Raw genomic sequence first — 47,047 nt, 5'->3', positions numbered from 1 at the left:
CAAATTTAAGGGGGAGACAATATTCATTAATTAAAAAAATAATTAGTTTCAATGATATTGTAGCTGTCTTAAATTTTAAACCCTGAGTGAATCTCGATTTCAGTTTTGGTGGTGCTGCAGTAAACTCAATCATTTTTGTGCTCTAAAGCAAATCACGAAAATTAAGAGAAGATTTACCAATAGCTGTTAATCTTTATACCAATTTTGTATCATAAACGGGATTAGTTTGGGGCAAAAATATACGTTTCTGCTCTTATTAATATTACTTATTACTTGCTTAACATTACTTATTACTTTCAGCTGGATAAACTTGTGGATATAAACGAGTCAAAAATAAATTTTCAAAGAATCTAAGATGTTTTTTGTTTCTAATTTGATGCTTATATAAAGGCAAATCTTTGCTAAATATAAAACTAGTTTAACGAAGCATAAAATAGAATACTTGTTGTTTAAAATATATTTTTATTTTGATAAATTATTTGACTATAAATTAAACAATTGATGATATAATATCTAGGAAATTTTGGAATTTAAGTGGGGTGGAATAAATGGATACATATGATTTAATGAAACAGGCGCTCAGTGTTTCCGCAACCCGTGCAAAAGTTATTTCAAGTAATATTGCAAATGTTAATACTGCAAATTATAAAGCCAAAAGAGTTGTTTTTGAGAATGAATTGTCAAAGAGCAAACAAAATCTTAATTTAAAAACCACAAATAAACGCCATATCAAGTCTGCTGCGAATTCTTATTCATATATAACTACAGATAATTCCTCAAGCGTGACTGAAAATGGGAATAATGTTGACCTTGATGTTCAGTTGGCTGGTGCGGCTACAAACGGCTTGTATTATAATTCACTTGTTTCTCAACTAAATGGTAGGTTGCAGATGATGGGATATGTAGTCGAACACTAATCTATTGAATGTGGAGGTTATTTTTTATGAGTATTTTTGATGGACTTGAAATAAATACGAGTGGTTTAGCTCTTGAAAGATTAAAGATGGATACTATTTCAACCAATATTGCGAATGTTAACACTGATCAAACAGCTGAAGGTGGACCTTATAAATCTAAGTCAGTTTTGTTTTCTGAAAATGTTAAAAATGTTTCCACTTCGAATCCAGCGGCTGATGAAAATGGGCAGATGAGTTACGGTGTCAAGGTTGATGGAATTCAGGAAGATGATTCCGTAAAACGGGTTTATGATCCAACTGATCCCAATGCTGATAGTAGCGGTTATGTTGAAACTTCCAATGTTAACTTAGCTGATCAGATGGTTGACATGATACAAACAATGAGGAGTTATGAAGCAAATGAATCAGTAGCTGAAGATAATAAGGATATCTTAAAAGATGCACTAAATATTTCAAAGGGGTAACGAAATGATATCAACAAGTGCTGTAAATACAAGTAACCTAGAAAATTATCAAAAATCCTTGGCAAAAGTAACGGGATTTGATCAAACTGCTAAAAGTAGTAAGAATTCTGCAACTTTTAGCAGTTATTTAAATAAGGCAGTTTCTGGAGTAAATCAGAAAATGGTTTCAATGGATAAAGCAACTGACAATATGATCAGCGGTAAAGAAAATGATTTAGGAAATGTTATGGTCAAGATGACCGAAGCTCAATTATCATTAGAGACTGCTGTTCAGGTGAGAAATAAACTGCTTGATGCCTATAGCGATATTAAAAATATGCAGTTTTAGATTTGAGGCTTAAAAGGAGTAGACAGCAGAGTGGGAAAATTAGGGACTTTCTTTCAGACAATCAAAGATAAATGGCAATCACAAAGCCGAATAAAAAAAATTATTTGGATACTTGCAATTTTAAGTGTCCTATTTGTTTCTGGGACGGTTTATTACTTAGAAACAAGGGTCCAATACGGAGTCCTTTTTACTGGTTTAAGTGAAGGTGATGCTGGAACAATTGCTGATGAGCTGAAACAGGAAGATGTTGCTTATAAGCTAGCAGATAATGGTCAGACAATTTTAGTTGATAAAACTAAAGTCGATCAGGTTAGAATTGAATTAGCTGAGGATGATAAGCTGCCTGATAGTTCACAAGGCTTTGAACTGTTTGATAACACAAATGTTATGACAACGGATGCTGATCGCCGGATTACATATCAACGGGCTTTGACTGGTGAACTTGAAAAATCGATTGACGCACTTAATCAAGTTCAGTCATCAAAAGTCAATTTAGTGACAACGGAAAATAGTGTTTTTGATGATAGTGATGATGGCAATAGTTCTAAACCTGCTAAAGCGTCTATTGTACTGACTTTAAAAAGTTATGGAATATCGAATGAAGCTGTTCAAGGAATTGTTGCTTTAACGGCCGGGGCGGTTGAGAACTTAAGTGAACGAAATATTAAAGTTGTCGATAGCAACGGGAATGTTTTATTTAATGGTAAAAAAGGCAGTAGTAATTTAGTCAGCTCTAATAGTAAGTATTTAAGTATTACAAAGAAATATGAAACAACATTACAAAACAAGATTTTGCATATGCTGGAGCCGATTTACGGCAAGAATAAAGTTAAAGCCTCAGTTAATTTGAATTTGAACTTTGACTCAGTAAAAAATAAGACAGTCAATTACAGTAATCCACAAATTAGAAGCGAGAAGACAGCTACGGCAACTAATGGAGCTGCAACTTCGAGTACACAGACAGGTGAAGCCAATAACAGTGCAACGAATGCATCGGGGAGTAGTAACGATAATGCATCATCCTCCTCAAGCCGAATTGTCAATAATGAATTAAACACAAGTACCACAAATACAATTACCGCACCGGGTTCAATTCAGCAGATGACTGCTTCAGTGGTAATTGATAAAAATTTGTCTGCAGCTAATCGTAAAAAAATTAAGAAGTTAATTTCTTCAGCAATTGGCTATAACCAAGGCCGAGGTGACACAATTCAAGTTCAATCAATAAACTTTGCCAGAAAACAAAGGGCTAAGGTTAGAAAGAAGAAGAACAAGACTTCTAAGGATTGGAATATTTGGGCTTATATTGGCTTAGGGATTGCTCTTCTATTATTGATTGCAACAATTGTTTTCTTAGTTATTCGTTTCCGTCATAATCGATTGGATAAAGAAATTTTGGAAGATTATGAAAAACAAAATGCGCCTAAGCCTAATGTAACAGCTGAAACAACTGAAGCGCCAAAAGTTAAAGTTGAAAAGCCAAAGAAAGAGCCAAAAGAGTCGAAAGCTCAAATTTTAGATCGTAAAGCACGTGAATATGCTAAGGAGCATCCAGATGAAGTCGCTGATTTAATCAAAGCTTGGCTGAAAGAAGATAAGGGGTAATTCTATGGATGGGATAAAGAAAGCAGCAATTCTTTTGATATCTTTAGGTTCAGAAGCTTCTTCAAAAGTTATGAAGCTTTTACCAGATAGTGTAATCCAGAAAGTTAGTTACGAAATTGCCAATATCGAATCAGTTGATGCAGAGCAAAGAACTAAAATACTGGATGAATTAGTAAATACGGCCGATGCACGTAAATATGTATTGGAAGGTGGAATTGAATATGCTAAAGAGTTGTTGCGTCAAGCTTTAGGTCCGCAAAAGGCTAAAGAGGTTTTAGACTTTTTAAAGCAAGTGCAGTTAAAAGAACGACCATTTGACATTGTTCGGCGAGCTGATGTCCATCAATTGGTTAATTTGTTGAGAGATGAGCATCCACAAACAGTGGCCTTAATCTTTTGCTATTTACAACCTGGTAAAGCAGCAGAAGTATTGTCGCATTTTTCACCGCAAAAACAAGCCGATATCATTGAGCGAATTGGAACAATTTCAAGTACCTCTCCAACTGTTGTCAAACAAGTTGAGCGGGTAATTGAAAGCAAATTTTCTAATTATGTTGAAAAAAATAGTGAAAACATCGGCGGGGTTAAAACATTGGTTGATATTCTAAATTCTGTCAGCCGAAGTAATGAAAAACATATTTTAGAGGATTTAGAGAAACGTCAGCCTAAATTGGCAGCTAAAGTCAAAGCTAGTCTATTCACATTTGAAGATATTATTTCTCTTCAGCCGCGTGATGTTCAAAAGGTTTTGCGTGAAGTTCCAAATGATGTTTTGGTTTTGGCACTTAAAGGTGCGGAAGATAGCATTAAAGAATTCATCTTTGCTAATATGTCAACCCGGGCAGTTGATAATATCAAGGAAGAAATTGAATTCTTGGGACCAACCAGATTATCAAATGTTGAAGAAGCGCAACAAAAAGTTGTTGAAACAATTCGTCGCTTAGATGATGCTGGAGAGATCATTATTCAAAGAGGTGGTCAAGATGAAGTTGTCGAATAATAATGTCTTAAAAAATTCATATATTAAAGAAACATCTAAGGCAAAGACAATTGTTACTCGCCAACTTGTTACCAAAAGTAAGCATAATGATGCAAGTCTAATTTGGTTGAAAGATGGTAGATTAAATCCACAAACCAATCAGTTGCCTAAAGAAAAAATCGATGAATTTCTGGAAATTCAAGATAAAGTCATTGTTCAAGCTAAGAAAGCTGCTGAGCAATTAAAACAGAAGGGTTATAATGACGGTTTTGCTAAGGGTAAAAAGACTGGATATCAAGAGGGTTATCAAAATGGCAGTCAAGAAGGCAGAGCCCTGACAGAGAAACTGACTAAGCAAGCAGAACAAAACCTGCAAACTGCGCTGAATGCTGCTAATCAGTATTCAGTTACGAAACAAAATGAATTGATTGATTTTGCAATGAAAATGGCTGAAATATTAATTAAAAAGAAATTAGATCTTGATCCAGCCACGATTAAAAACATTTTGCAGCCCTTGCTATTGAAAATTCGTCAGCCTGATCAAATGTTAATTATTAAAGCTCATCCGCGTTATCATCAACAAATTGAAAAGCAAATGAAAATAGAGCTAAATAAATTGCCTAATATGCGATATTTGATTTTAGATGATTTTGAATATTCTGCTTATCAGGTAACAGTTGAAACTGATGCAGCGGTACTTTCATTTGATCTAGAAAAAGAGCTTACCAGATTTTTAAAGCAAAACCAAATAAGGTGATTGAATGAATTTTTCACTTCCAATGGATAGTTATCTAAAAAAGGCTCAAAAGCACCATTTCTTTTTTACTTTTGGCAAGGTTAGTGAAGTTGTGGGCCTCTTAATTAAAGTCGAAGGTTTAGATGTTTTTATTGGTGAAATTTGTAAAATAAAGCTTAATGATCAGGGAAAATTCGCCTTAACAGAAGTAGTTGGCTTCGTAAAAAAGACAGTTTTGCTAATGCCATTAGGAGAATTGTCAGGCATTAAGCCGGGATGTTTGGTTTATCCATCAGGGAAGCCATTAACGGTCGAAGTTAGCGAGCAGCTTTTAGGTCATACTCTTGACGGCTTGGGAAAAATAATTGATGGCTCAGCGATTGACCATGATGATTTAGTAAGTTATCCAGTTCAGCAAAATTCTCCTGATCCCTTTAAGAGAAAACCAATTCATGAAATTTTACCAACCGGGATTAGAGCGATTGATGGTTTGTTAACGGTTGGTGAAGGCCAAAGATTGGGGATCTTTGCAGGAAGTGGGGTTGGAAAAAGTACTTTATTAGGAATGATTGCCAAGTACTGTGCAGCCGATGTAATTGTAATTGGCTTGATTGGTGAGCGTGGTCGTTAAGTTCAGGACTTTATTAGGAAAGATTTAGGTTCTGAAGGTTATAAAAAGGCAGTAGTTGTTTGCGCAACTTCTGATAAACCGCCTTTAGTTCGCTTAAAGGGTGCTTATGTTGCAACTGCAATTGCTGAATATTTTCGTGATCAAGGTAAAAAAGTTGTATTGATGATGGACTCAGTGACCCGATTTGCGATGGCTCAACGTGAAATTGGTTTGTCAATTGGTGAACCTCCGACAACTAAGGGATATCCGCCTTCAGTTTTTGCTAATTTGCCTAAGTTGTTGGAGCGGAGTGGGACCTCAGAAAAAGGCTCGATTACCGCTTTTTACACCGTTCTGGTTGAAGGTGATGACATGAACGAACCAATAGCTGATGCTGTTCGTGGAATTTTAGATGGACATATAATTCTTTCAAGAAAGATTGCCAGTCAAAATCATTATCCAGCAATTGATGTTCAAAACAGTTTGAGTAGGTTAATGAAAGATCTAGTAACAAAGCAGCAATATAAAGCTGCTGGAGAACTAAGAGAAAATATGTCCGTTTATGCCAATGCTAAAGATTTACTAGATGTTGGAGCGTATAAATCTGGTACTAATGCAATAATCGATTATGCAGTTTCGCTACATCATCCAATTGATATATTTCTTTGCCAGCAAGTTGAAGAATTTTCACCATATCAGGAAACACTTAAAAAGTTACTGGATTTGTTTGGAGATAGTCACTAATAGAGATGTTGCGATAGGAGTTGTTGATGAGAAAATTTAAGTTCTCTTTAAATAAGTTACTTGAGTTTCGTGAGCAAAAAGAAGAAAGTGTTAAAGAAGAATTATTAATGGCTCAAAAAAGTTTAAATGTTAGTGAGCAGCAATTACATGCTTTAGAAGAAGAAAAAAAAGCAGCATTTAATGTTTCAGATTTTAATGTTGGGAAAATGCAGCTGCAATATCATTATATTTTAGGCTTACAGCAAAAAATAAAAGAAACTCAAGCTATTGTTTTAAAAAAGCAAAAAGTGGTCAATCAGGTTATGAGTCGGATGGTTGAGGCTCAAAAGGATCGCAAAGTTTTGGAAAAGCTACAAGAAAAGCAGCATGAGCAATACTTAATTGATGAAAAACATCAAGAACAAAAAATCATTGATGAAATAGCTAATCGGAAAAAATTTTCTTTATTTTGAAAATCTAGTTTTCGCTTTGAAAGGAGGTGAAATAGATGACAATTTCTGTTAAGGATTTAGCAGCAATAGCAGCTAAGGATAATAGCAGTCCAAGCAAAGACGATTATGCGAATAAAGATTTGTTTGGTCAAATTTTGAGTGTGCAGTCAACGATACAAAAATCAAAGCTTTCAAATTATTCAACGAATAATAAGGAAAATTTGTCTAAAAGCAAGGATAAAACAGCTGATAAAAAAACTACCCAGGAATCTGAATCAAATAGCAATGATCCATTAGATACTGTGAGTGTAGCGGCTAGTATAGCTATAAATCCAACTACTGAAACTGATGCTAAAGGTGAGAAAAAAAGTTCAACAATTAGTAATGCAACAGAGACAACAGCCAATCTACAAGCAACTGCTTCACTGCCTGAGGCCTTGCAAACAACAAGCCAGTCGACCAATAGAAGTACTACCGCAAGCACATCGGTTGGATCGAATTCAGACACGCCAGCAAATGTTTCACCAGCTGCAGCGAAGACAACAGTAGCTGATGATAATGATAGTCAAAGCACAGTGACGGCAAAGGTAATTGCGCCACCAACTGCGGCAGCGGCTGATATAGCAGTAAGTCAGCAACAGTCAAGTGCGATAAGCACCGAGCAGAATCAGCAGACCTCGATTGGATCGAATTCAGACACGCCAGCAAGTGTTTCACCAGCTGCAGCGAAGACAACAGCAGCTGATGATAATGATAGTCAAAGCACAGTGACGGCAAAGGTAATTGCAACGGCTCAACTGTCAAGCAAGTTATCAGCAAGCGATCAAGCAATGGAGTCACCAAATCAGTCATTAAATGATTCTTCTAAGCTTGATACTACCAATTTAATTGGTAAATTAGCAGAAGTTAATGATAATTCAAAAGATTCCTCTTTGAAAAAAGATAATAATTTTAATTTCGGACAGAACGATAACAATCAAGCGAATAATGCTGTTCAAGTGACAACCAATGTTTCTATGCAAACAGGTTTGAACGCAACTAATTTTTCATCAGCTACCAAACAAGTTGTATTAGACACAACTAGCAATGTTAGCCAAAATCAACTAGTTAACACTTTATTAAATGAAGCAAATTCGAGTGATTTGAATTTTAGTACTAGTTCAAGTATTAAAACGATAACCGTTAAACTGGTACCAGAGAATTTGGGTGATGTTCAAATTACGATGAAAGTTTCGCAAAATCAAGTTTCCCTAGAAGTAAAAGTTCAAGACACGCAAGTTAAACAACTTTTTGATAAGGTAGCTGATAAGTTCAATCAAGTTATTCAAAATCAATCGTTTTTGGATCCAACTTCTTCATCAAAGTTACAATCGACTGATTTTATGAATAATTTAACTCAAATGAATTTTTCATCAGATTCAAATGAGTCTGCGCGGCAATTTGCTTCAAGTAAACATTTTTCTCAGGCTCAGTCAGCGCATTTAAAATTTGATGATGCCTTGAAGCAGCAAACTGCCGAACAACAAACAGTTTATACTAAGGGAACATTTAGTATTTTAGTCTAATTATTCTGAGGAGGAATGAAATTGAACGATAGTCTTACTTCAGCAATTGCATCATTAGCGAGTTCAACCATTTATAACAATACAGATTCATCTAATTCAAACACAACAGTTTCAATGGAAGACTTTTTGAAGATCTTGTCAGCTACGATGAGTAATCCATCGATTGATGATAGTAGTTCTTCTGGTAGTTCAAGTTCAGGATCTGATTATATGTCGGAGTTAGCTCAATATGAAAGTTTAAATACTTTAACGGAGATGAATCAGACTTTAACGGCTTCAGTTGAATTACAGCAGCAGCAAGAGGCCTTGGGGATGCTTGGCAAAAAAGTTACGCTTACTGATAGTGGGTCAAGTGTTTCTGGAACGGTTGATCAAGTAAAGTTTGAAAACGGGATGGCAACTTTAGTAGTTAATGGGAAAGAATATGAATTGAGTTCATTAAGCTCAGTTAGTGAGAATAGTTGACTTTAAAAGTTTCAAATACATCATCAAACAATACTTTAAACAATAACTACTCAATTGCTGCCAAAAAGAATCAGGCTTTTGCGCAGGTGCTGCAAACTAAGCAATCAGAAATAAACATTTCTAAGCACGCCCAACGAAGATTAGATTCCAGAAATCTAAGCCTTAAACAGGAAGATATGAATCAAATCTCTTCTGCAATGGATGAATTGAAGAATAAGGGCAGCAAGGAGTCATTATTGGTTTATAAAAATATGGGAATCATTGCCAATGTTCAAAACCGTACGATTATTACTGCAATGGATATGAATGAGTTGGGGACGATAACCAACATTGATAGTACAAAATTTATTAAATGATCAAGTGGCCGGACCGCAAGGAAGCCACGGTATTTTCTGAACGATAGAAGAAAGTACGCATTAGGGAGGATGATTAATAATGTTAAGATCTCTTTATTCAGGTGTTAGTGGTTTGAAAAGTTTTCAAACAGATTTAGATGTAGTTGCCAATAATATTGCCAATGTGAACACGGTTGGCTATAAATCCAGTCGGGTTATTTTTCAGGATTTAGTTAGTCAAACACTTTCAAATGCTACAGCTCCTTCAACGACTTCTGGTGGTATTAATGCTGAACAGATTGGATTAGGTACTAAAGTTGGTTCAATTGATACAGATACTTCTACCGGATCGCCAGAGTCGACCGATAGCAGCTTAGATTTTTATATTAATGGGAATGGTTATTTTGCTGTCCAAGAAGGTTCTGGAACAGATGCCAAAACCTACTATACTCGAGTTGGTGCATTTGAACGTGACAGTAGTGGTAATTTAGTTACTACGAGTGATGGGCTAAAAGTACTTGGCTGGACAGAAACACCAACTGCTTATACTGGCAGTAACACTGTTAATACTAGTGGTGATCCAGGTACAATCAATGTACCTGACGAGGTGAATGGAAGCGAGTATAGTGCAGGTTCTTTAGCAATTGATGAAAATGGTACAATTACCGCGACTTATGGAAGTACAAAATATGTTTTAGGTCAATTAGCGTTTGCAACTTTTAACAACCCAGAAGGATTACAAAAAGTTGGTGGTAGTGACTTTGAGGTTTCAGCAAACTCTGGTGCAGCTAATTACACTACTGCTGGTAATAATGGTGTTGGGACTTTAATTTCGGGTGAATTGGAAATGTCTAATGTTGACTTATCATCTGAGTTCACTGAAATGATTATTGCCAATCGTGCTTATCAAGCAAATGCCAAGGTCATTACAACTTCCGATGATATTTTGCAAGTCTTGACTAATTTGAAGCAAAGCTAAAAATAATTAATTACGGCTAAGAGCAGGGTGAGGTGGGAGGAAATGATTGAGTTAACAGCCTTAAATGGTTCAAAGTTTTATTTAAATCCAGATTTGATTTATCGAGTAGAGCAAACACCGGATACAACAATTACTTTAACCACTGGCAAGATGCTAATTGTAAAAGAAAAGGGGATTAAAATCAGGCAGCTGATTATTGATTATCGGCACCAAATTTTAGTTGGAGTCAAGAAAAGTGTATAGAGTAAGGTGACTAATAATGGCAGATGAAGAAAAAGGTAAAAAAAAATCTAGGGGTAAAAAATGGCTGATTATCATTCCAGTAGTTTTGGTTCTAGCAGTTGGCGGTGGATTCGCCGGTAATTATTTTGCAAGCAAGTATTTAGGTAGCAGTAATAAAACTGAGAAAAAGGCAAAAACTGGTGGAATTTCTGCTGGCAAAGAAATATATCCGATGAATAAGTTTTTGGTTAATTTATCGACTGATAGTTCTGGTTCGCAAAAATATATCAGCATCAAATTATCACTAGTTATTTCGAAAAAAGATGCATCTGCTGTTAAGAAAAATCAAGCTTTGATCAGAGATAGTGTAATTAATGTTTTGTGTCAAAAAAAGGAAAGCGACATTTTGTCGGGCCAAAATGCTGTTCCACAGTTAAAGCAGGAGCTTATAAGTACGATCAATCAGAATTATGGCAAAAATGTGGTGACTGAAATATTTATTACTGATATGGTAATTCAATAATTTGGAGGGAAGATATGCTTTTAACAGACATTAAAATGATCATTGGTTTAGTGATCGTCATTTATCTAATTAATATCTTCTTGAAGTTTCTGAATCACTATTCATTGACGACTAATAAAGCATTTCGAATTCTGCAGAAGATTCCAGTCAGTAAAAGTTCATCAATTGGGATTGTTCAAATTCTTGATCATGTTTATGTAATGAGTTTTTCTGAGAGTCAAAATGAAATTCTGTTTGAGCTGTCAACGCAAGAAACTCAGCAATTACTGAAATTGATCGATCAGCAGAACCTTTCAGATACGAAACAAGTTAAACAAACTTTTCAAGAATTAATAAGAAAGTTTCAGGGCAATTTGCAAAATAGACATGATGATAAAAAGAGGAAGAAGTAAATGAAAAGAAAGGCTTTTTTACCATTAGCAGCAGGGCTGGCAACTTTAATTTTTACTTTGAATACGGCAACACCGGTTTTAGCTATTAGTGCTAAAAACCTTTCTTCAACAGTTAATAATTTATTGGGAAGCAATGGCAGCTCATCACAAATCATTAATACCTTTTTGATGTTGACGATTTTATCTTTTATTCCACTTCTATTAGTGATGACAACGTCTTTTACACGGATCATTATGGTACTTTCTTTCACGCGGAGTGCTTTAGGAACCCAGTCAAATCCGCCTAATCAGGTATTGATCGGTTTGGCTTTGTTTTTAACCTTTTTTATTATGCGGCCGACATACAGTAATATTTATCAACAAGCAGTTGTTCCTTATGAACAGCAGAAAATTACACGAACACAAGCGATTGATCGTTCAGAAATCAGCGTTAAGAAATTTATGTATCGGCAGACTCGTCAAAAAGATATTCAACTGTTTGTTTCCCAAAGTGATCATCCAAAAGCACAATATAAATCATATAAGCAGATCCCTTTAACAATTATTACACCTGCTTTTATTTTAAGTGAGTTAAGAACAGCCTTTAGTATCGGTTTTTTGATTTTTATTCCGTTCTTGATCATTGATATGGTAGTATCCAGTGTTTTGATGTCAATGGGAATGGTAATGTTGCCACCGGTAATGATTTCACTGCCATTTAAATTATTGTTGTTTGTACTTTCAGATGGGTGGTATTTGTTAGTTGAATCTTTGATTAAAAGTTTTAACGGTTGAGGGGGAGAAGCTTAGATGTCAATTGAATTGGTCATGGATATAATGCGTGATGCGTTTATTCGTGTTTTGCTGGTTTCTGGACCAGTTTTAATTGTTGGAATGGTAGTTGGTTTGATTATCAGTATTTTGCAAGCAACTACTCAGATTCAAGAACAGACACTAAGCTTTGTTCCAAAACTAATAGCAGTTTTTTTAACATTGATTTTAACTGGTAATTTCATGATCAATATATTGCTAGAATTCGTTAAATATATTTTTCAAGTGATTTCTTCGCTGTGAGGGGTTAAGTGCTATGATTTCAAATATTCAAATTCAAATAGTAGCACTGTTGTTATGCCGTATCATGTCATTTATTGCAGCTGCGCCGATTTTTTCACAGAAAGATTTTCCTAATTTAGCAAAAATAATCTTAGGTTTTGGAATTATTGTGTCAGTTTTTCCTGAAATCGATAATTTCCATCTGATTACTAACGTGCTCGTCTTTATATTAATGGCAGCTAAAGAGATCCTAGTTGGCTTGGCGATGGGATATATTGGTCAATTAATTTTTAGTGCGGTTTCAATTGCCGGCCAAACGATTGATTTTCAAGTTGGTTTCTCATTAGCCCAAGCATATGATACAACTTTTCAGATTATGTCATCGCAATACGGTAAGATGTACTACTGGTTGGCTGTTGCAATCTTCTTTATGATGAATCTTCACCAGCAATTAATTGTCGGGGTAATCAAATCGTTTAAAATAATTCCTTTGACGGGTGGGATGGCTGATGGAGCGACAATTCAAGGGGTTGTGAGGCTGTTTTGTCAAAGCTTTGTAGTAGCGGTTGAAATTGCAGCTCCGTTAGTTGTTACGATGCTAGTAGTCAATTTGCTGCTAGGCATTATTTCCCGCTCGGTTCCACAATTGAATGTTTTGATGCTCAGTTTATCTTTACAGGCCGGATTAAGCTTTATCGTCGTCTTGATTATGTTGCCGAATATAATTGATTTTTTACAGCAAATTTTACCACATGCCGTTACAAACATGGAAGAATTTGTTAGAGCACTTAAATAAGAGGTAAGAAATGAAGGATAGGGATAGCAAAACTGAAAAGCCGACTGCACACCGGTTACATCAAGCAAGACGTGAGGGTAATGTCCCTCGCAGTCAAGATTTAAGTTCGGCGATTTCGCTGATTGTTTTTGCGAGTGTGCTTGTTCCTTTATGGGAGTTTGTAGTTGAACATATCTTGCCGTATACGATCGAAAGCTTTGAGGAATTAGCTGATTATCAGCAAATGATCACGGATTTGCCTAAAATTGCTGTTCAGATTATGCTGATGATCTTATTTCTTTCAGCGCCCTTTTTTGTGATCAGCATTTCTTTGGGATTTTTGTCAAATTTTTTACAAGTGGGCGTGCTGTTTACGACTAAAACGGTTAAACCTGATTTTAAGCGAATAAACCCTTTAAGTGGATTTAAACAACTTTTTAGTGTTCAAGCACTTGAAAACTTTGTCAAGACACTAGCTAAATTTGGCATAGTTGTTTACTTTTGTTATCAGAAATTTATGGAATATTTACCAAGCTTTTGTAATTTGAGTGACGTCGAACCCGTCCAAGATCTTTATTTTTTATTAAAGTTTGCCCAAAGTCTTTCACTTGAGATCGCCGTAGTTTTATTGATTCTTGGCCTTTTTGATTATGGCTTTCAGCGCTTTACCCATCGGCGTGATTTAAGGATGACTAAACAGGAAGTAAAAGATGAGTTTAAGCAGCGTGAAGGTGATCCGCAGTTTAAATCAAAGCGGCGCTCGAAGTATGCGTCAATGATTCGCAATTCGATTCAGCAAGTTAAAAATGCGACTGTTTTAGTTACTAACCCAACCCACTTGGCTTTAGCAATTAAATATGATGAAAATAATGAAGGAGTCCCAGTTTTGTTAGCTAAAGGAGCTGATCGCTTAGCACAGCGAATGAAAGAAGAAGCTAGAAAACAGCAAGTTCCAATTATTGAAAATCGGCCCCTAGCATGGGCACTCTACCGTCAAGTCGAACCGGGGGATTTTGTGCCAGTTGATTTGTATGAATCGGTAGCTGAAGTTATTGCAACAGTTTATAAATTAAATGAAGAAAATAAGAACAAAATTTAAGAGTAAGGAGTGTCAAGTATTATGAACCGAATATTTGGCAAAAATATGACTAAATCAGATATCTGGGTTTCTTTTTTAGTTGTAACTATTATTGCGTTAATTATTATTCCACTTCCCAGTGTGTTGCTGGATATCTTGATTGTTATCAATCTAACACTTGCGATGAATGTTTTATTAATAACGCTCTTTACTAAATCAGTACTGGAGTTTTCTTCATTTCCAACCTTATTGTTGTTTACGACTATGTATAAATTAGGGCTAAATTTGGCTTCAACTCGGCTAATTCTTACTGATGGGAGTGCCGGTCAAGTAATTAGTGCTTTTGCTAACGTAGTAACTGGCAGTAACTACATTGTCGGGATTATTTTATTCATTATTATTATGATCGTTCAATTAGCAGTTGTGACGAATGGTACTGGTCGAGTAGCTGAAGTTGCTGCCCGTTTTACCTTGGATGCGATGCCGGGAAAACAAATGGCAATTGATTCGGATCTTAATTCAGGCTTGATCGATGAGAAGACAGCACGGAGAAAACGTGAAGATCTGCAAAGAGAAGCTGATTTTTATGGCTCAATGGATGGTGCTAGTAAGTTTGTCAAAGGTGATGCGATTGCCAGTATCTTAATTGTTTTGATCAATTTAATTGGCGGGCCGATCATTTTCACTGTCAATGGAAGCTTATCAATTACGCAAGCATTGAGTCAATTTGGCAAGCTTTCAATTGGTGATGGCTTAGTTAGTGCAATCCCTTCCTTATTGATTTCTATTGCAACCGGAGTAATTGTTACTCGCTCTGATAATGAACAGTCATTTGGCTCGACTTTATCAGCAGATTTGTTGCGTAACCCGCAGTTGTTTCGAATTATTGCCGTTATTTTATTAGTTTTATCAGTTGTTTCTGGTTTTCCATTTATTCCATTTGCTTCTATTGGAATTGCATTGTTCTTTATTAGTTCATTAATTGAAAAAGGAGCAACTAAAACTTTATTAAAGCAAAAAGAAAAAGCACAAAAGCTGGAATTGGAGAAAAAAAAGTCGAGTCATCAAGTCAAACAATCTGTTTCTTCTTTTCAAGTTGATCCTTTGGCGATTGAAATTGGTTATGGCTTGATATCTTTAGTTGATAGTTCAGTTGATAATAGTTTGATGGATCGAATTGTTTCGATTCGCCAACAAATTGCTAAGGAATTAGGTATCTTGATTGGCCCAGTTAGAATTAAGGATAACTTATATCTGGAATCAAATGAATATTCAATCAAAGTCCGCGGTAATGAAGTTACCAAGGGTAAGGTTTATCCTGATAAGTTTATGATTATTGCTCAAGGTAATGATAAGTTTCCGTTTCAGGGAATTAAGACCAAAGATCCGACTTTCCATTTAGATGCTTTGTGGATCGATGCTAGAGATAAGGAAAAAGCCGAGTTACAAAATTATACAATCATTGAACCTTTAACAGTAATTGCAACGCACTTGAAAGATATAATTACTAAGCATGCAACCGAGTTATTAGGTCGGCAGGAAGTTAAAAAACTGCTAGAGGGAATTAAAGAACAATCCGGGGTCGTGATCGATGAATTAATACCAGATATTATGCGCCTTGGAGAAGTTCAAAAGGTTTTGCAGAATCTTTTAGCTGAACAGATACCAATTAATGATCTGACGGTTATTTTAGAGACCTTAGCTGATTATGGAAATATCACTAAAGATACCGAAGTTTTAACCGAGTATGTTCGTCAAGCATTAAAAAGAACAATTGCGGCCAAATATGCTGGTGAATCGCAATTAATTAATATTGTTACGATTCATCCCCGCGTGGAAGAAATGGTTGCGCAGAATATTCAAAAAACTCCGACAGGATCCTATCCAATTTTAAAATCAGAAGCAGTCAATCAAATTTTGAGAGCTGTGGGAAAAGTTCAGCAAGAGTTAGTAATGAAAAATACAAACTTTGTTATTTTGGCATCTCCCAAGATCAGATTGGTGTTTAGAAAATTAATTTCAATGAATTATCCGGATATTGCGGTTCTTTCATTAAATGAAATTCCCAATGAGGTTAAGATTCAAACTGTTGGGAGTATCGACTTTTGATAATTGATGCAAACTGGGAGGAGTCTTTCAATGTATGGCGAAAAACTTGAAGACAAGGTTGTCAAATATTTGCCCTTAGTTGAAAAGGTCGTAAATCGAATTTCAATCAAAAATTCTGAATATGAATATGGAGACTTATATGATACAGGAGTTATCGGCTTAATTGATGCTTTACAAAAATTTGATAATAGTAAAAAAGTGCCATTTGAAAGTTATGCTAGGATTCGAATTAAAGGAGCGATTATTGATGAAGTTCGCCAGCATGCAAAACTTTCTCGCTATAAAATGGCTCGAATCAATAACTATTATCAAGTTAAACAAAATCTTGATCAGAAATTAAAGCGCGAAGCTACTGACCAAGAGATTGCTCAGGAAATGGGTATCTCAAATACGCAACTCAATGAAATATATGATGGAATTCATTATTTAGCAAGTATTTCATTAGAAAGTACAATATTCCCGCAAGCTGATTCATTTTCATTGGAAGACATTTTGAAGGATTCTAAAGCTCAAAATGGTGAGGCAAAATTGTTGAAACAAGAGCAAAAAGTTGCTCTTGTTTCAGCAATTAAAAAATTAAGCCAACGTGAGCAGTTAGTTTTAAGTTTGTACTATCAACAAGAGGCAACTTTAAAAGAAATTTCTGAAATTTTAGATATCTCGGTTGCTCGTGTTTCTCAAATTCATGGAAAAATAATTATAAAGCTTCGAAATTTGATTGAGGAGGATATGAAATGATCAGAGGATTAGATACTCTTTATCAAAGTGTCAATATCTTGGGAAAAAGGCAGGAAAATATTAGTGCCAATATTGCTAATGTAGAAACAACTGGTTATCAAGCCAAAGAACTATTTCAATCAACTTATAAAGAAGTTCAGATGCATAACTATCAAGGTGGCGGGGATAACGATCAGCGTGTCAACTATGATGGTTTTACTTACGGCAACTACATAGCAGGATCTTATTTAGATTCCTCGAAAGGGGCCCTTGAATCAACTGGTCGGTCAACAGATTTTGCAATCAATAGTGACGGTTATTTTACTGTCAGAATGAATAATGGGCAAATTGCTTATACCCGAAATGGCAATTTTAAACTTAATGATCAGAATCAATATGTTACCCAAGAAGGTTATCAAGTATTAAGTGCTGATGGGAATCCAGTAACAGCGACAACAGGAACGCCTGATTTTGGCATTGTTTCTTTTAGTGATGATCGGACGCTGCAAAGCTTGGGAAATGTTTATTATACCAGCCAAACTGCGGGTACCCAGATGACCTCACCTAATGTTGAACAAGGATATCTTGAAGAATCAAACGTTTCAGCATCAGATGAAATGGTATCAATGATTCAGACTTCGCGAGAGTTTGAAGCTAATCAAAAAGCATTGAGTGCAACTAATCAGACATTAGATAAGGCAGTTAACTACCTTGGCAAGATTTAATCGGGGGTGATTTAATCATGAATGTTAGCGATATTTTATCAATTAATCAAAGTGGATTAGATGGCTTACAGAACAATTTGGATGTTATTGCCAATAACGTTTCAAATGTTAGTACAGTCGGATATAAAAATCGTGATACGAGCTTTGGGGAGGCATTAGAAAATTCAATTACCCAGCGAGATGCAAATTATGATACGAATCTACAATCAAAATTAGGAATGGCGGCTGGAATGACAACTCATCAGCAGTCAATTAATTTTACTCAGGGCAGCTTAAAATCAACTACTTCACCATATGACTTAGCGATAGAAGGTAATGGTTTCTTTGGCGTTCGTGACGCTAATGGGCAACTTTACTTAACGAGAGATGGTGATTTTCATCGTGATGCAGCAGGCAGTATAGTTGATGGAAATGGATATAAACTTGATATTCAGACAACAGTCCCAGAAAGTCAATGGCCTCAAGGAAAGATCTCTGTTAATTCAGCCGGCCAAATTTCAATTGCTGACAATGGGCAATCAACCCAAGTCGGAACAGTAACCTTATATGAGCCTTCTAATACAGAGGATTTAGAGGATGTTGGCAATAACTTATACCAACTGACAGGGGGTAACTTACTATCTTCTGCCAATGGAGCTATTAATCTTGGAAGTATTAAGCAATATTATCTTGAAGATTCAACGGTTGATTTAGGCGATTCAATTAGCAATTTAATTCTTACTCAAAGAGCGTATGAGTTAAATGCCCGTTCACTGGAAACAACTGATGATATATTAGGCACAATTAATCAATTTACAAGTTAGAAGGCTACCAATGATTAGACTTGAACATGTTTCCAAAGTTTATAGTGGTGGAATCCAAGCTTTAAAAGATATTTCATTCAAAGTTGAACAGGGAGAATTTGTTTTTTTAGTGGGTGCTAGTGGTGCAGGAAAAACTACAACCTTAAAGCTAATGGACAAAGAAGAATCGCTAACTATGGGATCAATTCAAATGGGAAATATGTTTGTTCAAAAAATAAAGCCGCAACAAACATATTTATTACGTCGACAGATTGGAGTCGTCAGGCAAAAGGATGTGTTTATTCCGAATTTAACGGCATTTGAAAACCTTACTTATGTTTTAGAAGCCCTAGGATTTGATGAAAGTCAAAAGTTACAACGTGCAATTCAAGTTTTAAAGACAGTTGGAATGTTGAATTATAAGGATAAAAAAATCGATCAGTTATCAATTGGTCAGCAAAAAAAGATTGCAATTGCCAGAGCAATAATTAATCATCCATTTGTTTTGTTGGCAGATGAACCAACTGCTAATTTGGATCCTAAATCTGCGCTGGAAATAATGAAGCTTTTTTTCAAACTAAATATGAACCGAACAACGGTTATTATGGCGACTCACGATAGTACAATTGTTAATACTTTACGTCATCGAGTGATTGAGCTGCAGCAAGGGAAATTAATTCGTGATGAAAGGAATGGAACTTACTCTATCTTCTCAGACCCTAAAGATGTTTATATTTGGTAAGCATTAGACTTAATTTCTTAAAAATATTACCGATACTTACTATTGGTAGTAGTATTCAATATTTAAAGGGATAAAGGTGATGATGCTTATTTTAAGTGTTAGTTTTTGGGAATTAAGAATAAATTAGTTAGTAGAAGGAGTTAGCTATGAAAAAAAAGTTTACTAGTTATGCAAAACAAGTTAAATGGTCTTCATTTATTCCATTTTTGTTAGCAATTTTGGTTTTATTTTTTTGCTTTTACACGGTCATTAGACCAAGTGAGAGTAGTACTTTAAACTCACGCTTTAATCTTTTTTCAATAATAATTTCTTTAATTTTCTTAGTATTATCAGTTATGTCGAATTTCACTACACCTCAGAAAAGTTCTGGAGACCTAGAAAGATTAGAACAAGTTTTTGAAAAAGTTAGTTCTGGAGATTTGACTAGTGTTAATAATTTAGAGAAGGTCAAGCTAGGAAATACTTTACTTGATAATTTCAAGGAAAAGTTTATTGGAATTATTAATATTTTTAAGTCGGTAATTGTCGGTTTAAAGGATGAAAGTAAGCGTTTAGGTGATATGGCGAATTCGCTTTCTAAAACTACTGCCCAGTCTAAAAAATCAGTTGCCAATGTCAAAGACACAATGACGACGATCGCAAATTCTGCAAGCACCCAAGCCACTGAAGCCGAACAAACTTCAAATGACATGAAAGAGCTGGCTAATAAGATTGAAAAAATTCATCATGAGATTGATCGAATGAATGAGTATGCTGATACATCACGTAAAAGCAATGAAACTAATTCTAAAGTCATGGTGACTGTCTATAATAATTGGGAAAAAGAGCGTAATAATCAGGGACAATTGGTTAAAGAAATGGATGATATGAATAAAGATGTGCAAAGCATTGGCAAAATTGTTCATTTAATTAATGACATTTCTGGGCAGACTAATTTATTAGCGTTAAATGCTTCAATTGAAGCTGCTCGGGCTGGTGAAGCTGGTAAGGGCTTTGCAATTGTCGCAGAAGAGATTCGCAATCTAGCTGAGCAGAGTGGTCAATCAGCTAAAAGTATTACAGAGATAATTGAGGCTATTCGCAAAAAGTCAGAGCAGATGGTAACTGCTCTAAATGATTCGTATTCGAATGGTGAAAAGCAGACTGAAACGATTAATACAGCAATCGATTCGTCAAAACAGATTTCCTCAGTTGTTGAAAAATTTGTTGATAGTATTGAATTGGTAAAAGAACATATTAATGGAATTTCTAAAGAAAAAGATTTAGTGGCCAAATCTGTTAATTCAATTTCTTCATCAATTTCCGAGACTTCGGCTGGAACAGAGGAAGTTACGGCAAGCATTGAAGAATTCTATCAAAGCTTGGAGGATCTTGAAAAAACAGTTAAAGAAATTGATAAATCATCAAATATTTTTAAGTTCCAAGTTGATAGTTTCAAAATTTAAGCAAGGGGGGAAAGTATTTTGGATCAATATGTTGTTTTTAAAAGTCATGATCAATATTTTGCTTTGCCCGTTCAAGTGGTTACCAGGATAATTGAAACTGATGATTTTATTTCATTGCCGGATGTTCCTGATTTTGTATTAGGTGTTTTTGAACATCAAAAACATATGATTCCGATTATTGATTTACGACGCAAATTATTTAATGAATTCACAACCAAGTCCGATGCGGCTAAAGTTATTTTGTGTGATTGGAAAGATCAACATTTAGGGCTTTACGTTGAAAATATAATTGGAATTGAACATTTAAAGGAAACAGATTATGAAAAAGAATTGACTCAAGCAGATTTAAAACATGATTATATTGGGAAATTTTTAAAATTGAAAGATCAAGTAGTAATTTCATTAGAATTGGAATTCTTGTTTGATAATCAACAATCAGAAAATTTGACATCAACAGTTGAGAAATTTGAAAAAACCGAGGAAAACGCCAATGTCGATAAGTCCCAAGCCGATTGAGGTAAAAATCGGAATTGCAGACTATCAGATTAGCCAAGCTCCTAATCAGTTAATAACTGTTGGTTTAGGTTCTTGTATTGGAACTATCATTTATGATGAGCACACTAAGATTGGCGGTTTAAGTCATATTATGTTGCCTGATAGTAAGCCATTTGCTAAGCGACCAGATTTAAATCCAGCCAAATTTGCTGATTTAGCACTTCCGTTAATGGTAGCAGAATTGAAGAAAAAAATACCTTATCCTCATTTTAAGGCGAAAATGGTTGGTGGTGCCAATATGTTTAATTTTAAAACAAGCTCTGCAAGTCAAAACATTGGTATGCGAAACAGTGCAGCTGTTAAAGCAGCGTTGCAAAAATTAAAAATACCATTAGTTGCATCTCATGTTGGTGGAAATAGCGGAAGAACAATGGTTGTTGACTTGAACACTTTTCAAGTTACAGTCAAGATTGTTCATCAGGAAACAGTGTATTTATAAGGACTGGTCGTTTATGAATGTTTTAATTGTTGATGATTCTGCTTTTATGCGGAAAGTTATTACTGATTTTGTAAAAAAAATTTCTTGTGTTAAAAATGTTGATTTGGCACACGATGGGCAAGAAGCGTTTGAAAAAATAAAGGTAAATAATAATATCGATTTAGTGCTAATGGATGTAGAAATGCCTGTGATGGATGGATTGACTGCGTTAAAAAAAATAAAAAATTTTCAACGTAATTTACCGATCGTAATGCTCAGCGCGCTGAATAATCGTCAAGTAACCATTGAAGCACTTGAAGCTGGAGCTGCTGATTTTATTGAAAAGCCGGTTAATTTATTGAATATTAGTCAAGATTGGGTAGCAGATTTCAAAGCTAAGATTTTAATGGTTGGAGATAAAAAAAATCAACTTCAAAGTATGGCTCAGGATTCTACTGACAAGGCTCCAACCAGTATTAATTCACGTCCAATGCCAAGGATGATCAATGCTTTGGTAATCGGTGCGTCAACAGGCGGTCCCAAAACTTTGCTAGAAATTATTCGCAACTTGCCACCAGTCTTACGGATTCCGATTTTTATTGTGCAGCATATGCCGAAGGGCTTCACAGCATCTTTTGCGCAGCGCATGAACTCAGAAACTGCCTGCACGGTGGTTGAAGCAAAAGATGGGATGCCAATCCAACGTCAAGTTTATCTTTGCCCGGGCGATTATCATATGACCTTAGAAACTGGGAAAATAAAACTGAATCAGTTACCAAAACTTCACGGAACACGACCAGCAGTTGATTATCTTTTCATGTCTGCGGCTGAAGTTTATCGAGCAAATTTGGTAGCTGTTTTGTTGACTGGAATGGGTAGCGATGGTGCCAAAGGAATGGCGGAGATTCAACGCCTAGGTGGATATAATATTGTCGAAAATGAGGAAAGCTGTGTAATTTTTGGAATGCCCGGCAGCGCAATCGAATTAGGTGTAGTTAACGAAGTCTTGAGTTTAACTACTATCAAAAAAAGAATTAATCAGATAACTAGGTGAGGTAAATGGAACTAAATTTTGATTTTTTTAATAGGTGGGTCCAAATCAAACTAGGTATCAAGCTTTCTGACTACAAGCAACGTCAAATGCAGAGAAGAATTGGAAATATTATGCGCGAAACTGGAGCGCAAACTTTGGAGGAATATGCTCATATTCTGGAAAGAGATAAAACAGCTCGTGAAGCTTTTGTAGAACATTTGACAATTAATGTTACCGAGTTTTACCGCAATAAAGAATTATTTAAGAACTTTGAAAAACAATTATTGGAAACAGTGATTCCAAATGTTTCAGCTCCTAAAATTTGGAGTGCGGCTTGTTCAGATGGAGCTGAACCGTATACTTTGGCAATTATCGCTGAAAAAAATCATTTATTAGGAACGAAGATTGTTGCAACGGATATTGATGATGACATTCTAAAGAAAGCTCATGCTGGAATTTATCGTAAAGATCAAGTTAAGAATCTTTCTTTACAAGACTTAAAAAAATATTTTGATCAAGTTGATGATAGTCATTATCAGATTAAACAATTTTTAAAGAAACGCATAGTTTTTAAAAAACAGGATCTATTAAAAAATATTTATGAACAGGATTGTAACGTAATTGTTTGCCGCAATGTCACAATATATTTTAAACCGGAAGTTCGTGATCAAGTATATCAGAAATTTAGTGAATCACTAGCCCCGGGAGGCATTTTATTTTCAGGAGCAACCGAAGCAATTAATTTTCCTGAACAATTTGGGCTTCGAAAAATAGATTCCTTCATCTATCAAAAAGTATAAACCAGAAAGGGGCTGAAACTAATGGATGATAACAGTGCTTATCGTGAACTTTTTTTTGAAGAAAGTGAAGATAATCTTCAAAAACTGAATGATAACGTATTGGAATTAGAAAAAGAACCAGATAATAAGGATTTGATCAACGAAATTTTTCGGGCGGCTCATACACTAAAGGGTAGTTCAGCAACAATGGGTTATGATGTTATGACGAAACTTACCCATCGCATGGAAGATATTTTTGATTTATTTAAGACCGATAAATTAAAAGTTAATGGTGACCATATTTCGCTGATTTTTAAATGCCTGGATAAATTAACAGAATTATTAAATGATTTACAAGATGACAAAGAGCTTAGTGAGGACCAAATCAGCGAGTTAATTACTGAATTAAATAAAGTAGAAACGAGTGCAACTGGTAAAGCAGTCGAAGATACTCCAACGGAAAGCAGCCAGGAAGCTAAAAAGCCGCAAGTAAAACTTGATACAGTTTTTGCAAGCCTAGAAGAACCTGATTTAGATGTCGTTAAGCAAGCAAAAAGTTCAGGCCATAATGTTTTTGCCATTGCAATTCGGTTAGATCAAGGCACCTTATTAAAGGGCCCACGAGTTTTCTTGATCATGCAGAAGCTTGATGAAGAAGGTGATGTTGTTCATACGGAACCAACTGCTGATTTATTGGAAAATGGTAATTTTGACACGGATTTTAAGTTGATCTTTGTAACGAATAGTTCATTGGATGAAGTTAAGTCAATTATTAATAGCAGCAGTGAAATTGATCAAGTGATCATTGAAGACTTTGATGGCGAAAAAGCAATGAAAGCGCAAGAAGAGCGCAAGAAGAATCCACCAACTCCGCAAAAAGCTCCAGCTAAGCCGAAAGCTGCTGCATCAGCTAAAAGTGTTGCTAAAAAAGCTAAAAGCGGTGCCCCAAAACATGAAACGGCACATCATCCACGTAATCAATCAATTCGAGTTGATCTTGGCCGGTTAGATCGTTTTTTGAATTTAGTTTCAGAATTGGTTGTTTATCGCAATCAAATGGAAGACTCAAGTCACCGCAATGATTTGGATGGAATTAAAGATTCGTTGGAACAAGTTTCCAGGTTAACGTCGGAGCTACAAGATTTAGTACTTCGAATTCGAATGCAACAAGTTAGTTTGGTCTTCAGTCGCTTCCCAAGGATGATTCGGGATTTAAGTCGTGATTTGCATAAAGAAATGGATCTCGTAATTATTGGTGAAGATACAGAACTTGATAAAACGGTAGTTACTGAATTAGGCGAGCCGTTGATCCATTTGTTACGTAATTCAGCTGATCATGGAATTGAGGATCCAGAGACACGTGAAAAATTAGGTAAGCCCCGAAAAGGGACGATAACTCTTTCTGCCTATCAAGAGGGAAATCAAGTTATTATTACTTTGGAAGATGATGGCAAAGGAATTGATCCACAAGTTATCAAAAAAAGTGCTGAAGAAAAAGGCATTAATACTGAAGGAATGTCTGAGGATGAATTAAGATTGTTGATATTCCATCCTGGATTTTCAACTGCTAAAAAGATAACTAATATCTCTGGACGTGGCGTTGGCTTAGATGCTGTCAAAACCAAGATTACCGGTTTGGGCGGTTCAATTGAAATGCGCAGTCAGGTCAATGTTGGCTCGAAGTTCATTATTAAACTGCCGCTAACTTTATCAATAATTCAAGCATTAATGGTCAAAATTGGTAATGAGAACTTTGCAATTCCATTAGACGTGGTTGAAAAGGTCGTAATGCTGGATGAAAGTGAAATCATTTCAACGGCTGAAAATGAAGTTTATCGTTATCAAGGCGGGATAATTCCAATTATTAGAACAAATGAGTTACTGAAAATTAAATCTACTGCCGAGGATAAAAAGTTTGCGATTATCGTTAAGAGTGATCAACAGTATTTTGGAATTTTAGCTGATCAATTGATTGGACAAAAAGAAATTGTTATTAAGAAGATTGATCCAGTTTTACAAAAAATCAATCGTTATCAAGGCGCAACGATTTTCAATAATGGATCAATTGCACTAATTTTAGATGTTAATGCATTATGCCAAGGTAAAGGGAAAGTTAAATCATGAAATATACTGATTTACAAATCGATGGATTGCGTGAAATAATCAATATTGGCGGCGGGAATGCTGCTACAAGTATTTCTAAGATGGTTAGTCAAAAAATTGATATGAAAGTTCCAGAGGTTAAAATTTTGACGTATTCCGAATTGTATCAAAAAATATTAGCTGATGATGTTGAAGTTTACGCTGTAATTAGTAGAATAATAGGTAAATATGCGGGAGCAATTTTGTTTATTGTAACCAATGAAGCTGTTGATCAATTGTCTAGTCTAATACTAGGGAATGCTGATCAGCAAGAGCAGCAAGTAAAACTTTCAGCGATTAGTGAATTATCGAATATTGTTTCAAATTCATTTTTAAATGCAATTGGCAAAGTAATAAATGCTCAGTTAATTTCGTCACTGCCACAAATTACTAATGATTTCTTTGGGGCAATAATTAGCAGTGCTTATATGGCATTTGATAATTATGATGAGCAAGTTATGGTAATTCGAAATGAATTCTCTTATTCGAAGCAAAAATTAGATGCTTCATTATTCTTAATTCCCGAAGAGGGTGTTTTGGACAAGATGATTGAATCATTAGGAATTTGAAAGGAGTATATAAAAGTGGGAAAAAAGATATTAATCGTGGATGATGCGGTGTTCATGCGAATCAAATTGAAAGATATTTTGGAGAAAAATGGTTATGAGGTGGCTGGAGAGGCTCAAAATGGGAAAGAAGCCATCGAAAAATATCAAAGCGCCAGTCCAGATTTGGTTACCATGGATATTACCATGCCGGAAGTTGATGGAATTCAAGCTTTAAAGAAAATTCGTGAAATCGATGGCAATGCCAAGGTTATTATGTGCAGTGCGATGGGACAACAAGGCATGGTTATGGATGCGATAAAAGCTGGAGCAATTGATTTCATTGTTAAACCATTTGATACGGAACGGGTTATTAAGGCTGTTGATAAAGCACTTTCGTAAACTGCGGGGAGATGTAGCAAATGCAGATGATTTTATTTAAATTGAATCAACAGTATTATTTGATTTCAGCAGCTTCAGTTGAAGAGGTAATTGATACAGTTGAAATTACCCCAGTTCCTTTAGCACCTAGTTGGGTTAAAGGATTGATTAATTTGAGAGGGGCTGTGATGACAGTTGTTGCCTTTTCAGATTTAATCAATATGCCAGCTCCTAAGGAAAATAAGAACATTTTGATTATGAAAAAAGATGATCAAAGAAAAGGCTTATTGATTGAAGAAGTTATTGAAATTCTGAATGTTGATTCTTCTAAGATTGTTTTAAATAGTGATAGTAAGAAGAAGAACCCAGATTATTACTCTGGGGTAGTTTCTTTTCCTGATAAGGTTGCCAATGTTATTGATATTAATAAAATTATTTTTTAAAGCTTAAGGAGGAGTTGTTATGGATCAGGTATTGTCCCAGCAAGAGATCGATAAATTGCTGAAGGCTATGAACAATGGTGAAATTGATCAAGAAGAAATTGAAGAACAGACCAATAACACTCCTAAGATCAAGCCCTATGATTTTAGAAGGCCATCTAAGCTTTCTAAAGAATATGTCAATACATTGCATATGATTTTTGAAGATTTTTCTAAAATGGGGACTAATGTGTTATCTAACCTATTAAGAGTAAATGCTACACTTCATTTAGCTTCAATTGAACAGATCAGTTTTGATGAATTTATTCACTCAATTCCTCGAATAACTTTAATTGGTTTGTTTCATTCTAAACTTGTCGAGAAAGATTCACCGATGAAGGGAATTCAAATGGTTGAAATGAATCCGCAGTTGTGCACTAAATTGGTTGAATTATTGTGCGGCGGTAGTGAAAACCAGGTGAAGGAAGATCAAAACAATGAAGCAGAAGTTGATGAAAAAAAATTTACTGACATTGAGTTGGCGATTCTCAAAGGCGTACTGGAAGAAGTAGGACAAACTTTTCAAAACTCTTGGAAAGACATTGTGAAAATCAAGACGTTTCTGGATAGTGTTGATGTTAATCCGCAGTTACTTCAAAGTATGTCACCAAATGAACCAGTAATTTTGACGACTTTTTCATTAGACATCGGAGAGTTTAAAACGTTTTTAAATATTTGTATTCCTTATGTCTTCTATGAAGGTATCAGCGACAAACTAAGCTTTAGAAATTGGTTTGATTCAAGCCAGAAGCTGAGTGAAGATGATGAGCGCGCGCTACAACGTGGCTTAGATAATGTTTTAATAAATATGGAAGTTAGATTAGGAAATGCAAAAATGGAGGTATCCGATTTACTTCACCTTGAAGTTGGGGATGTAGTCAAGCTGAATTGCAAAACTGTCGACCCACTTCCTACTTATGTGAACGGTATGCCGTATTATTATGCCAAACCTGGCAAAAAAGATGGTAATTTAGCAATTGAGTTATTAGATAAGTTGGAAGGAGACACAGAAAATGAGTGATAGTTTATCGCAAGAAGAAATAGACAAGCTAATGCATGGCAATGGCAATGATCAGACTACATCTTCGAAGGAGGAAGCGGCCACTGCAGCTCAGAAGCCTGAGGCAACAGGTAAAGAGAATGCCCAATCTGCAACAGCTCAGTCAAATTTAAAAGATGAAAAGACAAAGCAAGATATTATTGGTGAAGTCGGAAATATTTCAATGTCACAAGCTGCAACAACCCTATCTTCAATTTTAAATCATCGAGTCACCATTACTACTCCGCATGTTACCAAGGTATATTTTAAAGATTTGATTGCAGGGATTACAACACCCAAAGTTGCTATGACGGTTGCTTTTAAAGAGGGACTTGTCGGAACAAACCTAATGTTGTTGAAAGTTAAAGATGCAATTATAATTGCTGATTTGATGATGGGTGGCAAAGGAGAGCCTAAATCTGATCAATTTACCGAAATTGAATTGAGCGCTGTTTCAGAGGCGATGAATCAAATGATTGGTTCAGCGGCAACAGCGATGGCGACGATGATTAATCGAAAAGTCGATATTTTACCACCAGATGTTAAGGTGTGGAAAGAACCGCAAAATATTACGTATGATAATATTGATAACGATCAACAAATTTATCAGATCTCGTTTTCCCTAGATGTTGAAGGCTCGATTCACAGTGAAATTATGCAAATCTTTACTGAGGATATGGTGGAAGATATTGTAAGTTCGATGATGGCGGATAAAGCTGAAGTGGTTAAGCGGGATCAATCCCAAACACCAGCCAAACCGATTGAGCAGGCGCCACAGTCAACTCAGGCAGCTTCAAATTCGGTAACGCAAAATAATAGTTCAAATTCCAAATCTAACAAAGCAATTATTAAAGAACAAACAGCTGATACTTCAAATCAACAAGCTAATGTTGATATTAGTAAACCTGAATTTCAAACTTTGAAAGAAGAAAAGGTTGAAAAGGGAGATAATCTTGATTTAATTTTAGATGTTCCGTTAAATTTAAGTGTCGTTTTAGGTAGAACTGAAAAGACAGTTCGAGATATTTTGTCTTTTAACTCTGGGTCGGTAATCGAACTTGATCGTTTAACGGATGAGCCGTTAGATATTTTATTAAATGGTAAATTAATTGCGACTGGTGAAGTCGTTGTTATTAATGAAAATTTTGGTATTCGGATCACTAATATTGTTTCCCAGCGTCAGCGCATTGATCATATGGGTTAACTTTAAACAGATTTAAGGGCAAAAAGGTTAAATAAAGTGTTTAACTTTTCTTGAGTTGTCCGATAATATAAAGTGATGAATTCAAGGAGGGACAAAAATGAAAATTGAAGGTAATTACAAAAATAACTTAAATGTTAAATTTCAAGATTCCCAGTCCCTATCAGCTTCTAAAAATACAGTTTCAAGAACAACTGAAGGCAATGAAGCAGAAAGCAATGTTACATTATCTTCAGCAGCTAAGAGTATTTTGCAAGGTGAAAAAGAACAGGTTGACACTAAAAAAATCGCTGCACTTAAATCTGCTGTAAAGTCAGGTAATTATGATCTTTCAGCCGAAAAAATTGCTGATGGGATGTTAAAAGAGTTCGATTGATGAGGAATCATTAAATGAGTACAAAAGAATTTGAAGAAAATTTAAAGAATTTTTACAAGCTATTGTTACAAGAAAAAGCTTGCTTAGTAGCCGGACAGCCTGAGAAATTATTAAAAATTGTTGATCAGAAAAGGGAGTACATTAAACCTTTCCAAACTTTCAATGATCAACTAACGCCGGTTATTAAGAATCTTATAAAAAAGGTTCAGCAACAGCAGCAGGAAAATCTCTTGTTGACCAAACAATCGATAGGTTTTGAAGAGATGCTATTAAAAACCATTCGTAACAATCTAAAAGAATCAAATTTAATTTACTCGAAGGATCCACACAAAAAAGGTAATGATGATATTTCTTTAATTGATTGGCAAGCTTAAGAAAGGAGGCAGAAAGATGGGTTTATTTGGTGCATTAAATGTTTCTAGCAGCGGCTTAAGTGCTAACCAAGCAGCTTTGGAAACAAGTGGTAATAATATTGCCAACGTTAATACTGATGGCTATTCACGACAGGAGGTTGACATGGAAGAGCAGCCAACTGTTTATATGGCAGGAACAGGCAATATGGGAACTGGTGTTAATGTTAAGAAAGTTACTAGGGATGTTGATGACTATGTTCGTTCAGAAGTCAGAGATGCTAACTCTAAGGAAGAGTATTATTCAACTGAATCAACGGAGCTAGGTGATTTGGAGGACACTTTGAATGAACCTTCTGATAATGGTTTGACTACTCAGTTATCTACATTGACGACAGCTTGGAATACGTTGGCTAGTGACCCGGACTTGAGTACAGCCAAAGCAACGGTCGTAGAAGATGCAGCGACCTTTACTGATTCTCTTAACCAGGTAGCAAAGGACATTACCAGTCTGCAGACAAATATTACAAGCACCTTGGCGGAAGATGTTAGCAGCTTTAATAGTGATATTGATCAGTTACAAACGATTAATAAACAAATTTATACATTGGTTATTCAAGGTCAGACGCCTAATGATTTGTTAGACGAACGGGATTCTTTGCTAAAAGACGCTTCTACCTATGCTGGAATTACGACTTCTTTCGATGACTATGGACGGGCAAGCATTTCAATTGATGGACAAAGTATTTTAACAGCTGACAGTAAAAATTCGTTAAGTGTAGTTACCGCAAGTACGAGTAGTGGATCAACAATTGCGAAAGATGGAGATACCAACGAAGGTTTAGAGCAAGTTAGCGATGATTACGATACTAATACGCTTCTGCTGACGTCGACTGACAGCAGTGGAAATACTTCATATAGCACTCTTAGCATTAGTGAAGGGAAAATTGGTGGCTTAGTTGATGCTAGTAGTGAAATTGGTTCAAGATTGCAGGAGTTGAATAACTTTGCGGAAACCCTTGGGAAAGCTGTTAATACTGTTTATACTGATGGGGCAAGTAGTACAGCAGGCTTTTTTGATTTAGGTAGTGATGACAATTATGCCGAAAATATTTCAGTTAATTCTACATTAGATAATAATCCTGATTTATTAAAGTCGGGGACTTCAACTGCCTCAGGTGATAGTTCGATAGCAACAGCAATGGTAAATTTAGCCGATGCCAAGTTAGATTATCCAATTACTGCTAGTGAGCTAAGTTCGTTTGATAGTTCAACATTGTCATTTACTTCCTCAAGTACCGGCACAACTTTTTCAGAGGCATATAGTAATATAGTTACTAAAAATGCTATTTCAAAAAATCAGGCCGACACTTTAGCTAGTTCACAAAGTACGGTTTTGACGACCTTGGAGAATCAAGATCAATCAGTTTCAGGAGTTTCTTTAACGGAAGAAATTTCAGATATTATTCGTTATCAGCATGGCTATGAGGCAAATGCCAATGTTTTGAATACTATTTCAGAAATGTTAGATACATTGATTAATAAGACTGGAGCGTGATTAATGTGAGGGTTTCAGATAAAACAATTTATACTAACTTTTTATCAAGCTATGAAACCAGTGCTACTAAAATGCAAAAAACTTTAGAGCAGCTTTCAACTGAAAAACAAGTTAATTCTGCTTCTGATGATCCAGTGGCTGCTTCTCAGATTATTAATTTAAAATCAGCAGTTGCTGAAAATAGTATGTATGCCTCAACTATTAGTAGTGCAACTTCTTGGAATGAAGCGCAGGATTCAGCACTTGAGTCAATTAGTGATGTGATGTTACGCATGAGAACACTGGTTGAAGAGGCTGCCAATGGTACGAATACCACAAATGATGACGCAACAATTAAAGATGAGGTTCAAGAGGATATTAAGCAAGTTGTTTCAACGCTGAATACTAAATTTGGTGACAGTTATTTATTTGGTGGCGAAAATACGACTACTCAGCCGTTTACATTAGAGACGGATGATGATGGAAATATAACTGGTTTGACATACAACGGAACTGATCAAAATTTGAGCAGACAAATTTCTGATGGTGTATCAGTAGATTTATTTGCTAACGGGAGTAAGTTTTTAACAGCTAGTAATAGTAGTGATACCTCAAGTACAACGACGACATTAGGTTCGTATTTTGGTAATTTAGTTTCCGCCCTTAATTCTGGGGATCAGTCTGCTTTAGGTAGTGATTTATTGGGTGAAACTGATGATTTTCGTGATAATTTTGTTAATATTCGGTCGACAATTGGAACATTAACAGATCGGCTAAATTCAGCAGCCAGTGTTAATAGCAGTCAGCAAACTAACTTAAAAGAAAGCTTGTCTAATGTCCAGGATGTTGATATTGCGTCAGCTTATACGCAATTCGTTCAGGAAAAAACTGCCTATCAAGCAACCTTAGCTATGGGGTCGAAAATCATGCAGTTAAATATCTTGGATTATATGGATTAGATTTGGGATTTATCATAAGTTAATCATAAAAATAGATTACAATTCATCATATTGCTAATGGTGAATTTTTTTTTGGAATTTACAGCATTACCGCGATTAATGATTTTATGTTTTTTTTTTGAAAACTATTAAACTACCTAAGGACCAGCCGATAAATATAAACAGAGGGGGACCTCAGGAAACGAATTTAATTAATAAAGATGGAGGAGTTTATCATGAGAATTAATACAAATGTCTCAGCAATGACTACATTGCGTTATTTAAATCAAGCAACGGATGCTAAAAGTAAAGCCTTGACAGAATTGTCTTCTGGTTCAAGAATTAATAGTGCTTCTGATGATGCTGCTGGATTGGCTGTTTCAGAAAAAATGAAGGCACAAATTGGTGGGATTGAACAGGCTGAAAACAATGCTCAAGATGGTGTTTCATTAGTTCAAACTGCTGAAGGTGAAATGAGTGAAACACAATCAATTTTGGACCGGATGCGTGATTTGGCAGTTGAAAGTGCTAACGGTACCTTGACAAGCTCAGACCGTAGCTCTATTAATGATGAATTTTCACAATTAACTGATGAAATTAATCGTTTAGCTGGATCAACAACCTTTAACACCCAGAATTTAGTTTCTGGAACAACAACTAATACCTTTACATTCCAAATTGGTGCTAATACTCAAGCAGATAACCGAATTACCGTAACAATTAGTGCTATGGGGACTACAGCTCTGGGAATTAATTCGATTTCCATTTTATCTGCAGGTAGTGCTGTTAAAGCAATTAGTGCAATTGACGGTGCTTTAGATAAAGTATCTGGTGCGCGGGCAACCTTAGGTGCGGTTGAAAACCGTTTGAGTTATGCTATTAGCAACTTGGAAACTTCTGATGAAAATACTTCAGAAGCTAATTCGCGGATTCGTGATGTTGATATGGCACAGGAAATGACCGAATATACGAAAGAAAACATTTTGACACAGGCTGCTACAACAATGTTGTCGCAAGCTAATTCAATGCCAAGTACAGCGTTGACACTGTTACAGAATCTTTAATTAGATTAAGGGCCGTTTACTGTAAGGGGGTATACGGCTCTTATTTATACATAGGGTAAAACCTTTTATTTTACGAAAGAGGGTAGAATAATGGGAGAAAAACATATTGTACCGATTGAACCAATTTCAGAAATCTCTAAAAATACGTTAGCGAACTTTAGTCGCCAGTTAGCTGATTTACAGGCTAAAGCCAATAAAGTTTTGCAGACAACTAAATCTGCTGATAGTAATTTAGATTTACAGTCAGCCGATACCAAGAGTAGTCTTGATAAAACCCAGTTAACTAAATTAGTTGAAAAATTAAATCAGCAATTGCAAACAGATAATATTACTGCTAGATTAAAAGTAGATACTGATTCGGGTAAAATTTATATTCAAATCATTAATAAGAAAACTAAAGCAGTTCTTGAAGAAATTCCTTCGCAGGAAGTTTCTGGTGAAACAGATAATATAATTGATAAGAAAGGATAGTGATTAATGATGTCTGGTCTGACAATTGATGGTATTAGCTCAACTTTAGGGCAATATTCTGGGGTAACAGCTGGAACAATTGAAAAGTTGTTGACGGCTAGTTCAATTTATCAAAGGAAAACTGATACAGAAAATGAAATAACGGAAATTGAAAATAAGGAGTCAGCTTGGAGTACGATCAATAGTGAACTGTCAACTTTTTTGGATAAGGTTGAGGTTCTTCAGTCTGATGATACTTATTTGACTAAAACCGCGACGTCTTCTGATTCAAGCGTTGCCACGATTTCAGGAACTACCGCTGCGGCCGAAGATAGTTATGATTTGAAAGTTGATCAGTTAGCAACTGCGACTAAAGTAACTGGTAGCAAATTGGACGTGACCGGCACCAAGACGGCATTAAATATTGCTGGGACATTGACGCTAACTAATTCTGATACAGATTCTCAAAGTGCCAGTGTTACAATTAGTTCAACTGACACTTTAAAATCGCTTGCCCAAAAGATTAATGCATTAACAAATGATAGTACTGATTCCAATGGTAATGCAACCGAGGGTACTCACATTAAAGCCTCAATTGTAGACAATCGGTTAGTTTTGACGAGTACAACTCAAGGAGCTAATACAATTAGCCTTTCAGGAGAGGATAGCAGTGGGAATGAACTGGCTGATGATTTAGGGCTTGGTTCTCAGGCAACGACTTCGACTGGTCAGTCAGCAATTTTTGAATTAGATGGCATGACAATTACGCGTAATACTAATACGGTTACTGATGCTGTTGAAGGAGTAACTTTTAATTTAAATCAAGTAAGTGACGAAGATGTAACCTTATCATTGACAAATGATACTTCAAATATTGTTTCAGCTGTTCAAGATATGGTTTCTTCATATAACACTTTGATGAGTACGATCAAAGATGATTTAGATGTGGGAGATCCAAGTTCATCTTCTAATACGACAGGACCTTTAGTTGGCGATAGTGAGTTAATGTTACTAGAAAGTTCCTTAAGTAGTATGGTAACCTCTTCAAAGGTATCTGGCAGTTCATTAAATGCGACTGACCTAGGAATTTCTTTTAGCGATATTAAAGGAACATTAAGTGTTGATACTGATAAACTGGAAAGTGCAATTTCGAAGGATGCCACGGCCGTTAAGAATTTCTTTTATTCGGCCAAAACAACTTCAGATGGCAATTATGTTATTTCGACTTCAGGATATACCTCGGATTTATCAGATTTAGTTAATAAATATATTTCGACAGACTCTCTGCTGGGAACTAGTATCATTGGTAATATTCAATCGAGTTATAAAAGCCAGGTAGAAGAACTCAATGATCAGGTGGATACTTTTGATGATCAGTTAGATACTCTAAAAGAACAATATATTGAAAAGTATACGGCACTAGATGAAGCAATTATGGAAGGCGAAGAGGAACTAAGTGAGTTTACGAGTGCAAGTTCTTCATTATCATCTTGATGAAGGTTTGAGGTTACTAAAATGAAAAATCGAACACAGGAATTAACAGGAATCTTACAGTTGTTAAATGATTGGGATAAAACGGTTGAAGATGCGGATAGAATCTTTAAAACAATTAAAGAAAAACTGGCAAACAAGGAACTTTTAAAACGATTGACTGCAAATGAGAAAACGATTGTTGCGCAAATTGCCAGCGTGTATCAAAGAATTATTGCAGAATTGAAATTGCAACGAATGTCGGTTAAAAGGCAACTTTTAGAATTGACTTATTCCCGTGATAAAATGCATACTTATTTAAATCAGCAACAACGCCGATATCCTTTAATCAATTTAAATTATTAGGAAGGTTGTTAATTATGGGTTATCAGGAAGTTAATAATGATTATTTAAGAACACAAGTTATGAGTGCTTCGCCGGTTAAAATAATTGTCATGTTGTACGAAGGTGCGATTAAAAACATGAAGATTGCTAAATTGGCAATTGAAGAAAAGGATATAGTGCGAGCTCATCAGAATTTGCGTCGCGCACAAGATATTATTAAAGAATTAAAAAGCTCGGTTGATCTCAATGTTGAAGGCGATGTACCAGAGCATTTAGTTAGATTATATGAATATAGTAATAATCAGTTGGTAACGGCTAATTTGACTAAAAGTACTGAACCAATTGACAATGTAATTCATATTTTGTCTGAATTATTGGATTCTTGGAAGAAGTTAGCAGAAAATAACTGATTTAATTAAAAGGTTAAGAGGAAGCATAATGGTAAAAAAAGAGAGTCAACAATTGACAACTTATATTAAGGAAAATCAACGTCCTTATAGTTGTACACTATCAGTCTCGTTACTAGTATCAAACCGGATTGATACTATCAAAAATTGTTTAGATTCCTTGCAACCATTGCTAAATCAGGTTTCTAGCGAATTAATTATTGTCGATACGGTTGGTCAAGAACAAAGCGATGGGTCATTAGCAATTGCCGAAAAGTACGCAGATCAAGTAGTTCACTATAAGTGGAATAATGACTTTGCAGCGGCGCGAAATGTCGGTTTGGACGTAGCAAAGGGCGAATGGTTTCTATTTATTGATGATGATGAATGGTTTGAAGATGTAACCGAATTAGTCAAGTTCTTTAATAATAAAAATGAAATGCAGCAATATTGTTCATTAGCGTTTCACAAACATAATTATTTAAGCGTGGGCAATACTAACTATAGTGATATTATGGTTACGCAATGTACGAGATTGTTTTATGATACGAAATTCCATCATCCAGTTCATGAAAATTTACAACCGGTAGTTTTACCGATCAAACATGTCAGTTGTTTCGTTCATCACTATGGTTATGCTAATGGACGTTTAGGGAAAAAGCTTGAGCGTAATGAGTCGATTATGCTGGCAGACTTAAAACGTGAACCGCAAAATATGCATTTGTGGGCACAACTGATTTCAAGTGCTGAAATTTCAAATATTGATGAACGCCAAAAAATGTTGTTGCGAATTGAACAAGCTTCAAATGAGTTTGTTAAAATGCCTAGTAAAGATAGTAATGCTTTTGTAAATTTTTTTGTGATTTTTTGTCGAAAACTAGCGGCATTAGCTTATGAAAAAAATTGGAGCAGTGTTATTCGGCAGGGCCAAAATTTTGAAAAAGTTTATGGGCAAAGATTAACCGGCTTTCAGTTTTGTGCACTGGATTATTATCTTTGCCAAGCATTAGTTAATAATATCAGAATCAATGATTCACTTAAGATTGCTTGGGATATTTTACAGGATTATTTAAAGAATTTAGAGCGGGTGGAAAATGATCCTAATAAAGATTTAGCAAATTATACACCATTTCTGCAAAATAAGGTTGGATATGTTCCTTTTTATGAATTGTTGTTGCCTTTACTAGAAATTATCAGGCAGGATAAAGATTGGCTTAAAATTAAGTCCATGATTCGCGAGGTACCGCTGTATCATGCAGGGGACAAGGCTGGAATAATAATTAATTTATTCGTTGAAGCGATTTTGCAGTTTGATCATTCCCAGTCAGAAATGCAGTTTCTGTATAATGAAATCTTCGATAATCAGGAAGGCTCAAAAGCCGAACAGATTGCGGCCTTTGCAGCAGTAATTAGAAAACATAAACAAGATCCTGAAAAAAGGCAAAAATTGCAGCTATTGTTAACTAAGTTAAAGGGAAACAGTACTTTTCTCGAAATTCAAAAAGCAATTGCTTTTGAAAGTAATGAAAAGGAATTTTTAAGCAGAATCAATAATCTTAAAAAGAATTTTGTTATCAATGATCAGCTTGACTGTGAAGAGTTGGTGCCATTGCTAATTAAGCATCAGCTTGATCCAAGTTTTGTTGTAACGAAGCTTTCGTATGACCGTTGGAATCAAGCAGTTCAAACTATTGGGGCAACTTATCTCCTGAAACACGATACAGTATTGCCCTTTATAACCAAAATAAAAGAAATTTGGCCAGCCTGTCCAGAACGCGAAATACTAGTAATTGTTTTAAGAAGAGCATATTTATTTAATAACTTTACGACTATTGATGAAATAAAAGACCAGTTGCCGTTTTATATTGAAGATGCATTACAGCTGGGGCAACAAATATATAGTTCGGAATTATTTGAAAATGCAGCCGGTGAGAAGCTTTTACCAAGTGAGTTCAAGTTTGTCTTGCAAATGAAACAAGCTCTTGAATACGAAAAGCAAAAGAATTATGTTGCATATCTCAAAAAGTTACGGCAGGCACTGAAAACTTCACCGAATTCAAGTTACATGATTAGCAAATTAAAATGGCAGGTAGCAATTCAAACTACTAAACAAGATAAAGCCAATCAAGAGTTTCTGATGTTAGGTAAACAAGTTAAAAATCAAATCATGCAATTGCTGTTAAGCGGTCAAAGTCAAGCGGCTTTGCCTTTAGTTAAACAATTAGCGCAATTGATGCCAAATGATCCAGAGACTAAGGGCTTGTTACGTGAAGTTTTAAAAAAGCAATGAAAAAGACTGTGTGGTAACAGTCTTTTTTTTTAGAAAGGTAAATTGTATGAAACTAAATCTATCAATTTGTTTAATAACAAAAAATGAAGTAGCCAATATTGAACGATGCCTTGCATCAATTGAGAAGATTGCCCAAGAAATTGTCGTTATTGATACTGGTTCTACAGATCAAACTAAACAGCTTTGTCAGCAATATACCAATAAAGTATTTGATTATCAATGGCAAGATGATTTTGCAGCTGCGCGAAACTTTGCCATAAGTAAAGCTAGTCATGATTTTATTTGGATGCTTGATAGTGATGAACAGGTAGAAGAAATTGACTTACATGCAGTAAATAAGTTTATTGAAAATTCTGATGGACGAACAGTAGGCAGAATTCTTCGAAAAAATTATACATCATTTAATTCCGCAAAGAATACGCAAATTAAGACTGAAAGAATCAATCGAATTTTTCCTAAAAAGTATTTTAAATATTTTGGCCGGATTCACGAACAAATTGTCCCGACTGATTCGTCCGTTAGTTCAAATAAGCCAATCGATTTGCCGGTTGAAATTGAACACTTTGGCTATCAGTTGCCAGCCGTTTTAACAGCAAAAGCTAAACGTGATTTGAAATTGCTAAAGCTTGAGTTAAATGATCAACCGAACGATCCATATATCTTATATCAAATTGGCAAAAGTTATAATATTTTGCAAGAGAATCCCTTAGCTGTAAGTTATTTTCAAAAAGCCTTGGCGGCAGCTGATGATCCGAGAAAAGATTATGTTTATGATTGTGTTGAAACCTTAGGCTATGCTCTGAATAAAATTCACCAATCAAAATCAGGAATAGCTTTATTGAATCAATATCCCTTATATCAAAAATTAGCAGATTACTGGTTTTTAATGGGGATTTTGCAAATGAATGCGGCGCTTTTTCAACCAGCAGTCAGTTCTTTCTTGCAAGCAACCAAGTGTCAGCATTGTCATACGATTGGCTGCAATAGTTTTTTAGCAAATTACAATCTTGGAGTTATTTACGAAGTACTAGGGAATCAAGCAATGGCTCGAGATTACTATCAAAAATGTGGTGATTATGGCTTAGCTCAAAAGGGTTTGCAGCGAATCAGAAAAAAATAAGCTTAAATTATTCATTAATTGACCGATTTGTATCTTTAGAGTTCATAGTATATTAAAATTGTTAATTTGTTGTGCAAAATTAGTTGAGTTTAATCAAGTGTCTATGATGATAATGGGGAGAACACAGATGATTTTTTTAAAAAAGAAGAAAAAGATCTTAGATTTATTAAATGCTACGGTAGATATGGTTGCTTTATTAGAGCAAGAAATTAATTTGAATTCAGCACTAGCCAATTGTATGAAGGCGATTGAAGTTGTTGCTGACTCAATTGAAGGTGAACTGGATTCAAAATTTGACACGGTTTTTGATGATTTGCAGGTAGTTCATGATACTTTGCAACTAATTTATCAACAAAGGGTAGCTTTAAATCTTGATATAACGCAAAAACTCCAGCTTATGGTTGTCTCAATCAGAGATGATTTGAATCAGGCGATCCCAGTTAAATTGAACATTGCTTTTATGCCCTATAAAGTAACGATGTGGGATAGTTTAGCTTCAATTTATGAAGCTGCCAAAAAGGATCCAGCTTGCGTGGCTAAAGTCATTCCAATTCCTTATTATCAGTTGACTAAAGAGCGGGCAATTCCAACTTATGAAGGGAAGCTTTTCCCTCAAGATGTCCCCGTAACCTCTTATCAAGATTACAATTTGGCTAAGGAAGAGCCAGATATTATTTTCATTCATAACGCTTATGATCAGTTTAATACAATTACGCGTGTCGACGAACGCTTTTTCACTTCGAATTTAAAAAGATACACTGATATGTTGGTGTATGTGCCATATCATATTACAGGGTTTGGAAAGCTGCAGGGTGATGCTCAATATATTACTTATGCAATCTCTACAATTAAAAATATTGACAAAATTGTCGTTGCTGGCCAATTTGTTAAAGATGCAGCTGTTAAATATGGCATACCAGCAGAAAAGGTATTGGTATTGGGATCTCCTAAGATGGATGCCGTATACAATGCAACTAAAAAAGGAAAAACCATTCCCAAAAAATGGGAAAAACAATTACAGGGAAGGTTTGTTTTTGCTTTAGATACCAACTGTATGTATTTAGTAAACGATCCTTTTAATGGCTTTGCCTATATTCAACAGGTTTTTGATGCAGCCCGGATGTTGCCAAATTGTGCAGTTATTTGGCGACCGCATCCTTTAACTAGAATTTCAATTATTCATTATATTCCACAAATGTTAAAACAATATGATCAAATGGTAGCTGAAATAAAAGCTCATTCTCCAATGTATCCAAATATAGTTTTTGATGATGGCCCAGAATATTTATCGTTTTTTAACGCGTCAGATGCTTATATTTCTCAACCAAATTCTTTAATGGCCTTATATACGGTTACAGAAAAGCCGATAGTTGTAAATTCGCATACCTTGGCTGGCAGAATATTATTACCTGAGAAAGCATTTTATCAAATTTATGATTCAGAATTCCCTTGGCATAAAATTGCCAATAATTTAGTCAGGGGAATTGATCCTAAAAAAAGCTATCGGCTTAACTTGGCCAGCCAAATCTATAGCTATACGGATGGAACAAGCGGTGAAACGATTTATCGAGAAATTAAACGAGAAGTTATCTTAAAAACAGCGGGTGAAACTAAATGAATTTAGCGTTAATTATTGCTGGCGGTGTTGGTCGGCGGATGCATCAAGATATTCCTAAACAGTTTTTAACAATTGATAATCGACCAGTGATTATTCATACGCTTGAAGCTTTTCAAAAACATCCTAGTATTGACGTGATCACGGTTGCTTGTGTTGCTGGCTGGGACAAAGTATTAGAAGCTTATGCCAAACAATTTAACATTTCAAAATTAAAATATATTGTTCCAGGTGGGAAAAATGGTCAAGATTCAATTCGTAATGGATTATTTGAATTGGAGAAGCATTTTAAAAAAGATGATATTGTTCTTATTCATGATGCGATTCGACCACTGGTTTCAGAGGATATTATTTCAGATTGTATTGTCACGGCACAAAAATTTGGCTCCGCAATCGCGACTATTCCTTGTCGAGAAGCAATGATGGAAACAACTGATGGTCAAAAATCAGTCGGCAGCTATCCTCGTGAACAATTATTACGAGCACAGACCCCGCAAGGTTTCCACTTAGGCAAAATCTGTGAGATGCATCGAAAAGCATTAAGAAATGGAATTACTAATTCTGTTGCTTCATGTACATTGTTTTCTGAACTTGGTGAAAATGTGCATTTTTCACTAGGCTCTGAGAAAAATATAAAATTAACAACAACTGATGATTTAGAAATATTTAAAGCATTGCTGTTAGTAAAAAAATCAGAGTGGTTAAAACACTAAAATGGGGAAATGCTGATGAGAACTGAGTACAAATTATATCAAAAAGATTTAAAAGTTGCTCTTGAAAATTCACTAGGTATTAATCAACTAGCAGGAAAGTCAGTCTTAGTAACTGGTGCAACCGGCACAATTGGGTCTTTTTTAGTTGATGAGTTTCTAATGTTCAATCAACTACATGATAAAAAAATTTCAATTTATGCAACAAGTCGAAACCTTAAACGTTTAAGAGAGACCTTTCATAATGAAAGCACGTCGCAATTACATTTTGTGGAATTTGATAATTTGAATCCGGTTAGGTTTAATTTTAAAGTGGATTATATAATTCATAATGCTGGTAGCTCATCCCCTAAAGCTTTTAACCAAAATCCAATCGGCACGATTATGGGGAACGTGACAAGTACATATAACCTTTTGCAATATGCTGATCAAAGTAACGTTAAGCGGTTTTTATATATTTCTTCTGGAGAGGTTTACGGACAGGATAAAATGGCTTCTCAAGGCTTTAGCGAAGGGCATACTGGTCATGTTGAACCACTCAGTGAACGTTCTTGTTATCCTAACAGTAAACGGTTATGTGAAACTCTATGTGCAGCTTTTGCTGAAAAAAGATTAATCAATGTTGGTGTTGTGCGCCCTTGCCATACATTTGGTCCTAAAATAACTAATAATGATAATCGAGCACATGCACAATTTCTGAAAGCTGCGTTATTTGAAGATTCAATAACGCTTAAAAGTTCAGGCAAACAGTTACGCTCATACTGTTACATTGCTGATTGTGCAGCTGGTATTGTGACTGTATTATTAAATGGAGAAAAAAATTCTGCCTATAATATAGCTAACCCAGACGCTGTTACAACTATCCGTAACTTTGCCGAGACAACCGCTAGAATTGCTGGTAAAAAAGTAGATTATATAAATGCGGAGCCGAATAAAAATGATTCTCCAATTCAACATCAAGTTCTGGATCCGAGTCGTTTACAAAGTTTAGGATGGCATAGTCACTTCACTTTAGCTACAGGGATTGAACATACTTTAAAGATTATGCAGCAGGAGAGGGATAGAAATGCTGGAAGACTTAAAGAGACAAGTTTATGAAGCAAATATGCAATTACCACGTTTAGGACTGGTAAATTTTACCTGGGGAAATGTTTCTGGAATTGATCGGGGGAAAGGCTTATTTGTTATTAAACCTTCAGGTGTTCCCTATGAGAAATTAAAACCGTCTGATTTGGTGGTGGTTGATTTAAATGGAAAAGTGATTGAAGGGGACTTACGACCGTCTTCAGATACACCGACGCATGCAGTTTTGTATCGTCATTTTTTAAAAGTAGGAGGTATTACTCACACACATTCTCCATGGGCGGTTAGTTATGCGGCAGCTGGCCGGGGAATTCCAGTTCTTAACACTACACATGCTGATACATTTTACGGCGAGGTTCCAGTTACAAGAAACTTAACAGCTAATGAAATTCAGGGTGATTATGAAAAAAACACGGGCAAAGTTATTATTGATACTTTCAAAAAACAGCACTTATCTCCAGCAGCAATGAAAGCAGTATTGGTAAATCAACATGGACCGTTTACTTGGGGAAAGAATGCAAGTGAATCAGTTTATAATGCGAAAGTTTTGGAAGTAATTGCTGAAATGAATTACCATACTTTGTTACTGAATCCTGCTATTAAACCAGTGAGTCCGCAGCTGTTAAATAAACATTATTTACGGAAGCATGGCAAAAATGCATATTATGGTCAGAAAAATAGGTTGGGTAAAAAATGAATTATTATATTGAAGAGCAATTTTATTCAAAAAGCCGAACTTTTAAATCTGCCGCGTCAAAAGCTAGAACGGATATTGAGAGTATTTTTTCAAGTTTGAAATATCAGCCAATTAAGATTGAAATTATCCCTCGCAAGGGAAATATGGATTATGTTTCAACAAACTTAAAGAATCATTTTCAAGTAATGTTATTATGGAATGCTGCAATCCAAAACGTTAAGCAGGGAGATCGACTTTTCATACAAATTCCCTTGCAACAGCATTCAATTTTTTTGAGTGCCGTCTTAAAGAGGCTTATTAAAAAAGGCGTTGAAGTCATCACGGTGATTCACGATTTAGAATCAGTTCGAGTGGTTAAGCGAGCGGACATTTCGGCTGTTAAAGCTTATATTCTCAAAAAAGAAGAAAAATTTTTTCTAAAATGGAGTTCAAAATTAATAGTTCATAATGATTCTATGAAAAAAGATTTGATAAAAAAAGGAGTCTCAGCAACCAAGCTGATATCGTTGCAAATATTTGATTATTTAATGCCTGATTATGATACGCAGATAATGGATAAGAAGTTTGATCGGTCGCAGCCAATTATTATTGCAGGGACGTTGAGACCACATAAAGCCGATTATGTTTATCATTTGCCAGCAATTTTAAACTTTAATTTATATGGTGTTGGATATATTAAGAATGATCTGCCAAATATTAGGTATAAAGGTGTTTTCAACCCTAATGAACTTCCATATCATTTGCAGGGAAGTTTTGGATTAGTTTGGGATGGAAACAGTACTCAAACCTGTTCGGGAATTTATGGGGACTATCTAAGGATCAATAGTCCCCATAAACTTTCGCTGTATTTAGCTGCTGGAATACCAGTTATTGTTTGGAAAGAGGCGGCGGTGGCCAACTTTGTTATGGTAAACAATTGTGGCTTGGTAGTTAAAAGTTTATTAGAGATTAAATCTAAAATAGATGCTATGTCTGATGAGGAATATAGCGGAATGAAAAAAAATGCTAGAAATGTAGGTAAATTACTTAGATCTGGGTTAGTTTTAAAAGAGTTGTTGAATCAGTTGGGATAACATTATCTTAGTTGATTAAATTACTAGTGTTTTGCTCGAAAAATTGGAGAACTTAGGTGCGAGCTCTTCTAAGACTAATGGTTAATTTTGAATTACTAAATGAAATTGAAAAATGACCTCAATTTTTATTTTAGGAAGTGAACTTATGAAAAAATGTATTATAGGGATACCTATTTATAAGGATAATTTAAATGATACAGAAAAAATTTCATTACAACGAATAAGTCAATGTTTCAAAAATGAAGAGATTGCGTTTATTGCACCAATCAGTTTGAAATTTGATTTTACTGAGATACTTTCAGAGTATCAGATACGGCGCTTCCCAGATCATTTTTTCAATAACCGCAGAAGTTATAGTCAATTACTGTTATCAACTACTTTTTATGAATCATTTAAAGACTATGAGTATTTATTAATTTGTCAATTAGATGTATTTGTATTTTCAAATCGTTTAAATGAATTTTGTAATTTAAATTATGACTATATTGGAGCACCAATGTATTTCCCGTTTGGAGCAGATGTCGGAAATGGCGGCTTTTCACTTCGGAAAATTACTAGTTGCATTAGGATGCTAAAGATGAGAGATCAAATATATTTCAATAATCCTTGGCAACTTAGTCTGGAAATGATGGAGGACCAGTTTTTTTCTTACTGTGGTATAAAAAAGAAATTAAATTTTAAGGTTTCAAATGTTGAGCTGGCAAAAAGGTTTGCTCTGGATGCGTGTTTTGAAGTTAAAGATAAGAAGACTGAAAAAAATATTCCGTTTGCAATACATAAGTTTAATTTTATTTCATTTTCATGGAAAGAGAAAATTACTGAATTAGGTTTTAATTTGTCTGAAATTACTTTAAAAGAATGGAAAAACTTTAAAAAGATGCCGAACAAATGAAGATTTGCTTTTGGGAGTATAAATTGTATCAATCCCCAAATTTATCAAAAATAAAAGCAAGCTTCAAGAAGATATTTCCTAAGAAAGCTGTGGCATTATGGGGATATGGAACTAATGGTAATCGATGCCAAAACTTGTTCAAACTAGCAGGGATAAAAATATCATGTATCTATGATAATGCTTTTTCATATACAAAGTACGAGAATGGGACACTGTACACAAATTTTTATCAAACAGGTTTAAAAAGAGATTATCCGATATTGATTTCAACGTCGTATTATGAGAATGAAATTTCTGAACAGTTGACTAGTTTAGGGTTTAAAAAAAATCAGGACTTTTTTTTGTTTAGCGAAATTGAAAAGGCAGTATTGAATGAGTACTTTGATGAAGATTGAAATTTAGAATGGGGTATTGTCTTGGATAACTCAAAAATTGGTGCTTTAATTGTAACTTATAATCCTGAAGTTTCCAAACTTCTTTCAAATATTAAGGCTATTTCGCCACAAGTTGACAGAGTAGTAGTTGTAGATAATGGATCAATTAATTATAAAAATATAATCGAAGTTACGAATGGCCTTAATAGTGAAATGATTAATTTAGGGAAAAATTTGGGAATTGCAGCTGCACAAAATAGAGGAATGTCCTTTTTTTTTGATAGAGGTTTTGATTGGGTTATGACACTTGATCAGGACAGTATTGTGCCACTTAATGCAATAAATGAGATGGAGAAGTCACCGAAATTTCAAGATTCCTCTACAGGAATCCTGACAATGCAATATTTTGATCCAAATTGGACAAAACAACAACAGCAGCAGAAACTAAAACCAATTGATGCACCTGATGATTTACGTTTGAGAGTTATTTCGTCAGGAAATTTAATTAGGACAAAGGTTTGGAATTTAGTCGGAGGATTTGATGAATGGATGTTTATTGATCAAGTAGACTTTGACTTTGATGCTAAAATGACAATTTTAGGATATAAAATTTGGAAGTTAAATAAATTGGTCATGCAACATGAAATTGGGAGAGTCATTAGTAATGAGACACTGTTAATCAGACTCTTAAGACTTCCTCCAGAAGAATTGCTTTATAATCATTCCCCGATTAGAGAGTACTATATAAATCGTAATTTAATTGTCTATTCAAAAAGATATCAAAGCTATCCCAAATTCGAAAGATTTAAATTAAACATTTACGATAATATTCTTTTAACTAGGAAGATATTGTTGTATGAAAAACCTAAATTAAAGAAACTTTGGTTTGCTTTAAAAGGTATACTAGCAGGAATTAGATATAATCCTGATAAAGATGATAGTTTTTTAAGGTTTAAAGATAAGATCGTTAAAATCGATAATTAATTTAAGATTATTATAGCCCTG

Annotated in this window: 53 protein-coding genes and 1 pseudogene; all 54 read left to right on the top strand. The window is 35.1% G+C overall.

The annotated features are described in order from the left end of the window. Nucleotides 1–548: 548 nt before the first annotated feature. The 54 genes and pseudogenes from flgB to ON15_RS05615 all read left to right on the top strand — a co-directional run bounded on the left by flgB (nt 549) and on the right by ON15_RS05615 (nt 47,026). Complete coding sequence (gene flgB / locus ON15_RS05880) at nt 549–917, top strand: flagellar basal body rod protein FlgB (protein ID WP_010580557.1); 369 nt, start codon at nt 549–551, stop codon at nt 915–917. 26 nt (nt 918–943) lie between these two features. After that, complete coding sequence (gene flgC, locus ON15_RS05875) at nt 944–1,381, top strand: flagellar basal body rod protein FlgC (RefSeq protein ID WP_010580556.1); 438 nt, start codon at nt 944–946, stop codon at nt 1,379–1,381. 4 nt (nt 1,382–1,385) lie between these two features. Continuing rightward, nucleotides 1,386–1,709 carry a flagellar hook-basal body complex protein FliE gene (gene fliE / locus ON15_RS05870; RefSeq protein ID WP_010580555.1) on the top strand — a complete coding sequence of 108 codons (324 nt, stop codon included), beginning with the start codon at nt 1,386–1,388 and terminating at the stop codon, nt 1,707–1,709. A gap of 30 nt (nt 1,710–1,739) precedes the next feature. Continuing rightward, complete coding sequence (gene fliF, locus ON15_RS05865; protein ID WP_010580554.1) at nt 1,740–3,314, top strand: flagellar basal-body MS-ring/collar protein FliF; 1,575 nt, start codon at nt 1,740–1,742, stop codon at nt 3,312–3,314. Between the two features lie 4 nt (nt 3,315–3,318). Further along, complete coding sequence (fliG, locus tag ON15_RS05860) at nt 3,319–4,314, top strand: flagellar motor switch protein FliG (RefSeq protein WP_010580553.1); 996 nt, start codon at nt 3,319–3,321, stop codon at nt 4,312–4,314. Then, complete coding sequence (locus ON15_RS05855; RefSeq protein ID WP_010580552.1) at nt 4,298–5,050, top strand: FliH/SctL family protein; 753 nt, start codon at nt 4,298–4,300, stop codon at nt 5,048–5,050. Before fliG ends, ON15_RS05855 begins: the two co-directional genes overlap by 17 nt. A 4-nt stretch (nt 5,051–5,054) precedes the next feature. Next, a pseudogene (locus ON15_RS05850) lies at nt 5,055–6,383 on the top strand (FliI/YscN family ATPase). 26 nt (nt 6,384–6,409) lie between these two features. Then, nucleotides 6,410–6,835 carry a flagellar export protein FliJ gene (gene fliJ / locus ON15_RS05845; protein WP_010580551.1) on the top strand — a complete coding sequence of 142 codons (426 nt, stop codon included), beginning with the start codon at nt 6,410–6,412 and terminating at the stop codon, nt 6,833–6,835. A gap of 35 nt (nt 6,836–6,870) precedes the next feature. Then, complete coding sequence (locus ON15_RS05840; RefSeq protein ID WP_010580550.1) at nt 6,871–8,379, top strand: flagellar hook-length control protein FliK; 1,509 nt, start codon at nt 6,871–6,873, stop codon at nt 8,377–8,379. A gap of 15 nt (nt 8,380–8,394) precedes the next feature. After that, nucleotides 8,395–8,844 carry a hypothetical protein gene (locus ON15_RS05835; protein ID WP_010580549.1) on the top strand — a complete coding sequence of 150 codons (450 nt, stop codon included), beginning with the start codon at nt 8,395–8,397 and terminating at the stop codon, nt 8,842–8,844. Between the two features lie 53 nt (nt 8,845–8,897). Beyond that, nucleotides 8,898–9,200: a TIGR02530 family flagellar biosynthesis protein gene (locus ON15_RS05830; RefSeq protein WP_412768435.1), complete on the top strand. Its 303-nt coding sequence runs from the start codon at nt 8,898–8,900 to the stop codon at nt 9,198–9,200. A gap of 79 nt (nt 9,201–9,279) precedes the next feature. Continuing rightward, on the top strand, nt 9,280–10,158 hold the full coding sequence (locus tag ON15_RS05825; RefSeq protein ID WP_010580547.1) for a flagellar hook-basal body complex protein: 879 nt from the start codon (nt 9,280–9,282) through the stop codon (nt 10,156–10,158). A gap of 42 nt (nt 10,159–10,200) precedes the next feature. Next, nucleotides 10,201–10,401, top strand: a complete 201-nt coding sequence (locus ON15_RS05820) for a flagellar FlbD family protein (RefSeq protein WP_010580546.1) — start codon at nt 10,201–10,203, stop codon at nt 10,399–10,401. Between the two features lie 16 nt (nt 10,402–10,417). Then, nucleotides 10,418–10,903, top strand: coding sequence for a flagellar basal body-associated FliL family protein (locus tag ON15_RS05815; RefSeq protein WP_010580545.1), 486 nt, complete (start codon nt 10,418–10,420; stop codon nt 10,901–10,903). A gap of 14 nt (nt 10,904–10,917) precedes the next feature. Then, the gene (locus tag ON15_RS05810) at nt 10,918–11,295 is read left to right on the top strand and encodes a hypothetical protein (RefSeq protein WP_010580544.1); all 378 of its coding nucleotides are present in this window, start codon (nt 10,918–10,920) and stop codon (nt 11,293–11,295) included. Continuing rightward, complete coding sequence (gene fliP, locus ON15_RS05805; protein WP_010580543.1) at nt 11,296–12,069, top strand: flagellar type III secretion system pore protein FliP; 774 nt, start codon at nt 11,296–11,298, stop codon at nt 12,067–12,069. Between the two features lie 15 nt (nt 12,070–12,084). After that, complete coding sequence (fliQ, locus tag ON15_RS05800) at nt 12,085–12,348, top strand: flagellar biosynthesis protein FliQ (RefSeq protein WP_010580542.1); 264 nt, start codon at nt 12,085–12,087, stop codon at nt 12,346–12,348. A gap of 13 nt (nt 12,349–12,361) precedes the next feature. After that, complete coding sequence (fliR, locus tag ON15_RS05795; protein ID WP_010580541.1) at nt 12,362–13,123, top strand: flagellar biosynthetic protein FliR; 762 nt, start codon at nt 12,362–12,364, stop codon at nt 13,121–13,123. A gap of 10 nt (nt 13,124–13,133) precedes the next feature. After that, entirely contained in the window at nt 13,134–14,201 is a 1,068-nt protein-coding gene (flhB, locus tag ON15_RS05790; protein ID WP_010580540.1) for a flagellar biosynthesis protein FlhB, read from the top strand. Nucleotides 14,202–14,222: 21 nt separating this feature from the next. Beyond that, the gene (gene flhA, locus ON15_RS05785; RefSeq protein WP_010580539.1) at nt 14,223–16,289 is read left to right on the top strand and encodes a flagellar biosynthesis protein FlhA; all 2,067 of its coding nucleotides are present in this window, start codon (nt 14,223–14,225) and stop codon (nt 16,287–16,289) included. 30 nt (nt 16,290–16,319) lie between these two features. Further along, nucleotides 16,320–17,027 (top strand): sigma-70 family RNA polymerase sigma factor, encoded by a 708-nt coding sequence (locus tag ON15_RS05780; RefSeq protein ID WP_010580538.1) that lies wholly within the window; start codon nt 16,320–16,322, stop codon nt 17,025–17,027. Next, nucleotides 17,024–17,731 carry a flagellar hook-basal body protein gene (locus ON15_RS05775; RefSeq protein WP_010580537.1) on the top strand — a complete coding sequence of 236 codons (708 nt, stop codon included), beginning with the start codon at nt 17,024–17,026 and terminating at the stop codon, nt 17,729–17,731. Before ON15_RS05780 ends, ON15_RS05775 begins: the two co-directional genes overlap by 4 nt. A gap of 17 nt (nt 17,732–17,748) precedes the next feature. Next, nucleotides 17,749–18,534: a flagellar hook-basal body protein gene (locus tag ON15_RS05770; RefSeq protein WP_010580536.1), complete on the top strand. Its 786-nt coding sequence runs from the start codon at nt 17,749–17,751 to the stop codon at nt 18,532–18,534. Between the two features lie 10 nt (nt 18,535–18,544). Further along, entirely contained in the window at nt 18,545–19,255 is a 711-nt protein-coding gene (locus ON15_RS05765; RefSeq protein WP_010580535.1) for a cell division ATP-binding protein FtsE, read from the top strand. Between the two features lie 146 nt (nt 19,256–19,401). Beyond that, nucleotides 19,402–20,700: a methyl-accepting chemotaxis protein gene (locus ON15_RS05760; RefSeq protein WP_010580534.1), complete on the top strand. Its 1,299-nt coding sequence runs from the start codon at nt 19,402–19,404 to the stop codon at nt 20,698–20,700. An 18-nt stretch (nt 20,701–20,718) separates the two neighbouring features. Then, nucleotides 20,719–21,216 carry a chemotaxis protein CheW gene (locus ON15_RS05755; protein ID WP_010580533.1) on the top strand — a complete coding sequence of 166 codons (498 nt, stop codon included), beginning with the start codon at nt 20,719–20,721 and terminating at the stop codon, nt 21,214–21,216. Further along, complete coding sequence (locus tag ON15_RS05750; protein WP_010580532.1) at nt 21,191–21,694, top strand: chemotaxis protein CheD; 504 nt, start codon at nt 21,191–21,193, stop codon at nt 21,692–21,694. The genes ON15_RS05755 and ON15_RS05750 overlap by 26 nt, the downstream gene beginning before the upstream one ends. A gap of 13 nt (nt 21,695–21,707) precedes the next feature. Next, complete coding sequence (gene cheB / locus ON15_RS05745) at nt 21,708–22,727, top strand: chemotaxis-specific protein-glutamate methyltransferase CheB (RefSeq protein WP_010580531.1); 1,020 nt, start codon at nt 21,708–21,710, stop codon at nt 22,725–22,727. Nucleotides 22,728–22,732: 5 nt separating this feature from the next. Continuing rightward, nucleotides 22,733–23,506, top strand: coding sequence for a CheR family methyltransferase (locus tag ON15_RS05740; protein ID WP_010580530.1), 774 nt, complete (start codon nt 22,733–22,735; stop codon nt 23,504–23,506). A 21-nt stretch (nt 23,507–23,527) separates the two neighbouring features. Then, complete coding sequence (locus tag ON15_RS05735; RefSeq protein ID WP_010580529.1) at nt 23,528–25,609, top strand: chemotaxis protein CheA; 2,082 nt, start codon at nt 23,528–23,530, stop codon at nt 25,607–25,609. Next, on the top strand, nt 25,606–26,196 hold the full coding sequence (locus tag ON15_RS05730) for a chemotaxis protein CheC (RefSeq protein ID WP_010580528.1): 591 nt from the start codon (nt 25,606–25,608) through the stop codon (nt 26,194–26,196). The genes ON15_RS05735 and ON15_RS05730 overlap by 4 nt, the downstream gene beginning before the upstream one ends. A gap of 15 nt (nt 26,197–26,211) precedes the next feature. Continuing rightward, the gene (locus ON15_RS05725; protein WP_010580527.1) at nt 26,212–26,574 is read left to right on the top strand and encodes a response regulator; all 363 of its coding nucleotides are present in this window, start codon (nt 26,212–26,214) and stop codon (nt 26,572–26,574) included. A 20-nt stretch (nt 26,575–26,594) separates the two neighbouring features. Then, complete coding sequence (locus ON15_RS05720; RefSeq protein ID WP_010580526.1) at nt 26,595–26,996, top strand: chemotaxis protein CheW; 402 nt, start codon at nt 26,595–26,597, stop codon at nt 26,994–26,996. A 19-nt stretch (nt 26,997–27,015) separates the two neighbouring features. Continuing rightward, nucleotides 27,016–28,053 carry a flagellar motor switch protein FliM gene (fliM, locus tag ON15_RS05715; RefSeq protein ID WP_010580525.1) on the top strand — a complete coding sequence of 346 codons (1,038 nt, stop codon included), beginning with the start codon at nt 27,016–27,018 and terminating at the stop codon, nt 28,051–28,053. Next, on the top strand, nt 28,046–29,275 hold the full coding sequence (fliY, locus tag ON15_RS05710; protein WP_010580524.1) for a flagellar motor switch phosphatase FliY: 1,230 nt from the start codon (nt 28,046–28,048) through the stop codon (nt 29,273–29,275). Before fliM ends, fliY begins: the two co-directional genes overlap by 8 nt. 97 nt (nt 29,276–29,372) lie before the next feature. Then, entirely contained in the window at nt 29,373–29,648 is a 276-nt protein-coding gene (gene flgM, locus ON15_RS05705; RefSeq protein WP_010580523.1) for a flagellar biosynthesis anti-sigma factor FlgM, read from the top strand. Between the two features lie 14 nt (nt 29,649–29,662). Then, nucleotides 29,663–30,022, top strand: coding sequence for a flagella synthesis protein (locus ON15_RS05700; protein WP_010580522.1), 360 nt, complete (start codon nt 29,663–29,665; stop codon nt 30,020–30,022). Between the two features lie 16 nt (nt 30,023–30,038). After that, a complete protein-coding gene (gene flgK / locus ON15_RS05695; RefSeq protein ID WP_010580521.1) occupies nt 30,039–31,556 on the top strand; it encodes a flagellar hook-associated protein FlgK in 1,518 nt (505 codons plus the stop codon). A gap of 5 nt (nt 31,557–31,561) precedes the next feature. Continuing rightward, the gene (gene flgL, locus ON15_RS05690) at nt 31,562–32,494 is read left to right on the top strand and encodes a flagellar hook-associated protein FlgL (protein WP_010580520.1); all 933 of its coding nucleotides are present in this window, start codon (nt 31,562–31,564) and stop codon (nt 32,492–32,494) included. Between the two features lie 215 nt (nt 32,495–32,709). Further along, entirely contained in the window at nt 32,710–33,537 is an 828-nt protein-coding gene (locus ON15_RS05685) for a flagellin N-terminal helical domain-containing protein (protein ID WP_010580519.1), read from the top strand. A 90-nt stretch (nt 33,538–33,627) separates the two neighbouring features. Further along, nucleotides 33,628–34,008: a flagellar protein FlaG gene (locus ON15_RS05680; protein WP_010580518.1), complete on the top strand. Its 381-nt coding sequence runs from the start codon at nt 33,628–33,630 to the stop codon at nt 34,006–34,008. A 6-nt stretch (nt 34,009–34,014) separates the two neighbouring features. Next, complete coding sequence (fliD, locus tag ON15_RS05675) at nt 34,015–35,481, top strand: flagellar filament capping protein FliD (RefSeq protein WP_026049506.1); 1,467 nt, start codon at nt 34,015–34,017, stop codon at nt 35,479–35,481. A 21-nt stretch (nt 35,482–35,502) separates the two neighbouring features. Next, entirely contained in the window at nt 35,503–35,823 is a 321-nt protein-coding gene (locus ON15_RS05670; protein WP_010580516.1) for a hypothetical protein, read from the top strand. A 14-nt stretch (nt 35,824–35,837) separates the two neighbouring features. Further along, nucleotides 35,838–36,212, top strand: coding sequence for a flagellar export chaperone FliS (gene fliS, locus ON15_RS05665; RefSeq protein WP_010580515.1), 375 nt, complete (start codon nt 35,838–35,840; stop codon nt 36,210–36,212). A gap of 28 nt (nt 36,213–36,240) precedes the next feature. Further along, nucleotides 36,241–38,478, top strand: coding sequence for a glycosyltransferase (locus ON15_RS11250; RefSeq protein ID WP_010580514.1), 2,238 nt, complete (start codon nt 36,241–36,243; stop codon nt 38,476–38,478). Between the two features lie 46 nt (nt 38,479–38,524). Continuing rightward, nucleotides 38,525–39,598: a glycosyltransferase gene (locus ON15_RS05655; RefSeq protein ID WP_010580513.1), complete on the top strand. Its 1,074-nt coding sequence runs from the start codon at nt 38,525–38,527 to the stop codon at nt 39,596–39,598. Nucleotides 39,599–39,725: 127 nt separating this feature from the next. Next, nucleotides 39,726–41,216 carry a CDP-glycerol--poly(glycerophosphate) glycerophosphotransferase gene (locus ON15_RS05650; RefSeq protein ID WP_010580512.1) on the top strand — a complete coding sequence of 497 codons (1,491 nt, stop codon included), beginning with the start codon at nt 39,726–39,728 and terminating at the stop codon, nt 41,214–41,216. After that, complete coding sequence (locus ON15_RS05645; RefSeq protein WP_010580511.1) at nt 41,213–41,926, top strand: IspD/TarI family cytidylyltransferase; 714 nt, start codon at nt 41,213–41,215, stop codon at nt 41,924–41,926. Before ON15_RS05650 ends, ON15_RS05645 begins: the two co-directional genes overlap by 4 nt. Before the next feature lie 15 nt (nt 41,927–41,941). Beyond that, nucleotides 41,942–43,021 carry an NAD-dependent epimerase/dehydratase family protein gene (locus ON15_RS05640; protein ID WP_010580510.1) on the top strand — a complete coding sequence of 360 codons (1,080 nt, stop codon included), beginning with the start codon at nt 41,942–41,944 and terminating at the stop codon, nt 43,019–43,021. Then, nucleotides 42,990–43,703, top strand: a complete 714-nt coding sequence (locus ON15_RS05635; protein WP_010580509.1) for an L-ribulose-5-phosphate 4-epimerase — start codon at nt 42,990–42,992, stop codon at nt 43,701–43,703. Before ON15_RS05640 ends, ON15_RS05635 begins: the two co-directional genes overlap by 32 nt. Next, nucleotides 43,700–44,776 carry a galactofuranose transferase gene (locus ON15_RS05630; RefSeq protein ID WP_010580508.1) on the top strand — a complete coding sequence of 359 codons (1,077 nt, stop codon included), beginning with the start codon at nt 43,700–43,702 and terminating at the stop codon, nt 44,774–44,776. Before ON15_RS05635 ends, ON15_RS05630 begins: the two co-directional genes overlap by 4 nt. Before the next feature lie 145 nt (nt 44,777–44,921). Further along, nucleotides 44,922–45,668, top strand: a complete 747-nt coding sequence (locus ON15_RS11245) for a DUF5672 family protein (RefSeq protein WP_010580507.1) — start codon at nt 44,922–44,924, stop codon at nt 45,666–45,668. Further along, nucleotides 45,665–46,063 (top strand): hypothetical protein, encoded by a 399-nt coding sequence (locus ON15_RS05620; RefSeq protein ID WP_010580506.1) that lies wholly within the window; start codon nt 45,665–45,667, stop codon nt 46,061–46,063. Before ON15_RS11245 ends, ON15_RS05620 begins: the two co-directional genes overlap by 4 nt. Before the next feature lie 21 nt (nt 46,064–46,084). After that, entirely contained in the window at nt 46,085–47,026 is a 942-nt protein-coding gene (locus ON15_RS05615; RefSeq protein ID WP_010580505.1) for a glycosyltransferase, read from the top strand. The last annotated feature ends 21 nt before the right edge of the window (nt 47,027–47,047 follow it).

The sequence above is a fragment of the Liquorilactobacillus vini DSM 20605 genome (genome assembly GCF_000255495.1).
In the GTDB taxonomy this organism is placed as follows: domain Bacteria; phylum Bacillota; class Bacilli; order Lactobacillales; family Lactobacillaceae; genus Liquorilactobacillus; species Liquorilactobacillus vini.
Note: the sequence above shows the minus strand (reverse complement) of the source record. Positions and strands in the feature narration are given on the sequence as shown.

Coding starts and splice junctions, on each gene's coding strand:
- ON15_RS05825 (WP_010580547.1), top strand. CDS start 9,280: ATGTTAAGATCTCTTTATTCAGGTGTTAGTGGTTTGAAAAGTTTTCAA.
- flhA (WP_010580539.1), top strand. CDS start 14,223: ATGAACCGAATATTTGGCAAAAATATGACTAAATCAGATATCTGGGTT.
- flgB (WP_010580557.1), top strand. CDS start 549: ATGGATACATATGATTTAATGAAACAGGCGCTCAGTGTTTCCGCAACC.
- ON15_RS05730 (WP_010580528.1), top strand. CDS start 25,606: ATGAAATATACTGATTTACAAATCGATGGATTGCGTGAAATAATCAAT.
- ON15_RS05670 (WP_010580516.1), top strand. CDS start 35,503: ATGAAAAATCGAACACAGGAATTAACAGGAATCTTACAGTTGTTAAAT.
- ON15_RS05735 (WP_010580529.1), top strand. CDS start 23,528: ATGGATGATAACAGTGCTTATCGTGAACTTTTTTTTGAAGAAAGTGAA.
- ON15_RS05835 (WP_010580549.1), top strand. CDS start 8,395: ATGAAATTGAACGATAGTCTTACTTCAGCAATTGCATCATTAGCGAGT.
- ON15_RS05750 (WP_010580532.1), top strand. CDS start 21,191: ATGTCGATAAGTCCCAAGCCGATTGAGGTAAAAATCGGAATTGCAGAC.
- ON15_RS05650 (WP_010580512.1), top strand. CDS start 39,726: ATGATTTTTTTAAAAAAGAAGAAAAAGATCTTAGATTTATTAAATGCT.
- ON15_RS05810 (WP_010580544.1), top strand. CDS start 10,918: ATGCTTTTAACAGACATTAAAATGATCATTGGTTTAGTGATCGTCATT.
- ON15_RS05630 (WP_010580508.1), top strand. CDS start 43,700: ATGAATTATTATATTGAAGAGCAATTTTATTCAAAAAGCCGAACTTTT.
- fliE (WP_010580555.1), top strand. CDS start 1,386: ATGATATCAACAAGTGCTGTAAATACAAGTAACCTAGAAAATTATCAA.
- cheB (WP_010580531.1), top strand. CDS start 21,708: ATGAATGTTTTAATTGTTGATGATTCTGCTTTTATGCGGAAAGTTATT.
- ON15_RS05740 (WP_010580530.1), top strand. CDS start 22,733: ATGGAACTAAATTTTGATTTTTTTAATAGGTGGGTCCAAATCAAACTA.
- ON15_RS05820 (WP_010580546.1), top strand. CDS start 10,201: ATGATTGAGTTAACAGCCTTAAATGGTTCAAAGTTTTATTTAAATCCA.
- ON15_RS05720 (WP_010580526.1), top strand. CDS start 26,595: ATGCAGATGATTTTATTTAAATTGAATCAACAGTATTATTTGATTTCA.
- ON15_RS05680 (WP_010580518.1), top strand. CDS start 33,628: ATGGGAGAAAAACATATTGTACCGATTGAACCAATTTCAGAAATCTCT.
- ON15_RS05760 (WP_010580534.1), top strand. CDS start 19,402: ATGAAAAAAAAGTTTACTAGTTATGCAAAACAAGTTAAATGGTCTTCA.
- fliP (WP_010580543.1), top strand. CDS start 11,296: ATGAAAAGAAAGGCTTTTTTACCATTAGCAGCAGGGCTGGCAACTTTA.
- flgK (WP_010580521.1), top strand. CDS start 30,039: ATGGGTTTATTTGGTGCATTAAATGTTTCTAGCAGCGGCTTAAGTGCT.
- flhB (WP_010580540.1), top strand. CDS start 13,134: ATGAAGGATAGGGATAGCAAAACTGAAAAGCCGACTGCACACCGGTTA.
- ON15_RS05655 (WP_010580513.1), top strand. CDS start 38,525: ATGAAACTAAATCTATCAATTTGTTTAATAACAAAAAATGAAGTAGCC.
- fliR (WP_010580541.1), top strand. CDS start 12,362: ATGATTTCAAATATTCAAATTCAAATAGTAGCACTGTTGTTATGCCGT.
- flgC (WP_010580556.1), top strand. CDS start 944: ATGAGTATTTTTGATGGACTTGAAATAAATACGAGTGGTTTAGCTCTT.
- fliM (WP_010580525.1), top strand. CDS start 27,016: ATGGATCAGGTATTGTCCCAGCAAGAGATCGATAAATTGCTGAAGGCT.
- fliS (WP_010580515.1), top strand. CDS start 35,838: ATGGGTTATCAGGAAGTTAATAATGATTATTTAAGAACACAAGTTATG.
- ON15_RS05645 (WP_010580511.1), top strand. CDS start 41,213: ATGAATTTAGCGTTAATTATTGCTGGCGGTGTTGGTCGGCGGATGCAT.
- ON15_RS05640 (WP_010580510.1), top strand. CDS start 41,942: ATGAGAACTGAGTACAAATTATATCAAAAAGATTTAAAAGTTGCTCTT.
- ON15_RS05815 (WP_010580545.1), top strand. CDS start 10,418: ATGGCAGATGAAGAAAAAGGTAAAAAAAAATCTAGGGGTAAAAAATGG.
- ON15_RS05700 (WP_010580522.1), top strand. CDS start 29,663: ATGAGTACAAAAGAATTTGAAGAAAATTTAAAGAATTTTTACAAGCTA.
- ON15_RS05840 (WP_010580550.1), top strand. CDS start 6,871: ATGACAATTTCTGTTAAGGATTTAGCAGCAATAGCAGCTAAGGATAAT.
- ON15_RS05770 (WP_010580536.1), top strand. CDS start 17,749: ATGAATGTTAGCGATATTTTATCAATTAATCAAAGTGGATTAGATGGC.
- ON15_RS05780 (WP_010580538.1), top strand. CDS start 16,320: ATGTATGGCGAAAAACTTGAAGACAAGGTTGTCAAATATTTGCCCTTA.
- ON15_RS05620 (WP_010580506.1), top strand. CDS start 45,665: ATGAAGATTTGCTTTTGGGAGTATAAATTGTATCAATCCCCAAATTTA.
- ON15_RS11245 (WP_010580507.1), top strand. CDS start 44,922: ATGAAAAAATGTATTATAGGGATACCTATTTATAAGGATAATTTAAAT.
- ON15_RS05775 (WP_010580537.1), top strand. CDS start 17,024: ATGATCAGAGGATTAGATACTCTTTATCAAAGTGTCAATATCTTGGGA.
- fliD (WP_026049506.1), top strand. CDS start 34,015: ATGATGTCTGGTCTGACAATTGATGGTATTAGCTCAACTTTAGGGCAA.
- ON15_RS11250 (WP_010580514.1), top strand. CDS start 36,241: ATGGTAAAAAAAGAGAGTCAACAATTGACAACTTATATTAAGGAAAAT.
- ON15_RS05855 (WP_010580552.1), top strand. CDS start 4,298: ATGAAGTTGTCGAATAATAATGTCTTAAAAAATTCATATATTAAAGAA.
- fliY (WP_010580524.1), top strand. CDS start 28,046: ATGAGTGATAGTTTATCGCAAGAAGAAATAGACAAGCTAATGCATGGC.
- ON15_RS05635 (WP_010580509.1), top strand. CDS start 42,990: ATGCTGGAAGACTTAAAGAGACAAGTTTATGAAGCAAATATGCAATTA.
- ON15_RS05765 (WP_010580535.1), top strand. CDS start 18,545: ATGATTAGACTTGAACATGTTTCCAAAGTTTATAGTGGTGGAATCCAA.
- fliJ (WP_010580551.1), top strand. CDS start 6,410: ATGAGAAAATTTAAGTTCTCTTTAAATAAGTTACTTGAGTTTCGTGAG.
- fliG (WP_010580553.1), top strand. CDS start 3,319: ATGGATGGGATAAAGAAAGCAGCAATTCTTTTGATATCTTTAGGTTCA.
- fliQ (WP_010580542.1), top strand. CDS start 12,085: ATGTCAATTGAATTGGTCATGGATATAATGCGTGATGCGTTTATTCGT.
- ON15_RS05685 (WP_010580519.1), top strand. CDS start 32,710: ATGAGAATTAATACAAATGTCTCAGCAATGACTACATTGCGTTATTTA.
- flgM (WP_010580523.1), top strand. CDS start 29,373: ATGAAAATTGAAGGTAATTACAAAAATAACTTAAATGTTAAATTTCAA.